This is a genomic window from Streptomyces sp. NPDC005281, from assembly GCF_040607495.1.
Lineage (GTDB): Bacteria > Actinomycetota > Actinomycetes > Streptomycetales > Streptomycetaceae > Streptomyces.
In genome coordinates this window covers 1-42,635 of sequence record NZ_JBEXGX010000049.1, presented here as the reverse complement: position 1 = coordinate 42,635, position 42,635 = coordinate 1, and the positions used below count along the sequence as shown (strand labels likewise).

Genomic DNA, 42,635 nt, shown 5'->3' with positions numbered 1-42,635 from the left:
GAACACCACGCCTGGCCCCAGGCCACCCGCACCGGCACCGCAGCCATCCTCATCACAAGACCCCAACCCACAGACCCGTAATGCAACGGCATTGGGTCTAAGCCCCTTCGCGATTGGCACCCAGCAGGTGTCCGCTCGCGCTGACGCTCCTCTACCTCGCGCCGGCACACCGGGCCACGGATCGGCCAGAACCGGCACGGGCCGTGCCTTCTGTGGCGCCTTCTTCGGATACCAGCCTGAGACAGCCAGCGTGAACAGCCACGTGGCGAACCCGTTCCGTCGCCAGTGCTCAGCCTGGTCGACGGCGCCGCCACCACGGGTGAATCCGAGGGCGTCGATGGCCTCCCGGACCCGCTGTCTGGTGGCTTCCGCCACGGCATCGGGTCGGTTGAGGACATTGGAGACGGTGCCGGTGGAGACGCCGGCCCGTCTCGCCACGTCAACCACCTTCGCGCCGGTCTCCCCCGTGCGGGACACCCCTTGTCCGCGGAACAGGTAGGTATTGCCGTGGCAGGCGCAGGGTTTCGGCTGCGTCTGGGCTGCGTGGTTGGCCCACAGGCGAGTGAGCCATGCCGGGGCGTCGATGGTGCGGTAGCTGTCGTCTTTGGGAGGGCAGCGCTCGAACTCTCCCGAGTCGAGTTCGTAGAGCTGCCACTCCACTCGTACGGCCCCTCTGCGGACGAACTCGGTCTCCAGTCCAACGATTTCGCCCCATCGCATGCCTGTGTAGCCCTTGGTCACGACCCAGAGAGCAGGGAGGCGCGCTCAGCACACAGCAGGATGCCCAAGGGTTCGGTGACAACCTTGCGCTGCGTCGGCGACGGATCCGATCAGAAGGCCGCTTTTCTCCCGTCGTTCTGTGCGGTCGCCATGGCCGGGCTCGGATCGCTGCCGGACACGATCTTGACCAGGTCGGTCATCATCCGCATGCGCAAGAAGGCGCCCAACGAGAGATGCGAGCCCTACCGGCGCCGCGTCCACGAGAAGCAGGGCCACGTCCTGCGCGACATACTCGCGGATTGGACCGCACCCCTGCACGACCAGATCACGGAGGCGTGGCCGGAGATGCCGGAGGGTGTCACGGACCGGCCGGCGGACGTGTGGGAGCCCCTGCTGGCCGTGGCGGATGCGGCCGGTGGCGTTGGGGGCCCGAGATGAAGGAGGCGGCGCACGCTCTCGACGAGGCGGGGCTCCCCTCTGATCTGGCCGATGCCGCAGCCGCCGTGATGGAGCGATGGGCAGGTCTCAAGGACACATCGCCGGATCTCGCGCTCGTACTACAGGAGTTGCACATAGGCCCAGAGGGCGAGCCGGCCTAGACCCCTTGTCGCGGTGTAGCCGATCATCCGGTGGTTGTGTTGGCGGTGTCGGGTAGTGCGGGGGGCGCTTCCGGTCCGTCGGCCGGGACGACGCTCGATGGCTGCTCGTGTCAGGCCTGAGCCCGGCGTCCGGCGACCGGACGGCACCTCCGTCGCCCCTTGTGACGCGGATCACGGGAACCCGGAGTGCGCGGATCGGCAGTTAATGAAGGTGAGCACTGACATGCGTACCCGGATACGGGCCGGGGATCCGAGCGCGTTCGCCGAGCTGTACGACAGCTACGCACGCGCCGTGTACAACCACGCCTTCCGCCTCACCGCCGACTGGTCCGCGGCGGAGGACGTGATGGCCGAGACCTTCATGGAAGCGTGGCGGCTGCGTGACCGGGTCGGCGCCGAGGGTGGCAGCCTGCGGCCGTGGCTGCTGGGCGTGGCGATCAACGTCGCCCGTGGCCACCATCGCAGCAACCGGCGTTACCGGGCCGCGGCGAACGCCGCCGCGGAGGCCGAGACGGCGTTGCCCGACCACGCCGACGAGGTGGCGGGCCGGCTCGACGATCGACGGCGTATCGCCGCCGCCCTGCGCGCGCTTGCCTCACTGCGCAGACCCGAGCGCGAGGTCCTGACGCTGTGCCTCTGGGAGGGACTGGAGTACACGGCCGCGGCCGAGGCGCTCGGCATCGCCGTCGGAACGGTGCGCTCGCGTCTCTCCCGGGCACGCGCCAAGCTGCGCAAACTCACCGAGGCCGAACTCGGCGGCCAGCCTGCCGCCCGGGCGGCGCCGGTCCCCTCCACGGACCACCGCGCCGAAGAACGCGCGGGAAAACCCGTACGAGGAAATCGGGAACTCGGCCGGCCGGATCGACAGACAAGAGGAGAACACATCCACTCGATCCGGCCCGTATCGGAAGGAAATCGATGAAAGCGACCCAGTCCCGGCAGAGTCCGGCCAAGTGGGAGGAAAGCGCGCCTCTCCTCCCACAGACTGCGCGCGATCTCCCGGCGGGCCGTCACCAGTTCCACAAGGAGCGTTTGATGGCCCACCTCCAGCAGGACACCCAGCGGGACGCGAGCACCACGAAGGCCTCCCCCGCCCTGCCGAAGCCCCGAGGGCTGCGCCTGCTGCGCCCGGCGTTCGCGCTGCCCGCGATGGCGCTGGCCTGCGCAGTCGTCGCCGGGACGCTGCTGATCGACAGCGGCGTGCACAACGATGGTCTCGCCACCGGACCCGCGGCGGTCATCCCCGTCGGCGCCACGACCACCAAGGGCCTGCCGCAGCTGATCGACCAGGTCTCACTGGCGGCGGCCGAGGAGACCCACCCCACGGTCAAGCCCGGCCAGTACGTCTACACCGAGTCCCAGACGGCCGACACCTTCGTGAAGACGGACGGCGGCAAGGGCAGCCTCGCCAGCTACGCGCTGCACCGGCGCCAGGTCTGGCAGTCCGCCGACGGCACCAAGGGCTGGCTGATCGACGCAGCCGTCAACGACAGCGCCGAGGGCGAGACACTGAGCCTGCCCGACGAGCAGGGCAACACCCCCGAGGCCGGCCTGAACCACCCGTCCTACGACTTCCTGGCCCGGCTGACCACCGACCCCGACGAGCTGCTGAAGCTGATCTACAAGGAGACCGCGACGCAGGGCAACACCCCCGACCAGGAGGCGTTCACCACCATCGGCGATCTGCTCGGCGAGAGCTACCCGCCCGCGAAGCTCTACCCGGCCCTGTTCAAGGCCGCCGCGAAGATCCCGGGCGTGGTCGTGGTGAACGACGCCAAGGACGCGCTCGGCCGCTCGGGCATCGCGGTGGCGCGGCTGGACGAGACCAGCGGCGCACGCGAGGAGTGGATCTTCGACAAGAAGACCCACGTCTTCCTCGGCGAGCGGACCGTGCAGGTCAAGTCGGCCTCCCAGGACGGGGTCGTCATCAAGCCCGGCACCGTCCGCGGCATCAGCGCCATCACCAAGCGCGCGATCGTCGGCGGCATGAAGCAGACCCCCGAGCAGAAGGGCTGAGGTCCCGCCGCCACAGGCTGAAGCCCACCGCCGCCCCGCCAGCCCCGTGGCCGCCGTCCCAGGATGGCGGCCACGGGGCTGTGCAGGCCTCGGCCGTTTTCGTGCGCCGCCGATGCCGGACCTCGCCCACCAACCAGGCGCGCCGCCCATGACAGTGCCGCTGGAGCTGCCTACGAACTTCCGGCGCAGGACACCAGGAGAACTTGTGCAGCCATGCGGTGACAGTGGCGTGGCCTGCGCCATGTCGAATGGATGAGGTATCCGATGGCGACGGCTCCGGCTCAGAGCTCGTGACGCGATCATGAGCGGCCCCTCTTGAGGCGCCTCCAGCAGATGAGGCTGCAGGCCAGTGAGACGAATGCGTCGTGGAGTTCGGTTCGGCGTTCCCAGCGGACGGCGAGGCGTTTGAACCCGTGGAACAGGGCGAAGGTCTGCTCCACGACGGAACGAAGTCTGCCCGAGCCCTTGATGTTGGGCGCGCCCTGGCGGGAGATGACTGGCAGGATCCCGCGCTTGCGCAGCTCTTCGCGGTTGGCGTTGGAGTCGTAGCCCTTGTCGCCGTGGGCTATTCCGGGCCGGCTGTCCTCGACCACCGCACAAGCGGCCGGATCGATGCCCATTCGCCGGGCGGCGTGCAGGAACAGGTCTGGGGCGGGCTTGCCGCGGGCGACCTCGGTGGCGCTGAAGATCCGGCCCGCAAAGCGTTCGTACAGCCCGGTGCGACCCAACGTATGCCTCATCTTTTCGTGTGAGCCGCTGGATGCCACGCAGGTCGGCAAGGTGATCACGTCGAGCGCCTCAGCCATCCCCTCGACAGGGGCGAGCTCGGAATCCACGGCCTCGCGGTGGAGTTCTTCGAACTGCTTCGACCAGATCGCGGCCGTCTCCTCACCCACCCGAGCGGCGACCTGCACGCGGATATCGGCGTGCGAGCGCCCGATGAACCGGGCGATGACCTCCTCCGGGGTGAGCGGCCATCCCAGTGCGGCACCGAGGGCGACCTGGACGCGTACGGCGATGCGTTCGCTGTCGACCAGCACACCGTCGCAATCGAATATCACCAGCTCAATCGGTTTGATCATCTCGGCAGCATAGGTTCGGCGGTTTCGTTCGCGCGTTGGGAACCGGGGAGCGTTCCGTCTCCTCACTGGAACCACCCGTACCCATGCGGCAGTCTTCTCCTTCGTGGGGAATCTTCCGTCTCAGAGTGCGTCGAGTGACGCCGCCGAGCACATGGTCGTGGCCGGGGATGACGCCTTGGCCCATCGGCTGGCTGCCGAGTTGCGTGGGGTGTACGGCGAGCGGGTGACCCTGGTCGTGCCGCCCGCGCAGCGCGGAGTGCGCCCGCCGGTCGTCGTGCGGGCGCGGGCCACCGCCCTGTTCGACCGGGTGTCCGCGGCCGTGAACCGGGCCTCAGGGAACGGGAACGGGGGCGGAGGGACCGCCGACGAGACTCCCGCTTCCGAGCGGGTCGTGGAGGCCACGGAACTCACCGAGGACGCGCTCACCTACGCGGGCGTCGAACGGGCCACCGCGCTCGCCCTCGTGTACGACGACGACGAGACCAACATCCGTGCGGCGCTCACGGCGCGGCGCATCAACCCGCGGATCCGGCTGGTCCTGCGGCTCTACAACCGGCGTCTCGGACAGCACATCGAAGCCCTTCTCGACCAGGCCTCGGCGCTGGCCGCTGCCGCCGCTGCCACGCCCGACGGCACACGCGACGCCGGTGGCGGCGGCGCGAACTCCGTCGGAGGCCCGGCGGCGGACGGTTCCCGGCGCGACAGGAACGCCGAGGTGTACGACGCCTCCACCACAGTGCTGTCCGACGCCGACACCGCCGCGCCCGCGCTCGCCGCGACCGCTGTGGCCGGTACGAGCAAGGTCGTCCAGACCGATGGTCTGATGCTCCGCGCGGTGGAGCGGCCGCCTCCCGGTCCCGGCGAGGTCGCCGATCCAGGGCTGTGCACGCTGGCGTTGCTGTCCGCCACGACCAACGACCCTGCCGGCGCCGACGGTTCAGAGGGAAGTGGAGCACAGGGACCTCAACTCCTGCCCGACGAAAGGGCCGTGGCGGCCGCCACCGGGCGCGGGACCGTCGTTCTGGAGAACGTGGCGTACTCCGGTCCCGAACTCAGCGCCGGACGGGGCGTCATGCCGTGGTTCGGCTCACTGCTGTCCCGGCGGCTGCGTCTGTCGTTCGCGGGACTCGTCGCGTGCGTGGTCGGGCTCGCTGTGGCGTCGATGCTGGTCACGGGGGAACAACCGCTCCAGGCGACGTATCTGACGCTCCTCGACCTCTTCGCCATCAACGATCCGGCCATCGGACAGCCGCTCGGCCGGCAGATCCTCCAGCTCTGCTCGGGGATGGTCGGGCTGCTGCTCCTGCCGGTGCTGCTCGCCGCGGTCCTGGAGGCGCTCGGCACCTTCCGCGGCGGCACCGCTCTGCGCAAGCCGCCCCGCGGTCTTTCCGGGCATGTGGTGCTGCTCGGCGTCGGCAAGATCGGTACCCGGGTGCTGTCGCGGCTGCGTGAGCTGCGCATCCCCGTCGTGTGCGTGGAGGCCGACCCCGAGGCCCGGGGGCTCGCGCTGGCACGGAGGCTGCGGGTGCCCGTGGTGCTGGGCGACGTCACCCAGGAAGGCGTGCTGGAGGCCGCCAAGATCCATCGGGCTCACGCGCTGCTGGCGTTGACCAGCGCGGACACGATGAACCTGGAGGCCGCGCTCTCCGCCCGTACGCTGCGGCCCGATCTACGGGTCGTACTGCGGCTGTACGACGACGACTTCGCGACCGCCGTCTACCGCACCCTCCGGGCCGCGCATCCCGGCGCGCTCACCCGGAGCCGCAGCGTGTCCCATCTGGCCGCGCCCGCGTTCGCGGGGGCGATGCTGGGACGGCAGATCCTCGGGGCGATTCCCGTCGAGCGGCGGGTGCTGCTGTTCGCCGCGGTGGACGTGGGCGGGCACCCTCAGCTGGAAGGGCGCACGGTGGGAGAGGCGTTCCGGGCGGGGGCGTGGCGTGTACTCGCACTGGACACGGCGACTCCCGAGGAGCGCCGGGCGGCCCGGGCGTCCTCCCCCGGCGGGCCCCGGCTGGTGTGGGACCTGCCGTCCACCTACGTCCTGCGGCCCGAGGACCGCGTGGTGCTCGCCGCCACGCGGCGAGGGCTGGCTGAACTGCTCGGCCGACGGCCCCGGCAGCGGACAGGGGCGTAGCCCCGACCAGCCCCGGCAACAGGCCAGGAACGTAGCCCCCGACCAGCCCCCGGCAGCGGGCAGGGACGTAGCCCTGACCAGCCCCCGGCAGTAGGCAGGAGGGCAGGAGCCTAGCCCTCGACCGGCCCCGACCCGAGTGGCCCCAGGCAGCCCGACCGCCCCCGACCAAAGTGGACCCGGACGGCCCGGCCAGGCCCCGACCCAAGTGGACCCGGGGCCCGGGGCCACGTCCCGGGACTCCCCGGAAGCGCCCCGGGACCTGACCTCCCGGCGTGGCGCCGGAGCCACCCGTCCCGATGCCCGCCGGGGCCACCCGTCCAGGCGTCGCCCGCGGCACCTCCGTGTCACCGGCCCAGGTGTCGCTCCGCGAAGTCGAGTTCCAGGCGGACCTGCTTGATTCGTTCGTCGACGACCAGGGAGCCGTGGCCCGCGTCGTAGCGGTAGACCTCGTGGACGGCGTCGCGGGCGGCGAGGCGGGTGACGTAGTTGTCGATCTGGCGGATCGGGCAGCGGGGGTCGTTGACACCGGCCGAGATGTAGACGGGGACCTTGACCGCGTCGACGTAGGTCAGTGGGGAGGACGCCTCGAAGCGCTCGGGAACCTCCTCCGGGGTGCCGCCGAGGAGCGTTCGGTCCATGGCCTTCAGCGCCTCCATCTCGTCGTGGTACGCGGTGACGTAGTCGGCGACCGGGACGGCGGCGATGCCGAGGGCCCAGGCGTCCGGCTGGGTGCCGACGCCGAGGAGGGTGAGGTACCCGCCCCAGGAACCGCCGGTGAGGATCAGCCGGTCGGGGTCGGCCAGGCCGGAGGTGACCGCCCATTCGCGGACCGCCGCGATGTCCTCCAGCTCGATGAGGCCGACGCGGTGCTTGAGCGCGTCGGTCCACGCGCGGCCGTAACCGGTGGAACCTCGGTAGTTGACCCGGACCACCGCGTAGCCGTGGTCGACCCAGGCCGCCGGGCCCGCCGCGAACGAGTCGCTGTCGTGCCAGGTCGGGCCGCCGTGGATCTCGAAGACGGTGGGCAGCGGGCCGGTGGTGCCGGCCGGCTTCTGGATCAGGGCGTGGACGCGGCCGCCGGGCCCTTCGACCCAGACGTCCTCCACGGGGACGGACGTCGGGGACTTCTCGCCGGGCGGGTCCAGGACGATCTCGCCGGTCGTCGAGCGGACCGCCGAGGGCTCGGCCGCCGACGACCACAGGTACTCGACCGTCCCGTCCGGGCGGGCCGTCGCTCCGGAGACCGTGCCGGGCGGGGTCACGACCTCGGTCAGCTCGCCGGAGGCGAGGTCGTAGCGCCACAGATTGCTGCGCGCCTCGAAGCTGTGGGCGACGAGGAGGCCGGAGCCGTCCGGATACCACTCGGCGGCCACGTCACCGGGGAGGTCGAGGCCCAGGTCGGTCTGCTCGCCGGTCTCCACGTCCCACACCAGGGGTTCCCAGCGGCCACGCCGCTGGTGCCCGATGAGCAGCCGGCTGTCCCCGTCGACGGGGGCGAAGCCCAGCACCTCGAGCCCCAGCTCGACCGTGCCGCCCTCGGTGTCGTCCAGCTCGGCGACCGCCGAACCGTCCGGGCGCAGCACTTTGAGCGCCGAGTGCATCGCGTCGCCGTGCTCGGTGTGCTCGACGGCGATGAGCGTGCCGTCGTGCGAGAGGTCGCCGACCCCGGCCGACTCACGGTGCCGGTAGATCTCGGCCGGGGCCTCGCCGGCGCGGGCCACATGGATCGTCGATCCGTCGTCGTCGGTCGAGCGGCCCACGACGGCCGTACGCCCGTCCCGGCCGATGGCCAGGCCCGCCGGGTAGGAGGGATCGAGGCCGGGAACGGCCGGCTCGTCGACGCCGTTCACCACAAGAGGCGCGTCGAACGGGCGGCGCCGCCAGACCCCGAACTCGTCGCCGTCCTTGTCGTCGAACCACCAGATCCACTCGCCGTCGGGCGAGAGGACCCCGTCCGTCGTGCCGTTCGCCCGGTGGGTGACCTGGCGCTGTTCGCCCGTCTCGCGGTCCCACGCGTACAGCTCGTAGGTGCCCGTCGCGTTCGAGACGAACAGGGAACGGTGCGGGGCGTCCTCCGCCCAGTCCGGCAGCGACACCCGCGGTGCCCGGAAGCGCTTCTCCCAGTCGGGCATGTCCTGCTGGCGGGGCTCGGTGGACCTGGTGCTCTCAGTCATGGCCCCATAGTGCCTGGCCCGGGCCGCCTCGCGCCGACGAGGTCCCCAGCCTGTGGACAACTTCGCGGCCCCGACGCCCTCCACCGGCCGCGCAACGCCACGCGAAGCCGCGCCCGCGCTCTCGTACACAGCCCGGGCCCGTCTCGTCGCGGGGGCATGTGCGCAGGTCAGGACCGTTGTCAGTGGCGGGGTGCAGACTTTTTCGCATGACCGATCCACGCAAGGCCGTCGAGAGTTACTGGGCCACCGCGGACGCCCGGGACTGGGAGGCGTTCGCGGAGCTGCTCACCGAGGACGTCGTCTACACCCTGCCGCAGACGCGCGAGCGCATCAGCGGCAGGGAGCGGTACGTCGAGTTCAACCGCGAGTATCCGGGCGACTGGCACGTGCGGATAGAGCGCGTCATGGCCGAGCCCGGTCAGGCCGTCACCTGGACCCGCTTCACGGTGGGCCTGGAGGAGATGCACGCGATCACGTTCTTCACGACGGACGCCCGGGGCCGGATCGCCACGGTGACCGACTTCTGGCCCGAGCCGTACGAGCCTCCGGCGGGCCGGGACCATCTGGCCGAGCGGTACTGAGTGGGCCCCACGGCCGAGTCCGGCCCGGCCGCCCCGTACCGTGGCAGGCGTGTACCGCTTTCTGCTGACGCCCCGCTGGTGGGGGATCAACGTCTTCGTGCTGTTGGCCATCCCCTTCTGCATCTTCATGGGGTCGTGGCAGTTGGGGCGGTTCGAGGACCGGGTGAACGAGCACCGGACAGCGGACGCGGCGGCTTCGACGGCCGGGACGGACCCCGCCCGGCCACTGGCCTCGATGCTCCCCGTGACCACGGAGACGTCCGGCAAGCAGGCCATCGCCAAGGGCCGGTACGGCAAGCAGCTCCTCGTGCCCGGCCGGGAGCTGGACGGCAGGAGCGGGTACTACGTGCTGACGCTGCTGCGGGTCGACGGCGGCAAGGCGCTGCCCGTCGTCCGGGGCTGGCTGCCCGGTACGGCCGACCCGGCGAAGGCCCCGGCCGCGCCCACCGGCGAGGTCACGGTCACGGGTGCGCTCCAGGCGTCCGAGAGCCCCGGGTCGAACGGAGTCAGCTCGGTCGGAGGCCTTCCTGCGGGGCAGACGGCCGCGATCAGCGCCGCGTCGCTGGTGAACCTCGTGCCGTACACCCCGTACGACGCGTGGATCACGCTCGACAAGGCCGACTCCGGGATGAAGGCGGTGCCTCCGACCGCGCCGGACAACACCGGCCTCGACCTCAAGGCGTTCCAGAACCTCGGCTACACCGGCGAGTGGTTCGTCTTCGCGGGCTTCGTCGTCTTCATGTGGTTCCGCCTGCTGCGCCGCGAGGTGGAGTTCGTCCGCGACGCCGAACTGGGACTGCTTCCGGACGCCCCGGACGACGAGGAGAAGAAGCCCGAGGACGCCGGCGCCACTACAGTGACGCCCTCCGCCACGGCCTGATCGGGCGAGACGGCCGTGGAGCCGGACACCGCTCCCCCGGCACCCCCGCGAAAAGGGCGCCGGGATCCGTCGGGACGCCAGCTCGCCGTCCGTCAGGACGACGCCAGGATCCCCGTGTGATAGACCGTGCCCGCGCAGGCATTGGGCACGGTGACCGATGCCGCCGCACCCCCTGTCTCCGCCGTGCTGGAGACGACGACGCTGCCGTCGAGCGTGCCGTCCTCGACGAGGAGCTGCGGCGCGGTGCCGCCGGCCACCGCCGAGCCGCTGGTCGTGCCGCCGGTGTCGGTGGTGCCCTGCGTCGGGGTGGGGTCCGGTGTGGGATCCACCACGGTCGGACACGTCGACGAGGGCACCCAGGCGAACTTCACCACGTACGAGGCGCCCGGCTGGAGCACCAGGGAGGTGACCTCCGTGGAAGGGTCGGGCAGCCCGGTGGCCGCGTCGCCCCCCACATGCGTCGCGACGCCGATCTTGGCGGGGTCCGCCGCACCCTGGGCGAGCGTGCTGACCTTGCCGGCGCCGGTGACGGTGCAGGCGGCGGTGGAGACGTTCGAGACGGTGAAGGAGCCGTAGACCGCGCCGGTGGAGTCCGGTGTGCCGGCCGTGCCGGAGGCCCCGCCGAGCTGGTCCGCCGTGCACGTGAGGGCGGCGGAGGCGGAGGCCGAGGGATCGGCACCGCCCGTGGCGGCCCCGTTCGCGCCCTTGTCCTTGCCGCCCGGCGTCTGGGTCCTGCCACCGGAACCGTCGCCCCTGGACGTGCCGGCCGGGCCGCCCGCGTCCTTGCCGGAGCCGCCGTCCGAGCCCTTGCCCTGCGTCGCGCCACCCTGGGCCTGTGAGCTGTTGGCCGCGATGGACGGGTCGGGGTTCGACCCCGAGGAGTTGGAGACGTGCACGAAGGCCGGGATCGCCGTGCCCATGAAGAGCGCCGCCGCCGCCATGCCGACCACGGCCTGCCGCTTGCGGGCACGCCGGGCCGGTACCGCCCGGCGCAGATGGTCCAGGGTGCCGTCGGTGGGTTCGATCTCCTGAACGGCCTGGTGCAGCAGCCGGCGCAGTGCCAGCTCGTCGCCGCCGAGCCCTTCGGGTCCCGGTCCGTCCATGTCCGGTGTTCCGGGCTGTTCGTCGGGGCCGTGGTTCACATTTCCGTTCCCAGCGTGCGATTGCTTGTGCTCGTGCTCCGGGCTGCCCTGGTCCTCGGGGTGCCGCCGGTCGTCGTTCCCGCTCATGCCGAAGCCCCCATGGCGACGCGGAGCGCGGCGATGCCCCGCGAGCCGTACGCCTTCACCGAGCCGAGCGAGACACCGAGCGTCTCGGCGACCTGAGCCTCGGTCATGTCCGCGAAGTAACGCAGGACCAGGACCTCGCGCTGACGGCGCTGGAGTCCCTTCATCGCCTTGATCAGGGCGTCGCGCTCCAACAGGTCGTAGGCGCCTTCCTCGGCGCTCGCCATGTCGGGCATCGGCTTCGAGAGGAGCTTGAGGCCGAGGATGCGCCGGCGCAGGGCCGAACGCGACAGGTTGACGACGGTCTGACGCAGATAGGCGAGCGTCTTCTCCGGGTCCCGGACGCGTTTTCGCGCCGAGTGCACCCGGATGAAGGCCTCCTGGACGACGTCCTCGCAGGAAGCCGTGTCGTCGAGCAGGAGCGCCGCGAGACCGAGGAGCGAGCGGTAGTGCGCCCGGTAGGTCTCGGTCAGATGGTCGACGGTCGTGCCCGCCGCCAGGCTGTCCTGGGCGCCGTCACGCTGATTCGGGATGCGGGCCGGCCGCGCTGAGGGCATGGGCGCGATCACCGGCATGCCGCCGGACGCGCCGGGGCCGCGGAGTCGTCGGGGTGGACGCAGGGCCATGCCCCTCGTCCGGACCGCGGTGAATTCGAGTACCTCTGCCACGCCAGTTGGACACGCTTCCCCCCGGCAGGGTTGTACGCGACAGGCATCACATTCGCTCCGGGTGCCACATCGGCCGGATTCCTCTCCACCGGAACGCTCCCCGGACCCGCCTCCGTTACGCCGCCGCGCCCGCGCGACAGTGCATCAGATGCCCTCATGCGTAAAAGCTCTTCTCCTGTGCCCAATGCTCTGCCGCCCCCCGGACGCCCCTCAATGGCGACGGCGAAGACGCTCCCGGCCCGTCACTCGGTTGCGCGGGGGGACAACGAAATCTTCGAACGCCGACACGGTTCGGTTCAAGTGGTCAGGACCATTAAGTTGATCACTGAACCGACAAAGATCCTACAAAGTCACCCGCCGCGGGGCACCGGGATTATGGCCTCGGGACGCCGAGAGCACATCCCGGCGGCGCTCTGACCAGGTGGAATACCGACGCTGCGGACTTATGACCGGTAGCGGAGGACAGGACCTAAGAGGTCCGGATGATCTCCGCGGCCACCAGCTCGGCGATCTGAGCGGTGTTCAGGGCGGCGCCCTTGCGCAGGTTGTCCCCGCACACGAACAGTTCGAGGGCCGTCGGGTCGTCCAGTGCCCGGCGGACCCGGCCCACCCAGGTCGGGTCGGTGCCCACCACGTCCGCGGGCGTGGGGAACTCGCCGGCGGCCGGGTTGTCGAAGAGCACGACGCCGGGCGCGGTGTCCAGGATCTCCCGGGCCCTGTCGACGGTCACCTCGTCCTGGAAACGGGCGTGCACGGTCAGGGAGTGCGTGGTGACGACCGGAACGCGGACGCAGGTCACCGCGATCCTCAGCCGGGGCAGCCCGAGGATCTTGCGGGTCTCGTCGCGCACCTTCATCTCCTCCGAGGACCAGCCGTCCTCGGCGAGCGACCCGGCCCACGGCACCACGTTCAGGGCGACGGGCTCCGGGAACGGCCCCGTGTCGTCGCCGACCGCCCGGCGCACGTCACCGGGACTGTTCCCCAGTTCGGTGCCCGCGACGAGGGACATCTGCCGGCGCAGGGTGTCGACGCCCGCCCGGCCCGCCCCGCTGACCGCCTGGTACGAGGAGACGACGAGTTCACGCAGGCCGAACTCGGCGTGCAGGGCGCCCAGCGCCACGATCATGGACAGGGTCGTGCAGTTCGGGTTCGAGACGATCCCGCGCGGGCGCACCCGGGCGGCGTGCGGATTGACCTCGGGAACGACGAGCGGCACTTCGGGGTCCATCCGGAAGGCGCCGGAGTTGTCGACGACGACCGTGCCCTTGGCGGCGGCGATCGGTGCCCACTGGGCGGCCACCTCGTCCGGTACGTCGAACATGGCGACGTCGACCCCGTCGAAGGCCTCCTCCGACAGCGCCACGACCTCGACCTCAACACCGCGCACGGCCAGCTTGCGGCCGGCCGAGCGCGGCGAGGCGATCAGGCGGATCTCACCCCAGATGTCCGCGTGCTGGGACAGGATCTGGAGCATGACCGTGCCGACGGCTCCGGTCGCTCCCACGACCGCGAGCGTCGGTCGTCGGGTCATCGCCCGGTGCCTCCGTAGACGACGGCCTCGTCGCTGTCGGAGTCGAGCCCGAAGGCGCTGTGCACGGCTCGTACGGCGTCGTTGACGTCGTCGGCGCGGGTGACGACGGAGATACGGATCTCCGAGGTCGAGATCAGCTCGATGTTGACCCCGGCGTCGGTGAGGGCCTCGAAGAAACCGGCCGTGACACCCGGGTTGGTCTTCATGCCCGCGCCGACCAGCGAGATCTTGCCGATCTGGTCGTCGTAGCGCAGCGACTCGAAGCCGATCACGCCCTTCGCCTTCTCCAGGGCGTCGATGGCCTTGCGGCCCTCGGTCTTCGGGAGGGTGAAGGAGATGTCGGTCAGGCCCGTGGTCGCAGCCGACACGTTCTGCACGATCATGTCGATGTTGATCTCGGCGTTGGCGATGGCGCGGAAGATCGCGGCGGCCTCGCCGGGCTTGTCCGGGACACCGACGACCGTGACCTTGGCCTCGGAAGTGTCGTGAGCGACACCGGAAATGATGGCCTGCTCCACCTTCTGGTCCCCTTGCTGCTGTGTCTTTCGAACGAGTGGCGCGCTGCTGACCCAGGTGCCCTGAAGTCCGCTGAAGGACGAGCGCACATGGATCGGGATGTTGTAGCGGCGGGCGTATTCCACACAGCGGTGGAGCAGCACCTTGGAGCCGGAGGCGGCGAGCTCCAGCATGTCCTCGAAGGCGATCCAGTCGATCTTCTTCGCCTTCTTCACCACGCGCGGGTCGGCGGTGAACACGCCGTCCACGTCGGTGTAGATCTCGCACACCTCGGCGTCGAGCGCCGCGGCCAGCGCGACGGCGGTGGTGTCGGACCCTCCGCGGCCCAGCGTGGTGATGTCCTTCTTGTCCTGCGAGACGCCCTGGAACCCGGCGACGATGGCGATGTTGCCCTCGTCGAGCGCCGTACGGATACGGCCGGGGGTGACGTCGATGATCCGGGCTTTGTTGTGGACCGAGTCGGTGATGACGCCTGCCTGGCTGCCGGTGAAGCTCTGGGCGCTGTGGCCCAGGTTTTTGATCGCCATCGCCAGCAGGGCCATGGAGATCCGCTCTCCGGCGGTCAGCAGCATGTCGAACTCTCGTCCGCTGGGCATCGGAGATACCTGCTCGGCGAGATCGATCAGCTCGTCCGTCGTGTCGCCCATCGCGGAAACGACCACGACCACCTGGTGGCCGTTCTTCTTCGCTTCCACGATCCGCTTGGCGACGCGCTTGATGCCCTCGGCATCGGCTACGGAGGAACCTCCGTACTTCTGCACGACAAGGCCCACGTGCGCTCCTCGCTCAGTCCGTCTCTGTACCGCACTACTGCGGTCGGCTCAGTCTAACGAGCGGCCGGATTTCCCTTCCGGGGTGTCGCATCGTGAGATGTCCCGCTCACGAAGTGATCACCCCGGGGTGTCAGGCGGGCAAGGGAAGGTCCGGCCGCTCCGAGACGGCACCTGCCCGTACCGGAGCCCCGGCACTCCGAAAGTGCCCCGAGTCACACTCCGGCGGGCGGCTACTTGACCGTGCGCAGGCCGAGCGGGCCCGCGATCTCCTCCACCATCACCTTGCCGGCCTCTTCAGCGAGCGCTTCCTCGCCGATCTCCTGGTCGGTGTCGAGGCCGTCGAGCTCCTCGAGGGGCTGGTTCAGCCGGACGTGGGCCACCACGGACTGGAGGGCGCGCAGGGTCGCGGAGGCGGTGGAGCCCCAGTTCGAGAAGTAGGAGAACTGCCACCACCACAGGGCTTCCGTGGTGCGGCCCGCGCGGTAGTGGGCCATGCCGTGGCGCAGGTCGGTCATGACGTCGGCGAGGTCGTCCGAGATACGGGCCGGGACCGGGGCCTTGCGGGGCTCGTAGGGGTCGAAGACCTCGGAGTAGACGTCGATCGGCTCCAGCATCACGGCGAGGCGCTCGCGGAGATCGTCCACGTCCCCCTCCGGGCCGAGGTCGGGCTCGTAGCGCTCGTCGGGGACGATGTCCTCGTGCGCGCCGAGACGGCCGCCGGCCAGCAGGAGCTGGGAGACCTCCAGCAGGAGGAAGGGCACGGCCGAGTCCGGCTCGTCGCCCTTGGCGACCTCGTTGACGGCGACCAGGAAGCTCTCCACCTGGTCCGCGATCTGGACCACGAAGTCGTCGGGGTCGGGGCTGGTCGCGTGCAGCGTGGCGTCAGACATCTAGAAGTCGTCTCCCCTCGAAGGCGCGGCCGAGTGTGACCTCGTCCGCGTATTCCAGGTCGCCACCCACCGGGAGGCCGCTGGCCAGGCGGGTGACCTTGAGGCCCATGGGCTTGATCATGCGGGCGAGATACGTGGCCGTGGCCTCGCCCTCCAGGTTCGGGTCCGTGGCCAGGATGAGCTCGGTGACCGCGCCGTCGGCGAGGCGTGCCAGGAGCTCCCTGATCCGCAGGTCGTCCGGGCCGACGCCCTCGATCGGGCTGATCGCGCCGCCGAGCACGTGGTACTTGCCCCGGAACTCACGCGTCCGCTCGACCGCGATCACGTCCTTGGGCTCCTCCACCACACAGATCATCGTGAGGTCGCGGCGCGGGTCGCGGCAGATGTTGCACAGCTCCTCCTGCGCGACGTTGCCGCAGGTCGCGCAGAAGCGGACCTTCGCCTTGACCTCCATGAGGGTCTGTGCGAGCCGGCGGACGTCCGTGGGCTCCGCCTGGAGGATGTGGAAGGCGATCCGCTGCGCGCTCTTGGGACCGACGCCGGGGAGCCGCCCCAGTTCGTCGATGAGGTCCTGAACTACGCCTTCGTACAACGGACTGCCTTTCCGAGTGCTTCGGTACCGCCTGGTCCCGTCCTGCTGTTTCTTCCTGGTGCGTACGGTAGTTGGATGCCGCCGGTCTTAGAAAGGCAGACCGGGAATGCCGCTGCCGCCGCCGAGCCCCTGGGTGAGCGGGCCGAGTGTCTGCTGCTGGAGTGCCTGCGCGTTCTCGTTCGCCGCGTGCACGGCCGCCACAATCAGGTCGGCGAGCGTCTCGGTGTCCTCGGGGTCGACCGCCTTCGGGTCGATCACCAGGGCGCGGAGCTCTCCGGAGCCCGTCACGGTCGCCTTCACCAGGCCGCCGCCCGACTGGCCCCCGACCTCCGTCCGCGCCAGCTCCTCCTGCGCGTTCGCCAGGTCCTGCTGCATCTTCTGGGCCTGCTGAAGCAGCTGTTGCATGTTGGGCTGGCCACCACCGGGAATCACGATCAGCTCCTGGTTTCGAGTACGGCTGTCCGAGCGTCTTTTCCTGTCCAGCACGAGCCTACGTGGTCGACGGGCCCGTCGCCCAAGCACTCTTTCGAGTGATATCAAAGCGGCTCCTATACCTGATCAAGGCCCTCTTCCGGGCGGAAAAGCCGGTAAACCCGGTCCATCGCCACCCATTGGGCGGTAGGAAGGGGGCGGCGCAAATGCACCACGTGTCACAGGACGTCACGCAGTGTCAGTGCCGTCACCGTCGTCACCGTTGTCACCGTCGTCCGTCATCACCGTCGTCAGCTAGGGAGTGCCGGGTGAGTCAGCCGGAGATGCAGCCGGAGGGGCCGCTCCAGGACGGGCGGAGCGAGGGCGCGGCGGGACCGGGCGATCTGACCGGCCGGCCGTTCCCGCTCGGCGACTGGGGGGAGCCCGCCGAGCGGCTCCACGAGCTCTACCGGTGGGTGGAGCAGGGTGCGCTCGAAACGGCCGCCTGGTATCTGTCCGACCGCGTGTGGAAGCGGTGGGCGGCGCGGGTGCTGCGGTGCGGCACCTCGCTGGGGGCCGTCGCCGGGGCCGCGCTGCCGCTGCTCGACCTCACCGGATCGGTGCGCGGGGCGGCCCCCTGGGGATATCTGGCGCTGCTGCTCGCGGTCTCCTGCGTCGCCGTCGACCGGTTCTTCGGAGTGACCTCCGGGTGGATAAGGGACGTGGCCACCGCGCAGGCCGTGCAGCGGCGGCTTCAATCGCTTCAGTTCGACTGGGCGTCCGAGAGCGTCCGGGAGGTCCTCGGGCCGGCCGACGGAACGGCGAGCGAGGCGGCCGACCGGTGCATCGGGGTGCTGCGGAGGTTCTCCGAGGACGTCACGGAGCTGGTGCGCACCGAGACGGCGGACTGGATGGTGGAGTTCCGCACGGGGCCTGCGCCGCTGGGGATCCAGTCGGCGTCGGGAGCGCCCCGGGCCGAAGGGCCGCCGCTGAACGGGCGGACCCCGCTGCCGCCTGGCACCCGCCCGAACATGCCCCGCCAGCGCCCGCCCGAGCCCCGGTAGGAAGGGGCCGCGGGCGGGGCGTCACCCGGCTCCGCAGATCCTCAGCCCGACCGGTGTCCCGCAGGGGAGATGGCCGTGGGTGCGGATGACCTCCTGGCCGCTGCCCCGGCCGATGTAGGAGAGGAAGCTGGAGGCGAGCGAGTCGGCGGGCGGCTGTCCGTAGGTGTAGGCGTACTCGATCTCGCGATACGGGTAGTCCGAGGTGCCGTGCTCCAGGTCCTCGACGGAGGCGGCGTGGCCGTCGAGGCTGATCCTGTGCAGGCCCCTGCGGCCGGTGGCGTCGTTGAGTTCGCTGTAGCCGATCGAGCCGGGCAGCCTGGCGACGGTGGCGAGCACCTGGTCGGTGGAGTCGAGCTCGCACCGCACGACCGGCGCCGTCGCGTCGTCCTTGTGGACGCAGTCCAGCGAGGAGTTGGCGATCTCGCCGCGTCCGAGCACCCGGCGCTGGAACACCTGGCGGGTCCCGGAGTTGGCGTCCCGGCTGACCAGCAGGACGGGCAGGTCGGGCCCGCCGAGCTGCTTCCAGTTCCTGATCTCGCCGCGGTACAGCCGCCGTACGTCGGCCGGCGACAGGTTCCTGACCGGAACGGCGTTGTTGACGACCAGCGCGAAGACCGACACCGCGATCCGGTTCTCCCGCAGTCTCGAGAAGTCGCCCGGCTTGGGGCCGTCGGAGAGGGCGACGAGGGCCGGGGACCCCTTCTTCGACGCCCGCCCCGCCGCGTCGAGTTCGCGCACGCCGGCCGTGCTGCCGTGGGCGTCCACCGTGATCGTGGAGCCCTGGCAGTCGTGCATGTACTTCTGGGCCAGTTCGCGGGCCACCGGCTCGAAGGCGGTCGAGCCGGTGATGGCCAGCGTGCCCCGCTCGCAGCCGATCGGGGGCGGGGTGTCGTCGCGCAGGACGACGATCAGCGCGAGCGTGACGACGCACACCGTCAGCAGCACGGTGATCAGCCGGGCCGCCCGGCTGAACAGCGGCGCCTTCTCGTCCGGTGTCGTACTGCGGTTGGGCCGGACCTCACCGTCCCGGATGCCGCCGACGATCCGGACCGGACAGCCCACGTCCCCGCCCGACAGCAGGACGAGCAGCTTGAAGTGCTCGCCCCGGTTGAGCGGGACCCGCGGGATGCGCAGCGTGCCGTTCTCATAGCTGAGCCCGGCGGCCGGGGTGAAGTGGTCCATCAGATGGTCGGTGCCGGGCGGCTGGGTCACCGACACACCGCGGATGGTGCGGTCGGTGAACACCGCGGTCAGGCCGTGCCGTTCATGGCTCGTGTAGTCGTCCCCGGCGATGCTCTGCGAGCCGTCGTTCTCGATCCGCAGCAGCACGAGGGTGGCGTCGGACATGCCGGGCGTCTCGTCGAAGAGCCCGAGCCGTACGTTCGCCCGTCCCGAGCGGACTCCGTCGCCGATGGGATTGTCCATCTGGACGCGGTAGCCGACGGTCTTGCGGCGCGGCACCCTTCGCTCGTACCAGACCATCACGGCGGAGGAGACGACACCGATGACGGCGGTCCCGACGGCCACGACGTTCTCTGCGCTCAGCCACTCCACGTGAGCCACTCCCCCGAGCACTGCCCTGCGGTGCGGTCACCGTACGGCTCCGGCCGGAAACAGCCCACATACGGGAAGTGAACTTCAACAGCCCTGGACCGCAAGGCTGTTGACGCGTCCGCCAGGCATCTCGGACCGCCCCCCGGGCCGCGACGGCGAACCCGGGGGCGGCCCGGGGGCTCAGCCGGTCTTCGTGTAGACCAGCTCGGCCTCGGCGGCCGAGCCGGTCTTCGCCCGCCGCAGCCGGCCGTCCGGCAGGAGCGTGACCTCGGAGGCCGCGCCCGCCTTGCAGGAAGGCGGTGCGCCGACCGTGACCTGGGAGGGGCCGATCTCCAGCGGCCCGCCGGCCCCCGGAGCCGAGGAGAGGGCGGCCTGGAAGACACAGTGGTAGCTACTGCCGTCCGCGGTGACGGTCAGCACCGTGTCCCCGACCTCGCCCTGCTGGATGGTCAGCCGGCGGGTGTGGTGGCCCGTGGTGTTGTCGATGACCGCGTCCCAGGTGCCGAGGAACGCCTCCGGAACCGTGCCGCCCGTGGTCGCCGGGGCGCTGGACGTCTGCGGGGAGGCGGTGGTCGGCACCTGCGACGCGCTCTGCCCCGGTGTCGTCCCGCCGGAGGTCGTGGTCGACGCCTTGGGGTCGTCCGTGCCGCCCCCGCCCCCTCGGCCGTTCAGCAGCGCGAACACGCTGCCGCCCGCGCCGAGCGCGACGACCAGGGCCACGACGACCAGAAGGGCGGTGGACCGGCCGGTCCTGTGCGGGGGCTCCGGGCCGAGCGCGGCGACGCCGGGACCGTACGGAGGCGTCGGACCGTAGGGCGGGGTCACGCCGCCGGTCCCGTAAGGGTTGACGGCCATGCCCGGGCCGTAGGGCGGCGTCGAACCGTACGGCGGCTGGGCCGAGCCCCAGCCGGCCTGCGGATAGCCGTACGCGGGGTGCACCTGGCCCGGGCCGGAGGGACCCGGGTGCTGCTGCGGATAGCCGTACGCGGGGTGCGGACCGGCCGGCACCGCCGGAGGAGGCGTCGCGCCCTGGCCCGCGATCACGGTCGGGAGATGGTTCACCGGGCCGGGCTGCCCCGGGGCCGGCGGGGTGGCGCCCCCCTCCGCCGACGGGGACGCGTGCTCCGGGGAGGCCTCGGCGGACGCGGCGGGCGCCGAGGAGGAGGCGGAGGGAGTCGAGGAGGAGGCGGAGGACGAGGAGCCGGGCGCGCCGGACGGCGGCTTGGAGAAGTCGGGGGCGGCGACCGGGGCCGGCGGCAGGGCCAGGGCGGCCGGAGCTCCGGGCGGGAGCTGCGCCGGTCCCGCGTCGGGGTCCTCCGTGTCGAGCAGCTGCACGGCGTGCCGCCCGAGCTGGGCCACCAGCGAGCCGGGGAGCCAGGGGTCGAGGGTGCGTCCCGCGGAGACGGTGTCCTCCGCGCCCGTACGCTCCAGGATCTCCTCGAGACTCGGACGGGCGGAGGGATCCTTGCGCAGACAGTCCCGCACCAGGTCGGCGAGGCCCTCGGGCACCCCCGTCAGGTCGGGATCCTCCTGCGCGATGCGGAACATCATGGCGTGCACACCGCTGTTGGCCGCGCCGAACGGAAGGGTGCCGGTGGCCGCGTACGACAGGACCGAGCCGAGGCAGAAGATGTCGCACGCGGGGGTGACGCGGTCGCCGCGCACCTGCTCGGGTGCCATGAATCCGGGTGAGCCGACGAGCGCCCCGGTGTGGGTCAGTCCGCCCTCGGTCAACGTCTCCAGGGCGCGCGCGATGCCGAAGTCGATGACACGGGGGCCGTCGATGGTCACGAGGACGTTCGAGGGCTTGAGGTCACGGTGGATGAGGCCCGCGGCGTGGATGTCCTTGAGCGCGTGCGCGAGGCCCGCGGCGAGGATGCGCACCGACCGCTCGGGCAGTGCGCCGTGGTCGCGCCCGACGACCGCCTGGAGCGAGGGCCCGGCGACATAGCCGGTGGCGACCCACGGGATCGCGGCCCCGGTGTCCGCGTCCAGGACCGGTGCGGTCCAGAGCCCGCCGACCCGGCGGGCGGCCTGCACCTCCTGCCGGAAGCGGGCCCTGAACTCCTCCTGCTCGGCGAGTTCCGGCCTGACGAGTTTGACTGCGACGGTACGTCCCCGGTCGGACCGCGCGAGATAGACGTGGCCCATCCCACCGGCGCCGAGCCGCGCCAGCAGTCGGTACACCCCGATCTGTTGCGGATCCCCCGCCCCCAGCTTCTCCATGGCAGTGCCCACCCTCCCCCATATGTGTGCAACAGCCCGAGGATAGTGCGCCACGGCGCATGCCGGGCGGGGCGGTGTACACGGTTCCGTCACGACTGATGCCGTTTGGGTAACGGGGCCCGCCGTTGTCCTTCGTGTCCCCCGCCGGGACGCGCCCCGAACCGTCACCCGGCGCCCCCGCCGGTGTCCGCGGCGCGGTCGGGCACGCCGGGCGGCCAAGCCCGACAGTCTGTCGCGGAAAGCCCCCGACCGCAGACAGGACGCCGATATCGCGCCCGGTCCGTGGACATTTACGCTTCGCCGCATGACCCCTCAGCCCAACCCCCAGGCCGGCGCCGCCGTGAAGGCCGCGGACCGCGCGCACGTGTTCCACTCCTGGTCCGCGCAGGAGCTCATCGACCCGCTCGCCGTCGCCGGTGCTGAGGGGTCCTACTTCTGGGACTACGAAGGCAAGCGGTACCTGGACTTCACCAGCGGGCTCGTCTTCACCAACATCGGCTACCAGCACCCGAAGGTCGTCGCCGCGATCCAGGAGCAGGCCGCGACCCTGTCCACGTTCGCGCCCGCCTTCGCGGTCGAGGCGCGTTCGGAGGCGGCCCGGCTGATCGCCGAGCGGACCCCGGGCGACCTGGACAAGATCTTCTTCACCAACGGCGGCGCGGAGGCCGTCGAGAACGCCATCCGGATGGCCCGGCTGCACACCGGCCGTCCGAAGGTGCTCTCCGCCTACCGCTCGTACCACGGGGCCACCTCCACCGCGATCAACCTCACCGGCGACCCGCGCCGCTGGCCGAACGACATCGGCGCCGCCGGTGTCGTGCACTTCTGGGCGCCGTACCTGTACCGCAGCCCCTTCCACTCCGACAGTGAGCGCCAGGAGTGCGAGCGCGCCCTCCAGCACCTGGAGGACACGATCGCCTTCGAGGGGCCCGCGACCATGGCGGCCGTCATCCTGGAGACGATCCCGGGCACCGCGGGGATCATGACTCCGCCGCCCGGCTACCTCTCCGGAGTCCGGGAGATCTGCGACCGGTACGGGATCGTCCTCGTCCTGGACGAGGTCATGGCCGGGTTCGGCCGGACCGGCAAGTGGTTCGCCGCGGACCACTACGAGGTGACGCCGGACCTGATGACTTTCGCCAAGGGCGTGAACTCCGGCTATGTGCCGCTCGGCGGTGTGGCGATCTCCGGCGCCATCGCCGAGACCTTCGCCAGGCGCCCCTACCCGGGCGGGCTCACCTACTCCGGCCACCCGCTGGCCTGCGCCGCCGCCGTCGCGACGATCAACGTCATGGAGGAGGAGGGGATCGTCGGCCAGGCCGCGACGATCGGCGAGACCGTCCTCGGACCGGGGCTGCGCGAGCTGGCCGAGCGGCACCCGAGCGTCGGCGAGGTGCGCGGCACTGGCGTCTTCTGGGCGCTGGAGCTGGTGAAGGACCGCGAGACCCGGGAGCCGCTGGTCCCGTACAACGCGTCGGGCGAGGCGAACGCGCCGATGGCCGCGTTCGGTGCCGCGGCCAAGGCCCGCGGTCTGTGGCCCTTCATCAACATGAACCGCACCCACGTCGTACCGCCGTGCAACATCACCGAGGCCGAGGCCAAGGAGGGGCTGGCGGCCCTGGACGAGGCGCTGTCGGTGGCGGACGAGCACACGGTGTGAGGCCGTAGGGGTCTCGCACCCTCGTGGGGGCCGGCCGCGCCGGTTCTCCGCGCCCCCTCGGGGGTGCCGGGGAATCGGCCGCCCGGCCCCCACGGCGTATGGTGGCCTGCTCCAGGACATGCGCGAGCGCGAGCGGACGTGCGCGCCCACCCACGCGACGGGGAGTGAGACCACCACCATGGCCGGCACCGGCGGCAGTGGCGCCGTAACACGCAGCACCCTGCGGCAGCAGATCGCGGACGCGCTCCGTGACGAGGTGCTCGGGGGTCGCCTCCGGCCGGGCCAGGAGTTCACGGTGAAGGAGATCGCCGAGCAGTACGGCGTCTCCGCCACCCCGGTCCGCGAGGCCCTGGTCGACCTGTCGGCCCAGGGTCTTCTGGACGCCGACCAGCACCGCGGCTTCCGCGTCCACGAGTACTCCGGCGCCGACTACCGCGGAATGATCGAGGCGCGCAGCCTGATCACCGAGGGCATGTTCCAGCACCTCGTGGCCAGCGGCATGCCGCAGGCGGACGACCCCCGCGCGCTCGCCGCCCTCGCGGCCGTCCGGCGCCGCGGCGAGGAGGCGCAGCGGGCGGCCACCGCCGGCGACCTGAACATCCTCATCGGCTACGACCTCCGTTACTGGCGCGAACTCAGCAACCTGTTCGGCAACACCTACCTCGCCGACTTCCTGCACCGGATGCGGGTCCAGTCGTGGGTCTGCACGGTCCAGCATCTGCGCCATGTCTCCGACCTCAAGGGCCATCTGTGGTCCGGCCACACCCAGCTGGTGGACGCCCTCGCGCGCCGCGACGCCGACGGGGCGCGGGCGATCGTGACGGCGTACAACGAGCACGCGCTCACCCTCATCGAGCGCCTCGACGCCCCCTGAGCCGCGGTCCCGGGACAGCGGCGCCCAGGTCCCGTGTTTGAGGACGCCCTCTCCGGGCGATCGAGGGGATGGGGGCGCGGCCCCGAGGACGGACAACCCCGGCCACCCGGAGACCTAGTTGCGTACCGGCCTCTTCACAGGACCGCCACGCGCACTACGCTGCCCTGACCACCCTGCACCCCAAGGAGCAAGAGGAGCCGTCTGTTGGCCTGTGACCTGTGGTTGGTCCCGCTCGTCGACGTGCTGTGCCACACCCCCGACAACCCCTTCGCCGAGGAACTGGCGCTCTACGACAAGGTGCTCGCCGAGGCCGGGCTTCCCCCGGTACCGGTGTACGCGTACATGCCGGGCCTGTCGGGTGACGTGGCCCCGGTCGCCGGCTTCGACTACGACGCGCTGCACTTCCTGCGCCGCGCGTACCTGCTCCAGATGTGCGGACTCGCCGTGGCGCCCGTCGACGAACTCGGCGGAGACTACGAGCAGTTGCTGGAGATGTTCGAGACGAACGCCCAGCAGTCGCATCTGGTCTGGCACTACGACCACGCGGGCGCCTATGTTCCGGTGGAGTTCCCGCACCCACTGGCCAACGACGAACTCCTCGCGGGAGGCGGCCCCTTGGGCTCGTCCCAGGTTCTCCTGCGCGAACTCGAGTTCGTGGCCCCCTCGATCGGCATCGACCCGGCCAATCCCCCGGCTCCGCCGCAGCCCCCGAACGCCCCTACGGAGCTGGAGGAGCCCGCCGCTCCGGCCCCCTACGACTCCAGCCCCTTCGCCCGCGAGCGCCATGTCTGGCTGGGCCTGCACGCGGCGGCGACCCGGAGCCTCGCACAGGGCTCCATGATCGTCTTCAGCTGACCCGCCGCCCGACGGTGCGGGGCCGTACCGTACGGCCCCGCACCGCGGTGGTCCGGCCGTCAGGTCAGCTGGGACAGACCCTTGTGGAGGTCCTCGGCGTTCATGACCGGGGCGATCTCGAACTTCGCGCCGAGGTTCATGAAGAACGGCTCGGCGATCACCGGGATCTGGCTGCTGTCCTGGAGGTCGAAGACCATGTAACAGGCGCGGCTGCCCTCATGGGTGGTGAAGTAGGCCGCCTCCGGTTTGATCCGCTCCATCGTCTCCCGCATCAACTGCGGGAGCTTTCCACTGCGGATGAGGTCGTTGGCCTTCTCCGTGTCCATGGTCGCCCTGAGCATCACGCGCATCGCACTCTCCTTGTCCGTCGGCCGACGCACGCAGAAGCACCCGAAACGTGCGCTTTGAGGCTATTCCCCCTGTCGCCGCAGTGCTCACCGCCGCGGCCCGGACGTCACTCTCTCCAGTGAGGCCCGGGCCGTCCCGCCCGTGGGCCGGGGCGCCTGACGCGGCTGCCCGGAAGGCGGGCTCCCGGACCCGGAAGGCGCACGCCGGATCAGAAGACGGGTGTGCCGTCCTGGGTCAGCTTCCAGTTGGTGACCGCGAAGTCCGCGGGGTTCAGCGAACCCTTGGCCGTCACGTAGTCGATCATCAGCTGGCGGATCTCGTTGGTCGAGCTGTACGCGATGTCGGCGGCCGCGATGTGCGGATAGCCGCTGCCGCCGTTGGCGCGGTAGTTGTTGACGGCCACGACGAAGACCTGGCCCGCGGCGACCGCGGTGCCGTCGTAGGAGAGGTTCTTGATCCTCGACCCCTCCGGCTGCGCGATGTCGATCTCGTACGAGACGCCCGCCGCCGTGTCGTACATGTAGTCCCAGAAGCTGTTGGCGTTGGTGAGGGTGGCGGTGTCCACCGCCGTGCCGGACGGGACCTGGTGGTAGTACTTCGCCGCGTACTCCAGGTAGTCCTTGAGCTGGGCGCCCGTCAGCTTCTTGCCGTACAGCGTGTTGTCGTAGATGTAGAGCCCGGCGACATCGCGGATGGTCACATCGCCCTGGGGGATGTCGGCGGTACGGCTGAAGGGCGCCGCGACCGAGATGAGCGGCAGGGCCGCGTCGGCCGTCGACAGGCCGGTGGCGACGGCCGCCATCTGGACCTGGTGGATGAAGTCCATGACGGGGACGTCCTTCCAGCACGCCTCCGCCGCGGAGAGATCGGCGGTGCACTTGCCGACGGGCGTGTTGACGTACTTCACCACCAGGTCGTGGTCCGCCTTGACCAGCCGGGTGATCTCGGCGTCCTCCTCGACGGTGTTGCTGTTGAGGGTCTGCGCCTTGGTGCTGGTGACCTTCCACTGGCCGCGCACGAGTTCGAGCTCGAAGTCGAAGACGGTCAGCCGCATTCCGTAGCAGTAGGGCTCGGACAGGACGACGTCCTTGCCGGTCTCGGTGTTGGTGACGGTGTAGGACGAGACCTCGGTGTGGGTGTGGCCGACGAGGATCGCGTCGATGCCGGGGACCTGCTGGGCGACGAGGTTGGACGCGTTCTCCACGTACGGGAGTTCACTGCCGTACGACGAACTGCCGTCCAGGCCCGAGTGGTCGGTGAGGAACACGACGTCGCAGCCGAGCGCGCGCATCCTCGGCACGTACTTCTTCGCCTGCTCGACGAGCCCGGTGAACGTCATCTTCCCGGCGACGTTGTCCTTGTCCCACAGGGCGATCCCGGGGTTGGTCAGGCCGAGGATGCCGACCTTGATGTCCGGGGCGCCGGGGACGCGGATCCGCTTCACGGTGTACGGCCGGAAGGCCGGGCGCAGGGTCTTCGCGTCGAGCGCGTTGGCGCCGAGCAGCGGGAAGTGACACTGCCGCTCGAATCTGCGCAGCGTCTCGATGCCGTAGTTGAACTCGTGGTTGCCGAGCGCGGCGGCGTCGTAGCGCATGGCGTTCATCGCGACGGCCATGGGGTGCTCGGGCCCCCGCTTGCCGTCGGCGCCGACGATGGGGTCGACCCGCGCGTAGTAGTACGCCAGCGAGGTGCCCTGGATGATGTCGCCAGCGTCGACGAGCAGGACGTGGTCCTCGCCCTTGGCGGCGCGCTGCTGCTTGACGAGGGTCGCGACGCGCGCGACGCCCACCGAGTTGCCCTTGCTGTCCTTGTAGGCCGCGTCCGTGTAGTAGTCCCAGTCGAAGACATGGCTGTGCAGGTCGGTGGTGCCCAGGATCGAGAACGACCAGGTGCGCGGATGCTTTTGGGGCTTGTGGTCCGCCGCCTGCGCGGGAGCCGCCGCGACCACACCGCCGACGGCCACGGCCGCACCGGTGACGGCCGACTTCTTCACGAACTCCCGGCGGTTCAGGGGATTGACGGGCATACGAACTCCTGGGGCTGGGGCTGGGGCGGCATGGGCGGGGGGAGTGTGCCGTGCGAGCCGTGCGGAACTACACGCGTAGAGCGTGGTCGCCCACCAGCCCCTCGGAAACCAGGAGAAGCCCATCTCCCGGTCAATTAAGGGTCAGTTCACGCTCTCCGGGACGCCCGGAACGGGGTTTCGCCCGGCGTCCACCTCGAGTTCGGGACACCCGGAACGGGGTTTCGCCCGGCGTCCACCTCCAGTTCGGGACACCCGGTGCCGAGATTTCACCCGGCCACGCACCCGCTTTCCCCCGCACGGGTCCCAGGGCACCGCCCAGGTCAGCTCGACTCACGCACCACCAGCCGGCAGGGCACCGTGTGAACTCCCCCTCGCCCCGCCCCTGTTTCCGCGTCGCCGTCGCCACCACCGGTATCGGCATCGGCCTCGGCATCGGCCTCGGCATCGGCCTCGGCATCGATGGCCTCCAGGAGGCGCAGGGCGGCGATCCGGCCGATCTCGGTGAGGTTCATGTCGATGGTCGTGAGCGGCGGCCGGCAGGCCAGCGCCATCGTGTCCCAGTTGTCGTAGCCGACGACGGCGATGTCTCCGGGAACGTCCACTCCCCGCTCGCGGAGCGCGTCGGCGACTCCCCTGGCGATCTGGTCGTTGCCGCAGAAGAAGGCGTCCGTGTCCGGGGCCGTGCGCAGCACCGCGTCGGCGGCCCGGCGCCCCCACGCCTCGCTCCACTCGCCGAAGTGGACCCGTCCGCCGGCCAGTCGCAGCGAGGAACGCTCCAGGTGCTCGGCCGCGTACCGGGCGCGGTCGCGGGCGGCGGCGTGGTGCTCCGGGCCGGTGACATGCGCGATCCGGGTCCGGCCCGCCGCCAGCAGATGTTCCACCGCCAACCGGGCGCCGCCCCGGTCGTCGGTGACGACGGAGGTGTCGGCCTGGCCGGTCGACGGGGAGAGCGCGTAGACGATGGGGATCGGGTCGACGCCGGTCAGCGGCGGGCGCGGGTCCGTGCGACGGCCGGTGACGATGATGCCGTCCACCCTGCGGTCCATCAGGTTGCGCAGATGGTGCTGCTCGCGGATCGAGTCGCCCCGGGTGTCGCACAGCAGGACGGAGATCTTCCCGGCGCCGAGCGCGTCCTCGGCCCCGAGCAGCACGGGGGTGGAGAAGCGGCCGATGCCGTCGGTCGTCATCAGACCGACCGTCCAGCTGCGGCCGGTGTGCAGACTCTGCGCGTGCTGGTTGGGCCGGAAGCCGAGCGAGTCGACGGCGTCGAGAACCCGCCGGCGGGTCTCGGGCCGCATCCGCCCGCCGCCGTTCAGCGCCTTCGACGCCGTGCCCACACTGACCCCCGCGAGGGCGGCGACATCGGCGAGCCTGGCGCGGCCGGTGGAGGACGGGCGCTGAGCAGAGGTCACGGGCAATCCTTTTCCTTCGCGTCGACCACGACGTCACTGGTCCCTCGTCGACGACAGTAGCGACCCCATCGTGCCAGCGGCCGGAGATGCGGGCCAGAGCCTCGGCGGCAGAGAAAGAATCTGCGTCGCGACCCTTGACCCCTTCCACCGTCTCCCCTCTACTTTCCGGCAGGAAAACGGTTGCTCAAACGAGTTCCCGAGCAGCCGGCCGCACCCGTACTTGAGCACCTCTGCCGTACCCGAGCACTTCTGCCCGCACCCATGCCCCTGGCGATCCGCACCTCGCTCGCCGCGCCCCCGCACCCGCACCCGAATCACCTCGCCGCACCCGCTCCCGAACACTGCACGACCCGTCGAACACCTTCGCCGACCACCTCCGACGGCCACCGTTATCGACCGCCTTCGCCGACCACCCCCATCGACCACCGTCATCCACCACCCCCATCGACCGCTCTCATCCACCACCCCCATCAACCACCTCCATCGACCACCTTCCGACGAGAACCGGAGAGCCATGCCCCGCACACGCTCCGCCGACCGCCCCGGCACGGGACCCGTCCACCCGACCGCCGGTGCCCATGGCGCGCTGCGCCCCGCGCCGGTCACGATCGGCGCCGGTTTCTGGCACACCCGCCGTGAGGTCAACGCGCGCACCTCCATTCCCCAGGGCCCTGGGCTGCTGGAGTCGGCGGGCAACCTGCACAACCTGCGGCTGGCTGCGGGCACGGCCGACGGCGTGTTCCAGGGCGCGTACCCGTTTCTCGACACCGATGTCTACAAATGGCTTGAGGCGGCGGCCTGGCGGCTGGCCGAGGAGCCCGAAGGCGCCCTCGCCGCCGAGGTGGACCGGATCATCGCCCTGGTCGCCGCGGCCCAGCAGCCGGACGGCTATCTCAACACCTGGTTCCAGCTGCGCGGGAACGGCGAACGCTACGAGGATCTGCGCTGGGGCCACGAGCTGTACTGCGCGGGCCACCTCATCCAGGCGGCCGTGGCCCACCACCGCACCACCGGACGGACCGAACTCCTCGATGTGGCACGCCGGTTCGCCGACCACATCGACTCGCACTTCGGCGCCCCGGGCAGCGGGAAGCCCCTGGACGGCATCGACGGCCACCCCGAGATCGAGACCGCCCTCGTCGAGCTCCACCGGGAGACCGGCGAGGACCGCTACCTCGACCTCGCCGCGTACTTCGTCGACCGCCACGGCCACGGCCTGCTCGGCGGCGAGGCCTACTGCCAGGACCGGGTGCCACTGCGCGAGGCGACCACCGTGGAGGGCCACGCCGTACGGCAGCTCTATCTGCTGGCCGCGGCGGCGGATCTGGCCTCCGAGACCGCCGACCCCGGACTCCGCGCCGCCACCGAGCGGCTGTGGCGGGCCATGGTCGCGACGAAGACCCACCTCACCGGCGGGCTGGGCGCCCACCACGACGAGGAGGACTTCGGCGACCCCTACGAACTCCCCAACGAGCGCGCCTACTGCGAGACCTGCGCCGCCATCGCCTCCGTGCAGTGGAGCCTGCGCATGGCCCTGCTCACCGGCGAGGCCCGCTACTCCGACCTGATCGAACGCACCCTCTACAACGGCTTCCTGGCCGGGGTCTCCCTGGACGGCGAGCGCTGGCTGTACGTCAACCCGCTCCAGGTCCGCGACGGCCACACCGACCCCGGCGGCGACCAGTCGGCCCGCCGCACCCGCTGGTTCCGCTGCGCCTGCTGCCCGCCCAACGTCATGCGACTGCTGGCCTCCCTGGAGCACTACCTCGCGTCCACGACCCCGGACGGTCTCCAGATCCACCAGTACGTCAGCGGCGAGTACCGCGCAGACCTCGCCGGCGCCCCCGTCCTCGTACGCGCCGAGACCGACTACCCCTGGCACGGCACGATCGCCCTCACCGTCGAGGAGACGCCCGAGACCCCCTGGACCCTCTCGCTCCGCATCCCGCAGTGGTGCGGCACGTTCCGGGTGCACGACGGAGAAGCGACCTACGACGGCACGGACACGCCCGTCGAGGACGGCTGGCTGCGTCTGGAGCGGACCTGGGCCCCCGGCGACCGGGTGATCCTCGAACTCGCCCTGGACGCACGGCTCACCGCCGCCGACCCGCGCGTGGACGCCGTACGCGGCTGCGCGGCGATCGAACGCGGCCCGCTCGTGTACTGCCTCGAACAGGCCGACCACCCGGGCGGCGGCCTGGACGACATGGTCCTCGACACCACCCGCCCGCTCGCCGTGAAGCAGCGCCCCGACCTGCTCGGCGGTGTCATCACCGTGCTGGCCGCCGGACACCGCCGCGTCCCGCCCTCCGACGGCTCCTGGTGGCCCTACCGGACCGCCGGCCGGCCCGCACCGCCCACGGGCGATCGGGTCGAACTCACCGCGATCCCCTACTACGCCTGGGCCAACCGCGAGGACGGAGCCATGCGCATCTGGCTGCCCACGTCCTGACCCGCATCGCCGCGCTCACCTCTCCCGTCCATCGCCGCGCACACCTCTCTCCCGTCTCCCGACAACGAGGTCACCCCGTGAGAAGCACCCGCCGCTCCATGACCGCAGCCATAGCCACCGCCTGTGCCCTCGCCACCGTCACCGCGTGCGGCGGCGGCTCCGGCTCCTCCTCGTCCGGCACCTCCTCGACGTACACCTTCTGGGACCCCTACCCGCAGTTCGACGCCTCCTCCGACTGGGGCAAGCGCGTCACCGCGTGCGGCACCGAGGCCGGAGTCAAGGTCAAGCGCACCGCGTACGACACCACGGACCTGGGCAACAAGGCGCTGCTCGCCGCCCAGCAGGGCAACGCTCCCGACGTGATGCTGGTCGACAACCCGGTCGTCTCCACCCTCGTCGAGGCGGGCATCCTGACCAAGACCAGCGACCTCGGCCTCGACACGGCCCCCATCCAGAAGAACATCATCGGCGCGGGCACCCTCGACGGCGCGGCCTACGGCGTCCCCATCGGCGCCAACACGCTCGCCCTCTACTACAACAAGAAGGTCCTGTCCGCCGCGCACGTCGACCCGGCCGGCATCAAGGACTGGCCGTCGCTGACGGCGGCCCTCAAGAAGATCAAGGCGGCCGGCAAGAAGGGCATCACCTTCTCGGCCATCAACACCGAGGAGGGCAGCTTCCAGTTCCTGCCCTGGTTCTGGGGCGCGGGCGGCGACCTCACACACCTCGACTCCCCCAAGGGCGAGGCGGCCCTGGCCCTGTGGAAGCAGTGGGTCGACGCGGGCTACGCCCCCAAGGACGTACTGAACAACACCCAGACGACGAGCTGGCAGGAGTTCGCCACCGGGGACTACGCCTTCGGCGAGAACGGCACCTGGCAGCTCGCCAACGCCGAGAAGGCCGGGTTCCCGTACGGAATCGTCAACATCCCGGCCCAGAACGGCGGTTCGGCACCGGTCCCCACCGGCGGGGAGTTCGTCACCGTCCCCGTGCAGAAGGACACCGGCCGCTACGACACCACCAAGAAGATCGTCACCTGCCTGACCAGCGCCCAGAACCTCCTGGCCAGCGACACCACCCTGACCTATGTGGCGCCGACCGCCGCGGTCCAGGCCCAGCAGGTCAAGGCGAATCCCCGGCTCAAGCCGTGGGTGGACGCGGTGGCGTCGGCGCGCGGCCGCACGAGCGGCGGCCTGGGCACCAAGTACCCCACCATCTCCCAGCCCCTGTGGACCGCCGTCCAGGCAGCCCTCTCCGGCGCCAAAACCCCCACCGCGGCCCTCTCCGACGCCCAGTCCACAGCATCCAAGGGCTAGGCCCACAGACGCGGTTCGCCCTCCGCCCCAGCCCCCGCTCCTCAAACAGCGGAAGGGCTGAAAATCACGCACCCGAGCCACGGTCCACGCGCACCCGGGATCCGGCGGAAGGGGACGGGCCGGTACATCAAATGCCCGCAGGCCGGACGGATCATCACCCACCCGCACTTCGAAACGCCGGTGGGATCCGTTCGGATGCGGGCGGATGTACCGGCGCGGCCCCGCCCCACAACGCACCGGCACGGCGACCGCACCGAACCGGACCGAACCGGACCGCACGCAACGCACGGCACGGCACCGGACCGGGACCGGGCCGCCCCCGGAAACCGCAGAGGCATTCACATGCTCACCCACCACCACCGCAGCCGCCTGACGGCGCTGGCCTTCCTCACCCCGCTGGCCGCCTACCTCGCCGCCTTCTACGCCTACCCCCTCTACCGCAACCTCGACCTGAGCCTGCGCGACTACACCGTCAGATCCTTCGTCGCCGGCGACGCCCCCTTCACCGGCTGGGACAACTTCCGCACGGTCCTGGACGACCCGTCCTTCGCCCCCGCGATGCGCCACACGATGATCTTCACCTTCGTCTCCATCGCCGTGCAGTACGCGGCCGGCCTCGCCCTCGCCGTCTTCTTCAACCGCAGGTTCCCCCTGGCCCCCACCCTCCGGGCCCTGTTCCTGATCCCCTGGCTGCTGCCGCTGATCGTGTCGGCCTCGACCTGGTCCTGGATGTTCAACAGCGAGTCCGGGGTGGTGAATTACGCACTGAGCCTGACCGGCGCCGACCCCGTCGGCTGGCTCACCTCACCTCACTGGGCACTGACCTCGGTCATCGTCGCCAACATCTGGATCGGCATCCCCTTCAACCTGGTCATCCTCTACAGCGGACTCCAGAACATCCCCGCCGAGCTGTACGAGACCGCCGCCCTGGACGGAGCGAACGCATGGCAGCAGTTCCGCCGCGTCACGTTCCCGCTGCTGCGCCCGGTCTCGGCGATCACGCTCCTGCTCGGCCTCGTCTACACCCTCAAGGTCTTCGACCTGATCTGGATCACGACGAAGGGGGGCCCCGGCGACTCCTCGTCCACCCTGGCGACCTGGTCCTACCAGCTCGGATTCGGCACCCTGCTGCCCAAGTTCGGCCCCGGCGCCGCCGTCGGCAACATCCTCATCGTCATCGCCCTCGCCTTCGGGCTGCTGCACATCCGCGTCCAGAGGAGGCAGGAAGCGTGAAGTCCCGTACGCTCGTACGCCGTTACACCGTGATCGGAATCGCCCTCACCGGGCTCATGCTCTTCCCGGTGTACTGGATGCTGAACGTGTCCCTCACCCCGCAGCGGAACATGCGCAAGAGCCCACCCGACCTGTTCCCGCTGCACCCCACCTTCGAGGGCTACCGGGCCGTCCTGAACGACCAGTTGCCCTACCTGGGCACCAGCCTGCTCATCGGCCTCGGCACCGTCGCCCTGACCCTGGTCCTCGCAGCCCCGGCGGGCTACTCCCTCGCCAGGCTGCGCCCGCCCGGCGCGGGCCCACTGGGACTGGCGCTCCTGGTCGCCCAGATGATCCCGGGGATCGTCATGGCGATGGGCTTCTACGGGTTCTTCCTCGACCTCGGACTGCTCAACTCCTGGTGGGGCCTGATCGTCGCGGACTCCACCATCTCCGTGCCGTTCGGCGTCATGATCTTCGCCGCCTTCATGTCGGGCATCCCCGGCGAACTCATCTCCGCGGCCCGCATCGACGGCGCGGGCACCTGGCGGATCTTCCGCTCCGTCGTCCTGCCGGTGAGCCGCAACGCGATCGTCACGGTCTCGCTGTTCGGCTTCCTGTGGGCCTGGTCCGACTTCGTCTTCGCCAACACCCTCGACGGCGGCGGGGACATGCGCCCCATCACCCTCGGCATCTACCACTACATCGGCAACAACAACCAGGAATGGAACGCGATCATGGCCACCGCCGTCGTCGCGTCGGTCCCCGCCACTGTCCTGCTGGTCCTGGCACAACGCTATGTGGCCGCGGGCGTGACCGCGGGCGCGGTGAAGGACTGAGCAGGCGTTCCCCGCTCCCCACCTCCAGGAGGCTCCGCCATGAGCCGCACGGACCGCTTAAGCCGTACGAGCCCCACCAACCGCACGATCCGCACGAACCCTTGGGGCACCACCGAGCCCCAACGCGCCTGTACCCAACCCCACAGCGCCCGCACCCAGCCCCACCGCGCCCGCGCCCTAACCACCGCGGCCGCCCTGGCCCTGGCCACCACCGCCCTCCTCACCGCACCCCCCGCCCAGGCCGCCCCCACCACGTCCACCACCCTCGTCGTCAACGCCGACCAGACCCTGCGCTCCGTCACCCACGCGGCGAGCGGCAGCCTGTACGGCCTCGCCGACGCGAGCACCCCGGCCGACGGTCTGGTCACCCCGCTCAAGCCGAACACCTTCGTACAGATGGCGCCCGGGGGCTCGCAGCTCCCCAACGGCGAACCGGCACCCGGGGGCGACGCGCTGACCGTGGCGTCCAAGGCCGCGAGGGCCGGCGCCGGGGTCGTGGTCCGGATGCCCGACTGGTATCCGAACTTCCCCTACAAGTGGGTGAGCTGGAGCAACTGGCTCTCCGCGGTGGACACCCAGATCGCGTCGGTCAAATCTTCCTCCGCCACCAACGTCCGCGCCTACGAGCTGTGGAACGAACCCGACTGGACCTGGGACACCACGAACGCGGGGACGTTCGAGGCGGGTTGGACACGCACCTACAAGGAGGTCCGCGCCAAGGACGCCACCACGCCGATCCAGGGGCCGAGCCATTCGGCCTGGAACCAGAGCTGGATGAGCACGTTCCTCACCGCCGCCAAGGCCGCCGGAACCGTCCCCGACATCGTCGCGTGGCACGAACTCCAGGGCTCCCAGGACATCGCGGCGCACGTCGCCGCGTACCGCTCCCTGGAGAGCAGCCTCGGCATCGGCGCGCGGCCGATCTCGATCGAGGAGTACGGGACGCCGACGGAGGTGGGGGTGCCCGGCTCGCTGGTCGGGTACGTCGCCAAGTTCGAGCGGGCGGGCGTCCATGACGCCGAACTCGCCTTCTGGAACCATTACGGCACCCTCGGCGACACCCTCACCGACACCGGCGGATCGCCCAACGGCTCGTACTGGCTCTACAAGTGGTACGGGGACATGTCGGGCAGCATGGTCCCCACGACACCCCCGGCGCGGACGGGCATCGACGGAGCCGCCTCCCGCACCGGCGACGACCGCCAGATCAGCGTCGTCTTCGGCGGCGGCACCGGTTCGACGGCCGTCACGGTCAAGGGCCTCGGCTCACTGTCCGCCTTCGGCGCCACCGTGCACGCCAAACTGGAGTACACCCCGTCCAAGGGCCGGACGACAGCCGTGACAGCGCCGTACACGATCTCGGAGGCCGACTACACGGTCTCGAACGGGTCGGTCACCGTACCCGTGGCCATGAACGCCTCGGACGGCTACCACCTGGTCGTCACCCCGAGCGGCAGTTCCACCTCGCTCGCAGGGACGTACCAGATCACCAACAAGAACAGCGCCCTCGCCCTGGACACCCTGAACGCGGGCACGGCCCAGGGCACCGCGGTCGTCCAGGCCACGCCCTCCGCCGGCACCAGCCAGTCGTGGACCCTCTCCGCCGCCGGCTCCGGCCTCTACCGGATCGCGGACAAGGCGAGCGGCCTCCTCCTCGGCATCACGAACGCGAGCACGGCGGCCGGCGGAACCGCGCTGATCTGGGCGGACAACGGCACCGCCGACCACCTCTGGCAGCTGATCCCGGCCGGTGACGGCTACTACAAGATCGCCAACTACAACAGCGGCCTGCTGCTCGGCGTGAACGGGATGAGCACCTCCACCGGCGCCCAGGTCCTCCAGTGGGACGACAACGGCACCGCCGACCACCTGTGGAGGCTGACCTCGCGCTGAGGCCGGCTCCCCGGGTACGGGTACGCCCCCGGATGTCGGCCGGGGGCGCACTCGTGGAATCAACCGCTCCGGACCCTGGTCCGGACGCCGGTCCGTACTAGATGAACGAGTTGATCTCGATCGTCTCGTCACGGCCCGGTCCGACGCCGATCGCGGAGATCTGGGCGCCCGACATCTCCTCCAGCGCCTTCACGTAGGCCTGCGCGTTCTTCGGGAGCTCCGCGAACGTCTTGGCCTTGGTGATGTCCTCCGACCAGCCGGGGAGGGTCTCGTAGATCGGCTTCGCGTGGTGGAAGTCGGTCTGGGAGTACGGGAGTTCCTCGACGCGCTTGCCGTCGATCTCGTACGCCACGCAGACCGGGATCTCCTCCCAGCCGGTCAGGACGTCCAACTTGGTGAGGAAGAAGTCCGTCAGACCGTTCACGCGGGTCGCGTACCGGGCGATGACCGCGTCGAACCAGCCGCAGCGCCGGTCACGGCCGGTCGTCACACCGCGCTCGTGGCCGATGCGCCGCAGCGCCTCGCCGTCCGCGTCGAAGAGCTCGGTCGGGAACGGACCCGAGCCGACCCGGGTCGTGTACGCCTTGAGGATGCCGATGACCCGGCTGATCTTGGTCGGGCCGACACCGGCGCCCGTGCAGGCACCGCCCGCGGTCGGGTTCGACGACGTCACGAACGGATACGTGCCGTGGTCGATGTCCAGCAGCGTGCCCTGGCCGCCCTCGAAGAGCACGACCTTGTCCTGCTCCAGCGCCTCGTTGAGAAGCAGGACGGTGTCGGCCACGTACGGCTGGAGCCGGCCCGCGTAACTCAGCAGCTCCTCGACGACCTGGCTCACCTCGATGGCGCGCCGGTTGTAGAGCTTGGTGAGCAGCTGGTTCTTGACCTCGAGAGCCGCTTCGACCTTCTGGGTGAGGATCGACTCGTCGTAGAGGTCCTGGACACGGATGCCCACGCGGTTGATCTTGTCCGCGTATGTCGGACCGATACCGCGACCGGTCGTCCCGATCTTCCGCTTTCCGAGGAAGCGTTCCGTCACCTTGTCGACAGTGACGTTGTAAGGCGTGATGATATGAGCGTTTCCGCTGATCAGCAGCTTGGAGGTGTCGACGCCGCGCTCGTTCAGTCCGTTCAGCTCGGAGAACAGGACGGACGGGTCGATGACGACTCCGTTGCCGATCACCGGAGTGCACTCCGGCGTGAGGATTCCGGAAGGGAGGAGGTGGAGGGCGTATTTCTGATCGCCCACGACTACCGTATGGCCGGCGTTGTTGCCGCCTTGGTAGCGCACCACATAATCCACGGATCCACCGAGCAGGTCGGTGGCCTTTCCCTTGCCTTCGTCACCCCACTGAGCACCGAGCAGCACAAGTGCGGGCACAGGCGTACACCCCTTCCGGGCGGGGCATGTCCAAGGTCGGGGGCGTACGCGGCCGGTTCTGGCTGCGGCTGCGTACACCGGCGACCTCCATTGGCCGCGACCGTCGGACCGGATGCCCCGGAATAGACGAAGCCCCTGGCGCAAAGGCGCAAGGGGCTCTTGCAGAAAGATGTTACCCGAGGAAGCGAGGCAGGACCGAGGTGGCGGCTTCCGACCAGCTCCTGGTGGTCATCGACCCGGTCGCCCGACGGACGGACGGCGAGTCCGTCCGGATCGCGAAAGACGTGCTCAGCGCGGGTGCGGCGACGAAAGTGTGCCTCCCGGAGGGGCCCGAGGAATTCGCTCGGGCACTGATCCGCCGGGGTGCGCGCCGACCCGTCGTCATCGGTGACGACGGCGCGCTGCTGCGGGCGGTGGCCCTGCTGCACCGTCGGCGGGAACTCGCCGCGTGCGCGCTGTCCTTCGTGCCCGTGGGCGGTGTGTCGTCGCTGTCCGGTTCGCTCGGCGTGCCGGCGGGAACCGTCGCGGCGGCCAGAGCGGTCCTCGACGGGGCCGAACGACGGCTCGACCTGCTCGTGGACGACAGCGACGGCGTGGTGCTCGGCGCCCTGCGCATCCCCTCGCTGCCTTCCCGGCCGTCCGCCCCGGCCCCCGCAGAGGCCTTCGGGGAGGAGGCCGGCGGGCATCTTTGGCTGCGCACCTGCCAGTCCCTGGTACGAACCCTCGCCTCCCGGCCGTCCCGGCTCGCCGCAGCGCCCGCGACGGGGCCCTCCCGGCTGCGGATCGAGGTCGACGGGGTGTGCGTCGTGGACCTGGACCAGCCCGTGGAAGCGGTGTCCGTGACACCTGGCGACTCGGGAACCGGCGCCGAGATCGAGGTCCGGGCGGTGTCCGTGGGTGCCGCGTCCTCGCCCCTGCGGCTGCTGGGCCACAAGGTCACCGTCTCCGGCGCGGACTTCCGCTACGGCGCTGACTCCGTGGTGAGCGGCCCGGTCCGGACCCGGACCTGGACGGTAAGGGAATCGGCCTGGAGCCTGACCCTGCCCGCGACAACCTGACGGGACGGGACCGGAGCGCCGCCAGGGCACCTTTACGGGGCCCTGGGTGCCGCCGTGACGGGATCGGGGCGCGCCGGCCTCGGTACTGGGCAGGAACGGGCCGCGGGGCCGCCCGAGACCGCTCCCACAGGTCACCCGGGTGATCCGGCGGATCAAGTGATCCGGCCGATCCGGGACACCTCGGTCACCGCCACCTCAGCGACCGTCACCTCGATCACCATCACCTCAGCGACCGTCACCTCGGTCACCCGCCGTCGCCGAACAGCCTCTCGCGATGGGCGCGCCAGCGTTCCATCATCGCGGCGACCTCACCGTCGATGAACTCGAAGAACGCGAGGGTCTCGGAGAGGCGCCGGCCGGCGGGGGTCGTGGAACCGAGGGAGTCGACACCGGCACGCAGGGCGAGCTCCCAGCGCTTGAGCACCGCGTCACGGTTGGTCAGCGCCTCGTACCACTGGTTGCTGTGCACGCGATACCGCTCGCGCCGCGAGCCGGGTTCACGTTCGCGCGCGACCATGTGCTGCTGCGCGAGGTAGCGCACCGCGCCGGAGACGGCGGCCGGGCTGACCTGGAGCTGCTCGCCGAGTTCTGCGGAGGCCATGGCCCCGGAGTCGGACGCCAGCAGCGCGGCGAAGACACGGGCGGGCATCCGCTGCATCCCGGCCTCGACGAGCTGGGCCGCGAAGCCCTCGACGAACTGCGAGACCGCCTCCGGGTCCCGTTCTGCCGCACTCGGTTCCGCCATCTGTCGATCATCTCCCCTGCTCACGCACAGCCATCGAGTGTCCCCAGTATTTATACGTTTCCTTAACTTCACAAATTTCTGAAAGAAGCGTACGTTCGGGCCATGACGAAGGCAATCAGCGTCGCCGGACTCCACAAGTCGTTCGGCAGGACGCACGCACTGGACGGCCTGGACCTGGAGGTCGAGGCCGGCGAGGTGCACGGCTTCCTCGGCCCCAACGGTTCCGGGAAGTCCACCACCATCCGGGTCCTGCTGGGCCTGCTGCGCGCCGACTCGGGCACGGCCCGGATGCTGGACATGGACCCCTGGGCGGACGCGGTCGAACTGCACCGCCGGGTCGCCTACGTCCCCGGCGACGTCACCCTGTGGCGCAACCTCTCAGGCGGCGAGGTCATCGACCTCTACGGGCGGCTGCACAACGGGGGTCGCGCCCGGCGCGGCGGACAGGACGGCGGACGCACCGGCGGCCTCGATCCGGCACGGCGAGCCGACCTGATCGAGCGCTTCGAACTCGACCCCACCAAGAAGGGGCGCACCTACTCGAAGGGCAACCGCCAGAAGGTCGCCCTGGTCGCCGCCTTCGCCTCGGACGTCGACGTGCTCATCCTGGACGAGCCGACCTCGGGCCTCGACCCGCTGATGGAAGAGGTCTTCCAGAAGTGTGTACGGGAGGAACGCGACCGGGGCCGCACGATCCTGCTGTCCTCGCACATCCTGAGCGAGGTCGAGGAACTCTGCGACCGCGTCAGCATCATCCGCAAGGGCCGCACCGTCGAGAGCGGCTCCCTGGCGGACCTGCGCCACCTCACCCGTACCAGCGTCACGGCCGAACTCACCGGCCCGCCGAACGGCCTGGCGTACCTGCCGGGTGTCCACGAACTCGACGTCCAGGACACCGGGGTCCGGCACGACGGGGTCCGGTGCCGGGTCCGGTTCCATGTCGACAGCGACGAACTGAACGCGGTACTGCGGTCTTTGGCCGACTCGGGCGTACGGTCCCTGACCTCGACCCCGCCGACCCTGGAGGAACTGTTCCTGAGGCACTACCAGGAGGACGCCCAGACGGACGGCCAGACGGGCGGTCAGACAGGCGGCCAAGTGGACGGCCAGGCGGACGGATCCGAAGAGACGGTGACCCGATGACCGCGACGACCGCCTCGACCACCTCCACCGCCGGCCCCTTCTCCGCACGCGTCGGCGGCTCCCGCCCCCTGGCCGGCACCGGAACCCTGCTGCGTTTCGCGCTGCGCCGCGACCGGGTGATGATGCCGCTGTGGATCGGCGTGACCGCCCTGATGGTGGTCTCCCTGCCGGCCTCGCTGAAGAGCGTCTACAGCACCCCGGCCGAACGCGCCGCCCTGGCACGGCAGATGCTCGCCAACGGCTCCCTGCGTGCCACCTACGGACCGGTGTTCGGCGACTCGCTCGGCGGGCTCACCGCCTGGCGCATCAGCGCCTACGCGGGAGTCCTCGCCGCCATCATGAGCCTGATCGTCGTCGTACGGCACACCCGGGACGAGGAGGAGAGCGGGCGTCAGGAACTCGTCTCGGCCGCGATGGTCGGGCGGCGGGCGCCGCTGACGGCCGCCTTGCTCGCGGCACTCGTCGCGAACGGCGTTCTCGCCCTGATCGTCACGGTCGGTCTCGCCGGACAGGGCGGCTCCGGGGCCCTGGCGCTGGGGCTCGGGATCGGCGCGACCGGGATGGTCTTCGCGACCATGGCCGCGATCGTCGCCCAGCTCACCGAGAGCGCACGGCTCGCCAAGGGGCTGACCGGCGGGCTGATCGGAGCGGCCTTCGTCCTCAGGGCGGCGGGCGACTCGGCGACCGACGACGGCTCGTCGGTGCTGACCTGGCTCTCCCCGATCGGCTGGCTGGAGAACCTGCGCGCCTTCGCGGACGAACGCTGGTGGGTCCTGGCGCTGTTCGTCGCGGCCGTCGCCGCACAGGGCACCGCCGCCTACGCACTGGCCGGTCGGCGCGATGTCGGCATGAGCTTCCTGCCCACCCGGCCCGGACCCGCGGCCGGCCGCCTCGGTTCGGCGGGGGCACTGGCCTGGCGGCTTCAGCGCGGCTCGGTGCTCGGCTGGAGCCTCGGCTTCCTCGCCGCGGGTGCCGCGTTCGGTGGTATCACGAAGGGGGCCGCGGACCTGGTCGGCGGGAACGCCAAGACCCGCGAGATCATCGAGCGGATGGGCGGGCAGGCCGGGATCACCGACGCGTTCCTCGCCGCCATGGTCGGCATGCTGGGCATGGTCGCCGCCCTCTACATCGTCTCCTCCGTACTGCGGCTGCACGGCGAGGAGACCTCGCAGCGCGCCGAACCCCTGCTCGCGGCCGCCGTCGGCAGGCTCCGCTGGGCGGGCGGACATCTCGCCCTCGCCTTCGGCGGCACCGTCCTCATCATGCTGCTCGGCGGACTCGGCCTCGCTCTCGGCTACGGCTCCGAATTCGGCCCCGTCCTCGGCGCCTGCCTGGTCCAGGTCCCGGCAATCTGGACTCTGGGCGGTCTGGCAGTCCTGCTGTACGGCCTCTCGCCCCGGATCGCTCCGGGCGCCTGGGCCACGGCGGGCCTCGCCCTCCTGCTCGGCTGGATCGGCCCCGCCCTGAAGATCCCCCAGTCCGTCATGGACCTCTCCCCCTTCGGCCACCTTCCCAAGCTCCCGGGCGGCACCATGACGTGGACGCCGGTCCTGGTCCTCACCGCGATCGCGGTGGCCCTGACGGCAGCGGGACTGGCATGCCTGCGCCGGCGCGACCTGGCTACGTGAGCGGCGGCACACGGAGGTACATGAGCGGCGGCCCACGAAATAGCTCTGGGAATGCTTTCGAGTGTGGGGGAATTGGTGGTGAACGCAGAAAACCCCCGTACCGGTATCCCCGGTACGGGGGTTTTCTTCAAAATTTGTTCGGCGGCGTCCTACTCT

General features: G+C 70.7%; 33 protein-coding genes and 2 pseudogenes. 18 read left to right on the top strand and 17 right to left on the bottom strand.

The genetic code is table 11. The annotated features are described in order from the left end of the window. Positions 1–90 precede the first annotated feature (90 nt). Positions 91–806: pseudogene (locus ABZV42_RS39015) on the bottom strand (LacI family DNA-binding transcriptional regulator); the annotation flags it as partial. On the opposite strand from ABZV42_RS39015, the pseudogene ABZV42_RS39010 reads away from it, so the two are divergent. From ABZV42_RS39010 to ABZV42_RS39000, 3 genes and pseudogenes are all read left to right on the top strand, one after another. Next, positions 802–1,193: pseudogene (locus tag ABZV42_RS39010) on the top strand (DUF3631 domain-containing protein); the annotation flags it as partial. The pseudogenes ABZV42_RS39015 and ABZV42_RS39010 overlap by 5 nt on opposite strands. Before the next feature lie 349 nt (positions 1,194–1,542). After that, positions 1,543–2,241 (top strand): RNA polymerase sigma factor, encoded by a 699-nt coding sequence (locus tag ABZV42_RS39005; RefSeq protein WP_355988870.1) that lies wholly within the window; start codon positions 1,543–1,545, stop codon positions 2,239–2,241. Continuing rightward, on the top strand, positions 2,238–3,335 hold the full coding sequence (locus tag ABZV42_RS39000; RefSeq protein WP_356056341.1) for a CU044_5270 family protein: 1,098 nt from the start codon (positions 2,238–2,240) through the stop codon (positions 3,333–3,335). The genes ABZV42_RS39005 and ABZV42_RS39000 overlap by 4 nt, the downstream gene beginning before the upstream one ends. 299 nt (positions 3,336–3,634) lie before the next feature. Here ABZV42_RS39000 and ABZV42_RS38995 read toward each other — a convergent pair whose 3' ends face one another. Next, on the bottom strand, positions 3,635–4,417 hold the full coding sequence (locus ABZV42_RS38995) for an HAD-IA family hydrolase (protein ID WP_356056339.1): 783 nt from the start codon (positions 4,415–4,417) through the stop codon (positions 3,635–3,637). Between the two features lie 151 nt (positions 4,418–4,568). Here ABZV42_RS38995 and ABZV42_RS38990 point away from each other — a divergent pair, with 151 nt between their 5' ends. Then, positions 4,569–6,551 carry an NAD-binding protein gene (locus tag ABZV42_RS38990; RefSeq protein WP_356056343.1) on the top strand — a complete coding sequence of 661 codons (1,983 nt, stop codon included), beginning with the start codon at positions 4,569–4,571 and terminating at the stop codon, positions 6,549–6,551. Between the two features lie 344 nt (positions 6,552–6,895). Here ABZV42_RS38990 and ABZV42_RS38985 read toward each other — a convergent pair whose 3' ends face one another. Then, a complete protein-coding gene (locus tag ABZV42_RS38985) occupies positions 6,896–8,725 on the bottom strand; it encodes a prolyl oligopeptidase family serine peptidase (protein WP_356056337.1) in 1,830 nt (609 codons plus the stop codon). A 206-nt stretch (positions 8,726–8,931) separates the two neighbouring features. Between ABZV42_RS38985 and ABZV42_RS38980 the strand changes: the two genes are divergently transcribed. Continuing rightward, complete coding sequence (locus tag ABZV42_RS38980; protein ID WP_355988876.1) at positions 8,932–9,306, top strand: nuclear transport factor 2 family protein; 375 nt, start codon at positions 8,932–8,934, stop codon at positions 9,304–9,306. 49 nt (positions 9,307–9,355) lie between these two features. Next, entirely contained in the window at positions 9,356–10,186 is an 831-nt protein-coding gene (locus ABZV42_RS38975; RefSeq protein ID WP_356056335.1) for an SURF1 family protein, read from the top strand. Between the two features lie 92 nt (positions 10,187–10,278). On the opposite strand, the gene ABZV42_RS38970 is transcribed toward ABZV42_RS38975, so the two are convergent. The 7 genes from ABZV42_RS38970 to ABZV42_RS38940 form a co-directional block, all read right to left on the bottom strand. Then, positions 10,279–11,415 carry a hypothetical protein gene (locus tag ABZV42_RS38970; protein ID WP_355988880.1) on the bottom strand — a complete coding sequence of 379 codons (1,137 nt, stop codon included), beginning with the start codon at positions 11,413–11,415 and terminating at the stop codon, positions 10,279–10,281. Then, entirely contained in the window at positions 11,412–12,038 is a 627-nt protein-coding gene (locus ABZV42_RS38965; RefSeq protein ID WP_355988945.1) for a SigE family RNA polymerase sigma factor, read from the bottom strand. The genes ABZV42_RS38970 and ABZV42_RS38965 overlap by 4 nt, the downstream gene beginning before the upstream one ends. A gap of 511 nt (positions 12,039–12,549) precedes the next feature. Beyond that, positions 12,550–13,611 carry an aspartate-semialdehyde dehydrogenase gene (locus ABZV42_RS38960; protein WP_356056332.1) on the bottom strand — a complete coding sequence of 354 codons (1,062 nt, stop codon included), beginning with the start codon at positions 13,609–13,611 and terminating at the stop codon, positions 12,550–12,552. Beyond that, complete coding sequence (locus ABZV42_RS38955; RefSeq protein ID WP_355988885.1) at positions 13,608–14,900, bottom strand: aspartate kinase; 1,293 nt, start codon at positions 14,898–14,900, stop codon at positions 13,608–13,610. Before ABZV42_RS38955 ends, ABZV42_RS38960 begins: the two co-directional genes overlap by 4 nt. Positions 14,901–15,130: 230 nt before the next feature. After that, a complete protein-coding gene (locus ABZV42_RS38950; RefSeq protein ID WP_355988888.1) occupies positions 15,131–15,790 on the bottom strand; it encodes a DUF5063 domain-containing protein in 660 nt (219 codons plus the stop codon). Beyond that, entirely contained in the window at positions 15,783–16,382 is a 600-nt protein-coding gene (recR, locus tag ABZV42_RS38945; RefSeq protein WP_355988891.1) for a recombination mediator RecR, read from the bottom strand. The genes ABZV42_RS38950 and recR overlap by 8 nt, the downstream gene beginning before the upstream one ends. 87 nt (positions 16,383–16,469) lie before the next feature. Next, entirely contained in the window at positions 16,470–16,814 is a 345-nt protein-coding gene (locus tag ABZV42_RS38940; RefSeq protein ID WP_355988893.1) for a YbaB/EbfC family nucleoid-associated protein, read from the bottom strand. Between the two features lie 308 nt (positions 16,815–17,122). Between ABZV42_RS38940 and ABZV42_RS38935 the strand changes: the two genes are divergently transcribed. Beyond that, positions 17,123–17,857, top strand: a complete 735-nt coding sequence (locus ABZV42_RS38935) for an SLATT domain-containing protein (protein WP_356056317.1) — start codon at positions 17,123–17,125, stop codon at positions 17,855–17,857. A 21-nt stretch (positions 17,858–17,878) separates the two neighbouring features. Here the strand turns inward: ABZV42_RS38935 and ABZV42_RS38930 are convergent, their stop codons facing one another. Further along, the gene (locus ABZV42_RS38930) at positions 17,879–19,411 is read right to left on the bottom strand and encodes a substrate-binding domain-containing protein (protein WP_356056315.1); all 1,533 of its coding nucleotides are present in this window, start codon (positions 19,409–19,411) and stop codon (positions 17,879–17,881) included. Positions 19,412–19,591: 180 nt separating this feature from the next. Continuing rightward, positions 19,592–21,637 carry a protein kinase gene (locus tag ABZV42_RS38925; RefSeq protein WP_356056313.1) on the bottom strand — a complete coding sequence of 682 codons (2,046 nt, stop codon included), beginning with the start codon at positions 21,635–21,637 and terminating at the stop codon, positions 19,592–19,594. A 304-nt stretch (positions 21,638–21,941) separates the two neighbouring features. Here ABZV42_RS38925 and ABZV42_RS38920 point away from each other — a divergent pair, with 304 nt between their 5' ends. From ABZV42_RS38920 to ABZV42_RS38910, 3 genes are all read left to right on the top strand, one after another. Further along, positions 21,942–23,297, top strand: coding sequence for an aspartate aminotransferase family protein (locus tag ABZV42_RS38920; protein ID WP_356056311.1), 1,356 nt, complete (start codon positions 21,942–21,944; stop codon positions 23,295–23,297). Positions 23,298–23,475: 178 nt separating this feature from the next. Beyond that, entirely contained in the window at positions 23,476–24,171 is a 696-nt protein-coding gene (locus tag ABZV42_RS38915) for a GntR family transcriptional regulator (protein WP_355988947.1), read from the top strand. Positions 24,172–24,375: 204 nt separating this feature from the next. Continuing rightward, on the top strand, positions 24,376–25,026 hold the full coding sequence (locus ABZV42_RS38910) for a hypothetical protein (protein ID WP_355988905.1): 651 nt from the start codon (positions 24,376–24,378) through the stop codon (positions 25,024–25,026). A 59-nt stretch (positions 25,027–25,085) separates the two neighbouring features. Here ABZV42_RS38910 and ABZV42_RS38905 read toward each other — a convergent pair whose 3' ends face one another. The 3 genes from ABZV42_RS38905 to ABZV42_RS38895 form a co-directional block, all read right to left on the bottom strand. Beyond that, entirely contained in the window at positions 25,086–25,376 is a 291-nt protein-coding gene (locus ABZV42_RS38905) for a DUF3303 family protein (protein ID WP_355988908.1), read from the bottom strand. Positions 25,377–25,582: 206 nt separating this feature from the next. Then, the gene (locus ABZV42_RS38900) at positions 25,583–27,400 is read right to left on the bottom strand and encodes a 5'-nucleotidase C-terminal domain-containing protein (protein WP_355988911.1); all 1,818 of its coding nucleotides are present in this window, start codon (positions 27,398–27,400) and stop codon (positions 25,583–25,585) included. A gap of 320 nt (positions 27,401–27,720) precedes the next feature. Then, a complete protein-coding gene (locus ABZV42_RS38895; RefSeq protein ID WP_356056308.1) occupies positions 27,721–28,812 on the bottom strand; it encodes a LacI family DNA-binding transcriptional regulator in 1,092 nt (363 codons plus the stop codon). A gap of 514 nt (positions 28,813–29,326) precedes the next feature. On the opposite strand from ABZV42_RS38895, the gene ABZV42_RS38890 reads away from it, so the two are divergent. From ABZV42_RS38890 to ABZV42_RS38870, 5 genes are all read left to right on the top strand, one after another. Beyond that, complete coding sequence (locus ABZV42_RS38890) at positions 29,327–31,264, top strand: beta-L-arabinofuranosidase domain-containing protein (protein ID WP_356056306.1); 1,938 nt, start codon at positions 29,327–29,329, stop codon at positions 31,262–31,264. Between the two features lie 77 nt (positions 31,265–31,341). After that, the gene (locus ABZV42_RS38885) at positions 31,342–32,580 is read left to right on the top strand and encodes an extracellular solute-binding protein (RefSeq protein WP_356056303.1); all 1,239 of its coding nucleotides are present in this window, start codon (positions 31,342–31,344) and stop codon (positions 32,578–32,580) included. 342 nt (positions 32,581–32,922) lie between these two features. Beyond that, entirely contained in the window at positions 32,923–33,813 is an 891-nt protein-coding gene (locus ABZV42_RS38880) for a sugar ABC transporter permease (RefSeq protein WP_356056299.1), read from the top strand. After that, positions 33,810–34,631: a carbohydrate ABC transporter permease gene (locus tag ABZV42_RS38875; protein ID WP_356056297.1), complete on the top strand. Its 822-nt coding sequence runs from the start codon at positions 33,810–33,812 to the stop codon at positions 34,629–34,631. The genes ABZV42_RS38880 and ABZV42_RS38875 overlap by 4 nt, the downstream gene beginning before the upstream one ends. Before the next feature lie 39 nt (positions 34,632–34,670). Then, complete coding sequence (locus tag ABZV42_RS38870; RefSeq protein ID WP_356056296.1) at positions 34,671–36,524, top strand: RICIN domain-containing protein; 1,854 nt, start codon at positions 34,671–34,673, stop codon at positions 36,522–36,524. A gap of 97 nt (positions 36,525–36,621) precedes the next feature. On the opposite strand, the gene ABZV42_RS38865 is transcribed toward ABZV42_RS38870, so the two are convergent. Next, complete coding sequence (locus ABZV42_RS38865) at positions 36,622–37,905, bottom strand: adenylosuccinate synthase (protein WP_355988929.1); 1,284 nt, start codon at positions 37,903–37,905, stop codon at positions 36,622–36,624. A gap of 200 nt (positions 37,906–38,105) precedes the next feature. On the opposite strand from ABZV42_RS38865, the gene ABZV42_RS38860 reads away from it, so the two are divergent. Then, positions 38,106–38,963, top strand: a complete 858-nt coding sequence (locus ABZV42_RS38860; RefSeq protein ID WP_355988932.1) for a diacylglycerol kinase family protein — start codon at positions 38,106–38,108, stop codon at positions 38,961–38,963. Between the two features lie 244 nt (positions 38,964–39,207). On the opposite strand, the gene ABZV42_RS38855 is transcribed toward ABZV42_RS38860, so the two are convergent. Beyond that, positions 39,208–39,708 (bottom strand): MarR family transcriptional regulator, encoded by a 501-nt coding sequence (locus ABZV42_RS38855; RefSeq protein ID WP_355988935.1) that lies wholly within the window; start codon positions 39,706–39,708, stop codon positions 39,208–39,210. A 102-nt stretch (positions 39,709–39,810) separates the two neighbouring features. Here ABZV42_RS38855 and ABZV42_RS38850 point away from each other — a divergent pair, with 102 nt between their 5' ends. Together ABZV42_RS38850 and ABZV42_RS38845 are read left to right on the top strand one after the other, a co-directional pair. Then, complete coding sequence (locus tag ABZV42_RS38850; protein WP_356056293.1) at positions 39,811–40,851, top strand: ABC transporter ATP-binding protein; 1,041 nt, start codon at positions 39,811–39,813, stop codon at positions 40,849–40,851. Then, entirely contained in the window at positions 40,848–42,479 is a 1,632-nt protein-coding gene (locus tag ABZV42_RS38845; protein WP_356056291.1) for an ABC transporter permease, read from the top strand. The genes ABZV42_RS38850 and ABZV42_RS38845 overlap by 4 nt, the downstream gene beginning before the upstream one ends. Positions 42,480–42,635 lie beyond the last annotated feature (156 nt).

What these genes read in the sequence shown, in the direction of transcription:
- ABZV42_RS38870 (WP_356056296.1), top strand. Translation starts at nt 34,671, where the DNA reads ATGAGCCGCACGGACCGCTTAAGCCGTACGAGCCCCACCAACCGCACG.
- ABZV42_RS38970 (WP_355988880.1), bottom strand. Translation starts at nt 11,415, where the DNA reads ATGAGCGGGAACGACGACCGGCGGCACCCCGAGGACCAGGGCAGCCCG.
- ABZV42_RS38855 (WP_355988935.1), bottom strand. Translation starts at nt 39,708, where the DNA reads ATGGCGGAACCGAGTGCGGCAGAACGGGACCCGGAGGCGGTCTCGCAG.
- ABZV42_RS39005 (WP_355988870.1), top strand. Translation starts at nt 1,543, where the DNA reads ATGCGTACCCGGATACGGGCCGGGGATCCGAGCGCGTTCGCCGAGCTG.
- ABZV42_RS38890 (WP_356056306.1), top strand. Translation starts at nt 29,327, where the DNA reads ATGCCCCGCACACGCTCCGCCGACCGCCCCGGCACGGGACCCGTCCAC.
- ABZV42_RS38950 (WP_355988888.1), bottom strand. Translation starts at nt 15,790, where the DNA reads ATGTCTGACGCCACGCTGCACGCGACCAGCCCCGACCCCGACGACTTC.
- ABZV42_RS38995 (WP_356056339.1), bottom strand. Translation starts at nt 4,417, where the DNA reads ATGATCAAACCGATTGAGCTGGTGATATTCGATTGCGACGGTGTGCTG.
- ABZV42_RS38845 (WP_356056291.1), top strand. Translation starts at nt 40,848, where the DNA reads ATGACCGCGACGACCGCCTCGACCACCTCCACCGCCGGCCCCTTCTCC.
- ABZV42_RS38980 (WP_355988876.1), top strand. Translation starts at nt 8,932, where the DNA reads ATGACCGATCCACGCAAGGCCGTCGAGAGTTACTGGGCCACCGCGGAC.
- ABZV42_RS38915 (WP_355988947.1), top strand. Translation starts at nt 23,476, where the DNA reads ATGGCCGGCACCGGCGGCAGTGGCGCCGTAACACGCAGCACCCTGCGG.
- ABZV42_RS38920 (WP_356056311.1), top strand. Translation starts at nt 21,942, where the DNA reads ATGACCCCTCAGCCCAACCCCCAGGCCGGCGCCGCCGTGAAGGCCGCG.
- ABZV42_RS38990 (WP_356056343.1), top strand. Translation starts at nt 4,569, where the DNA reads ATGGTCGTGGCCGGGGATGACGCCTTGGCCCATCGGCTGGCTGCCGAG.
- ABZV42_RS38900 (WP_355988911.1), bottom strand. Translation starts at nt 27,400, where the DNA reads ATGCCCGTCAATCCCCTGAACCGCCGGGAGTTCGTGAAGAAGTCGGCC.
- ABZV42_RS38905 (WP_355988908.1), bottom strand. Translation starts at nt 25,376, where the DNA reads ATGCGCGTGATGCTCAGGGCGACCATGGACACGGAGAAGGCCAACGAC.
- ABZV42_RS38880 (WP_356056299.1), top strand. Translation starts at nt 32,923, where the DNA reads ATGCTCACCCACCACCACCGCAGCCGCCTGACGGCGCTGGCCTTCCTC.
- ABZV42_RS38965 (WP_355988945.1), bottom strand. Translation starts at nt 12,038, where the DNA reads ATGGCCCTGCGTCCACCCCGACGACTCCGCGGCCCCGGCGCGTCCGGC.
- ABZV42_RS39000 (WP_356056341.1), top strand. Translation starts at nt 2,238, where the DNA reads ATGAAAGCGACCCAGTCCCGGCAGAGTCCGGCCAAGTGGGAGGAAAGC.
- ABZV42_RS38960 (WP_356056332.1), bottom strand. Translation starts at nt 13,611, where the DNA reads ATGACCCGACGACCGACGCTCGCGGTCGTGGGAGCGACCGGAGCCGTC.
- ABZV42_RS38925 (WP_356056313.1), bottom strand. Translation starts at nt 21,637, where the DNA reads ATGGAGAAGCTGGGGGCGGGGGATCCGCAACAGATCGGGGTGTACCGA.
- ABZV42_RS38985 (WP_356056337.1), bottom strand. Translation starts at nt 8,725, where the DNA reads ATGACTGAGAGCACCAGGTCCACCGAGCCCCGCCAGCAGGACATGCCC.
- ABZV42_RS38850 (WP_356056293.1), top strand. Translation starts at nt 39,811, where the DNA reads ATGACGAAGGCAATCAGCGTCGCCGGACTCCACAAGTCGTTCGGCAGG.